Source organism: Maritimibacter alkaliphilus HTCC2654, from assembly GCF_000152805.1.
Classification (GTDB): Bacteria; Pseudomonadota; Alphaproteobacteria; order Rhodobacterales; family Rhodobacteraceae; genus Maritimibacter; species Maritimibacter alkaliphilus.
Genome location: NZ_AAMT01000016.1, coordinates 1 through 55382, shown reverse-complemented (window position 1 = coordinate 55382; position 55382 = coordinate 1). Strand labels below are relative to the sequence as shown.

Annotated in this window: 57 protein-coding genes (1 of these 57 running past the window's edge); 33 read left to right on the top strand and 24 right to left on the bottom strand. The window is 66.4% G+C overall.

Translation table 11 applies throughout. The features are described 5' to 3' along the window. On the top strand, positions 1 to 127 hold the end of the coding sequence (locus RB2654_RS00840) for an SDR family NAD(P)-dependent oxidoreductase (RefSeq protein WP_040884199.1). The gene continues 593 nt to the left of window position 1, outside the view; only the last 127 of its 720 coding nucleotides appear in the window; the start codon falls outside the window, past its left edge; its stop codon occupies positions 125 to 127. A gap of 42 nt (positions 128 to 169) precedes the next feature. On the opposite strand, the gene RB2654_RS00835 is transcribed toward RB2654_RS00840, so the two are convergent. The 3 genes from RB2654_RS00835 to RB2654_RS00825 are packed head-to-tail and all read right to left on the bottom strand — an operon-like array spanning position 170 to position 3092. After that, positions 170 to 1042, bottom strand: a complete 873-nt coding sequence (locus RB2654_RS00835) for an SDR family oxidoreductase (RefSeq protein WP_008327601.1) — start codon at positions 1040 to 1042, stop codon at positions 170 to 172. Continuing rightward, a complete protein-coding gene (locus RB2654_RS00830) occupies positions 1039 to 1830 on the bottom strand; it encodes an enoyl-CoA hydratase-related protein (RefSeq protein WP_008327600.1) in 792 nt (263 codons plus the stop codon). Before RB2654_RS00830 ends, RB2654_RS00835 begins: the two co-directional genes overlap by 4 nt. An 8-nt stretch (positions 1831 to 1838) precedes the next feature. Further along, entirely contained in the window at positions 1839 to 3092 is a 1254-nt protein-coding gene (locus tag RB2654_RS00825) for an aromatic ring-hydroxylating oxygenase subunit alpha (RefSeq protein WP_008327599.1), read from the bottom strand. A 114-nt stretch (positions 3093 to 3206) separates the two neighbouring features. Here RB2654_RS00825 and RB2654_RS00820 point away from each other — a divergent pair, with 114 nt between their 5' ends. Next, positions 3207 to 3731: a VOC family protein gene (locus tag RB2654_RS00820; protein WP_008327597.1), complete on the top strand. Its 525-nt coding sequence runs from the start codon at positions 3207 to 3209 to the stop codon at positions 3729 to 3731. A 62-nt stretch (positions 3732 to 3793) separates the two neighbouring features. Continuing rightward, positions 3794 to 4111: a 2Fe-2S iron-sulfur cluster-binding protein gene (locus tag RB2654_RS00815; RefSeq protein WP_008327595.1), complete on the top strand. Its 318-nt coding sequence runs from the start codon at positions 3794 to 3796 to the stop codon at positions 4109 to 4111. Between the two features lie 9 nt (positions 4112 to 4120). On the opposite strand, the gene RB2654_RS00810 is transcribed toward RB2654_RS00815, so the two are convergent. Continuing rightward, a complete protein-coding gene (locus RB2654_RS00810) occupies positions 4121 to 4507 on the bottom strand; it encodes a nuclear transport factor 2 family protein (protein WP_008327585.1) in 387 nt (128 codons plus the stop codon). Beyond that, the gene (locus RB2654_RS00805; protein ID WP_008327582.1) at positions 4504 to 6132 is read right to left on the bottom strand and encodes a class I adenylate-forming enzyme family protein; all 1629 of its coding nucleotides are present in this window, start codon (positions 6130 to 6132) and stop codon (positions 4504 to 4506) included. The genes RB2654_RS00810 and RB2654_RS00805 overlap by 4 nt, the downstream gene beginning before the upstream one ends. Positions 6133 to 6446: 314 nt before the next feature. Between RB2654_RS00805 and RB2654_RS00800 the strand changes: the two genes are divergently transcribed. The 6 genes from RB2654_RS00800 to RB2654_RS22180 all read left to right on the top strand — a co-directional run bounded on the left by RB2654_RS00800 (position 6447) and on the right by RB2654_RS22180 (position 11722). Then, positions 6447 to 7589 carry an ABC transporter substrate-binding protein gene (locus RB2654_RS00800; RefSeq protein ID WP_008327580.1) on the top strand — a complete coding sequence of 381 codons (1143 nt, stop codon included), beginning with the start codon at positions 6447 to 6449 and terminating at the stop codon, positions 7587 to 7589. Between the two features lie 82 nt (positions 7590 to 7671). After that, positions 7672 to 8562: a branched-chain amino acid ABC transporter permease gene (locus RB2654_RS00795; RefSeq protein WP_008327578.1), complete on the top strand. Its 891-nt coding sequence runs from the start codon at positions 7672 to 7674 to the stop codon at positions 8560 to 8562. Beyond that, on the top strand, positions 8559 to 9455 hold the full coding sequence (locus RB2654_RS00790; protein WP_008327576.1) for a branched-chain amino acid ABC transporter permease: 897 nt from the start codon (positions 8559 to 8561) through the stop codon (positions 9453 to 9455). Before RB2654_RS00795 ends, RB2654_RS00790 begins: the two co-directional genes overlap by 4 nt. Next, the gene (locus RB2654_RS00785; protein ID WP_008327574.1) at positions 9442 to 10206 is read left to right on the top strand and encodes an ABC transporter ATP-binding protein; all 765 of its coding nucleotides are present in this window, start codon (positions 9442 to 9444) and stop codon (positions 10204 to 10206) included. The genes RB2654_RS00790 and RB2654_RS00785 overlap by 14 nt, the downstream gene beginning before the upstream one ends. Position 10207: 1 nt before the next feature. Next, a complete protein-coding gene (locus RB2654_RS00780) occupies positions 10208 to 10915 on the top strand; it encodes an ABC transporter ATP-binding protein (protein WP_008327572.1) in 708 nt (235 codons plus the stop codon). 3 nt (positions 10916 to 10918) lie between these two features. Further along, the gene (locus RB2654_RS22180) at positions 10919 to 11722 is read left to right on the top strand and encodes a sugar phosphate isomerase/epimerase family protein (protein ID WP_008327570.1); all 804 of its coding nucleotides are present in this window, start codon (positions 10919 to 10921) and stop codon (positions 11720 to 11722) included. Positions 11723 to 11731: 9 nt separating this feature from the next. Here the strand turns inward: RB2654_RS22180 and RB2654_RS00770 are convergent, their stop codons facing one another. The 3 genes from RB2654_RS00770 to RB2654_RS00760 are packed head-to-tail and all read right to left on the bottom strand — an operon-like array spanning position 11732 to position 13982. Then, complete coding sequence (locus RB2654_RS00770; protein WP_008327568.1) at positions 11732 to 13216, bottom strand: class I adenylate-forming enzyme family protein; 1485 nt, start codon at positions 13214 to 13216, stop codon at positions 11732 to 11734. Next, positions 13213 to 13560: a hotdog family protein gene (locus RB2654_RS22175; protein ID WP_008327560.1), complete on the bottom strand. Its 348-nt coding sequence runs from the start codon at positions 13558 to 13560 to the stop codon at positions 13213 to 13215. The genes RB2654_RS00770 and RB2654_RS22175 overlap by 4 nt, the downstream gene beginning before the upstream one ends. Next, positions 13557 to 13982: a hypothetical protein gene (locus tag RB2654_RS00760; protein ID WP_008327558.1), complete on the bottom strand. Its 426-nt coding sequence runs from the start codon at positions 13980 to 13982 to the stop codon at positions 13557 to 13559. Before RB2654_RS00760 ends, RB2654_RS22175 begins: the two co-directional genes overlap by 4 nt. A 100-nt stretch (positions 13983 to 14082) precedes the next feature. Between RB2654_RS00760 and RB2654_RS00755 the strand changes: the two genes are divergently transcribed. Then, a complete protein-coding gene (locus RB2654_RS00755) occupies positions 14083 to 14475 on the top strand; it encodes a nuclear transport factor 2 family protein (RefSeq protein WP_008327556.1) in 393 nt (130 codons plus the stop codon). Positions 14476 to 14488: 13 nt separating this feature from the next. On the opposite strand, the gene RB2654_RS00750 is transcribed toward RB2654_RS00755, so the two are convergent. Beyond that, complete coding sequence (locus RB2654_RS00750) at positions 14489 to 15451, bottom strand: fumarylacetoacetate hydrolase family protein (protein ID WP_008327555.1); 963 nt, start codon at positions 15449 to 15451, stop codon at positions 14489 to 14491. A 22-nt stretch (positions 15452 to 15473) separates the two neighbouring features. After that, a complete protein-coding gene (locus RB2654_RS00745) occupies positions 15474 to 16133 on the bottom strand; it encodes a TetR/AcrR family transcriptional regulator (protein ID WP_148912658.1) in 660 nt (219 codons plus the stop codon). Between the two features lie 120 nt (positions 16134 to 16253). Here RB2654_RS00745 and RB2654_RS00740 point away from each other — a divergent pair, with 120 nt between their 5' ends. The 4 genes from RB2654_RS00740 to RB2654_RS00725 are packed head-to-tail and all read left to right on the top strand — an operon-like array spanning position 16254 to position 20255. Further along, on the top strand, positions 16254 to 17333 hold the full coding sequence (locus RB2654_RS00740) for a C4-dicarboxylate TRAP transporter substrate-binding protein (RefSeq protein ID WP_202795868.1): 1080 nt from the start codon (positions 16254 to 16256) through the stop codon (positions 17331 to 17333). A 49-nt stretch (positions 17334 to 17382) separates the two neighbouring features. Continuing rightward, on the top strand, positions 17383 to 17931 hold the full coding sequence (locus RB2654_RS00735) for a TRAP transporter small permease subunit (protein ID WP_008327549.1): 549 nt from the start codon (positions 17383 to 17385) through the stop codon (positions 17929 to 17931). Then, on the top strand, positions 17928 to 19241 hold the full coding sequence (locus tag RB2654_RS00730) for a TRAP transporter large permease (protein WP_008327548.1): 1314 nt from the start codon (positions 17928 to 17930) through the stop codon (positions 19239 to 19241). Before RB2654_RS00735 ends, RB2654_RS00730 begins: the two co-directional genes overlap by 4 nt. A 12-nt stretch (positions 19242 to 19253) precedes the next feature. Beyond that, positions 19254 to 20255, top strand: a complete 1002-nt coding sequence (locus RB2654_RS00725; RefSeq protein WP_008327544.1) for an MBL fold metallo-hydrolase — start codon at positions 19254 to 19256, stop codon at positions 20253 to 20255. A 12-nt stretch (positions 20256 to 20267) separates the two neighbouring features. Here RB2654_RS00725 and RB2654_RS00720 read toward each other — a convergent pair whose 3' ends face one another. From RB2654_RS00720 to RB2654_RS00705, 4 genes are read right to left on the bottom strand one after another with little or no spacing between them, the layout of a single operon-like run. Beyond that, entirely contained in the window at positions 20268 to 21029 is a 762-nt protein-coding gene (locus RB2654_RS00720; RefSeq protein ID WP_008327542.1) for an SDR family NAD(P)-dependent oxidoreductase, read from the bottom strand. Further along, on the bottom strand, positions 21026 to 21949 hold the full coding sequence (locus RB2654_RS00715) for an SDR family oxidoreductase (RefSeq protein ID WP_008327540.1): 924 nt from the start codon (positions 21947 to 21949) through the stop codon (positions 21026 to 21028). Before RB2654_RS00715 ends, RB2654_RS00720 begins: the two co-directional genes overlap by 4 nt. Continuing rightward, positions 21946 to 22842, bottom strand: a complete 897-nt coding sequence (locus RB2654_RS00710; RefSeq protein WP_008327534.1) for a bile acid:sodium symporter family protein — start codon at positions 22840 to 22842, stop codon at positions 21946 to 21948. Before RB2654_RS00710 ends, RB2654_RS00715 begins: the two co-directional genes overlap by 4 nt. Beyond that, positions 22839 to 24155: a flavin-containing monooxygenase gene (locus RB2654_RS00705; RefSeq protein ID WP_008327533.1), complete on the bottom strand. Its 1317-nt coding sequence runs from the start codon at positions 24153 to 24155 to the stop codon at positions 22839 to 22841. Before RB2654_RS00705 ends, RB2654_RS00710 begins: the two co-directional genes overlap by 4 nt. A 59-nt stretch (positions 24156 to 24214) precedes the next feature. On the opposite strand from RB2654_RS00705, the gene RB2654_RS00700 reads away from it, so the two are divergent. From RB2654_RS00700 to RB2654_RS00680, 5 genes are all read left to right on the top strand, one after another. Further along, positions 24215 to 24865, top strand: a complete 651-nt coding sequence (locus RB2654_RS00700; RefSeq protein WP_008327532.1) for a TetR/AcrR family transcriptional regulator — start codon at positions 24215 to 24217, stop codon at positions 24863 to 24865. 106 nt (positions 24866 to 24971) lie between these two features. Then, entirely contained in the window at positions 24972 to 25730 is a 759-nt protein-coding gene (locus tag RB2654_RS00695) for an energy-coupling factor ABC transporter ATP-binding protein (protein WP_008327531.1), read from the top strand. Beyond that, positions 25705 to 26313, top strand: a complete 609-nt coding sequence (locus RB2654_RS00690; RefSeq protein ID WP_008327530.1) for an energy-coupling factor transporter transmembrane component T family protein — start codon at positions 25705 to 25707, stop codon at positions 26311 to 26313. The genes RB2654_RS00695 and RB2654_RS00690 overlap by 26 nt, the downstream gene beginning before the upstream one ends. 17 nt (positions 26314 to 26330) lie before the next feature. Then, a complete protein-coding gene (locus RB2654_RS00685) occupies positions 26331 to 26873 on the top strand; it encodes a biotin transporter BioY (RefSeq protein ID WP_008327529.1) in 543 nt (180 codons plus the stop codon). After that, positions 26870 to 27550 carry a nitroreductase gene (locus RB2654_RS00680; protein ID WP_008327528.1) on the top strand — a complete coding sequence of 227 codons (681 nt, stop codon included), beginning with the start codon at positions 26870 to 26872 and terminating at the stop codon, positions 27548 to 27550. The genes RB2654_RS00685 and RB2654_RS00680 overlap by 4 nt, the downstream gene beginning before the upstream one ends. Here RB2654_RS00680 and RB2654_RS00675 read toward each other — a convergent pair. From RB2654_RS00675 to RB2654_RS00665, 3 genes are all read right to left on the bottom strand, one after another. Then, complete coding sequence (locus RB2654_RS00675; protein WP_008327527.1) at positions 27543 to 28646, bottom strand: thiolase family protein; 1104 nt, start codon at positions 28644 to 28646, stop codon at positions 27543 to 27545. The genes RB2654_RS00680 and RB2654_RS00675 overlap by 8 nt on opposite strands. Further along, entirely contained in the window at positions 28643 to 29830 is a 1188-nt protein-coding gene (locus RB2654_RS00670) for an AMP-binding protein (RefSeq protein WP_050771921.1), read from the bottom strand. Before RB2654_RS00670 ends, RB2654_RS00675 begins: the two co-directional genes overlap by 4 nt. An 82-nt stretch (positions 29831 to 29912) precedes the next feature. Continuing rightward, entirely contained in the window at positions 29913 to 30818 is a 906-nt protein-coding gene (locus RB2654_RS00665) for a LysR family transcriptional regulator (protein WP_008327523.1), read from the bottom strand. A 130-nt stretch (positions 30819 to 30948) separates the two neighbouring features. Here RB2654_RS00665 and RB2654_RS00660 point away from each other — a divergent pair, with 130 nt between their 5' ends. The 6 genes from RB2654_RS00660 to RB2654_RS00635 all read left to right on the top strand — a co-directional run bounded on the left by RB2654_RS00660 (position 30949) and on the right by RB2654_RS00635 (position 37996). Next, entirely contained in the window at positions 30949 to 32229 is a 1281-nt protein-coding gene (locus RB2654_RS00660) for a gallate dioxygenase (RefSeq protein WP_008327520.1), read from the top strand. 66 nt (positions 32230 to 32295) lie between these two features. Next, complete coding sequence (locus tag RB2654_RS00655; RefSeq protein ID WP_008327518.1) at positions 32296 to 33282, top strand: TRAP transporter substrate-binding protein; 987 nt, start codon at positions 32296 to 32298, stop codon at positions 33280 to 33282. A 5-nt stretch (positions 33283 to 33287) separates the two neighbouring features. Next, on the top strand, positions 33288 to 33809 hold the full coding sequence (locus RB2654_RS00650; protein ID WP_008327516.1) for a TRAP transporter small permease: 522 nt from the start codon (positions 33288 to 33290) through the stop codon (positions 33807 to 33809). After that, positions 33802 to 35106, top strand: a complete 1305-nt coding sequence (locus RB2654_RS00645; RefSeq protein ID WP_008327508.1) for a TRAP transporter large permease — start codon at positions 33802 to 33804, stop codon at positions 35104 to 35106. Before RB2654_RS00650 ends, RB2654_RS00645 begins: the two co-directional genes overlap by 8 nt. Before the next feature lie 187 nt (positions 35107 to 35293). Next, entirely contained in the window at positions 35294 to 36661 is a 1368-nt protein-coding gene (locus tag RB2654_RS00640) for an aminomethyltransferase family protein (protein WP_008327502.1), read from the top strand. Positions 36662 to 36769: 108 nt separating this feature from the next. Next, positions 36770 to 37996 carry a LysR family transcriptional regulator gene (locus RB2654_RS00635; RefSeq protein WP_008327500.1) on the top strand — a complete coding sequence of 409 codons (1227 nt, stop codon included), beginning with the start codon at positions 36770 to 36772 and terminating at the stop codon, positions 37994 to 37996. A 66-nt stretch (positions 37997 to 38062) separates the two neighbouring features. On the opposite strand, the gene dld is transcribed toward RB2654_RS00635, so the two are convergent. Continuing rightward, positions 38063 to 39793 carry a D-lactate dehydrogenase gene (dld, locus tag RB2654_RS00630; RefSeq protein WP_008327499.1) on the bottom strand — a complete coding sequence of 577 codons (1731 nt, stop codon included), beginning with the start codon at positions 39791 to 39793 and terminating at the stop codon, positions 38063 to 38065. A 261-nt stretch (positions 39794 to 40054) separates the two neighbouring features. On the opposite strand from dld, the gene RB2654_RS00625 reads away from it, so the two are divergent. The 7 genes from RB2654_RS00625 to RB2654_RS00595 all read left to right on the top strand — a co-directional run bounded on the left by RB2654_RS00625 (position 40055) and on the right by RB2654_RS00595 (position 47060). Beyond that, on the top strand, positions 40055 to 40834 hold the full coding sequence (locus RB2654_RS00625) for a FadR/GntR family transcriptional regulator (RefSeq protein WP_008327498.1): 780 nt from the start codon (positions 40055 to 40057) through the stop codon (positions 40832 to 40834). 93 nt (positions 40835 to 40927) lie between these two features. Beyond that, complete coding sequence (locus RB2654_RS00620; RefSeq protein ID WP_008327497.1) at positions 40928 to 42175, top strand: AGE family epimerase/isomerase; 1248 nt, start codon at positions 40928 to 40930, stop codon at positions 42173 to 42175. A gap of 113 nt (positions 42176 to 42288) precedes the next feature. Beyond that, positions 42289 to 43029: a Crp/Fnr family transcriptional regulator gene (locus tag RB2654_RS00615; protein ID WP_008327496.1), complete on the top strand. Its 741-nt coding sequence runs from the start codon at positions 42289 to 42291 to the stop codon at positions 43027 to 43029. A gap of 94 nt (positions 43030 to 43123) precedes the next feature. Next, positions 43124 to 44068: a sensor histidine kinase gene (locus RB2654_RS00610; RefSeq protein ID WP_161600675.1), complete on the top strand. Its 945-nt coding sequence runs from the start codon at positions 43124 to 43126 to the stop codon at positions 44066 to 44068. A gap of 289 nt (positions 44069 to 44357) precedes the next feature. Beyond that, positions 44358 to 45104, top strand: a complete 747-nt coding sequence (otsB, locus tag RB2654_RS00605) for a trehalose-phosphatase (protein WP_161600674.1) — start codon at positions 44358 to 44360, stop codon at positions 45102 to 45104. Beyond that, complete coding sequence (locus RB2654_RS00600; protein ID WP_008327486.1) at positions 45101 to 46546, top strand: alpha,alpha-trehalose-phosphate synthase (UDP-forming); 1446 nt, start codon at positions 45101 to 45103, stop codon at positions 46544 to 46546. The genes otsB and RB2654_RS00600 overlap by 4 nt, the downstream gene beginning before the upstream one ends. 13 nt (positions 46547 to 46559) lie before the next feature. Beyond that, positions 46560 to 47060, top strand: a complete 501-nt coding sequence (locus RB2654_RS00595) for a hypothetical protein (protein WP_008327485.1) — start codon at positions 46560 to 46562, stop codon at positions 47058 to 47060. On the opposite strand, the gene RB2654_RS00590 is transcribed toward RB2654_RS00595, so the two are convergent. The 5 genes from RB2654_RS00590 to RB2654_RS00570 form a co-directional block, all read right to left on the bottom strand. Then, complete coding sequence (locus RB2654_RS00590; protein WP_008327484.1) at positions 47057 to 47722, bottom strand: glutathione S-transferase family protein; 666 nt, start codon at positions 47720 to 47722, stop codon at positions 47057 to 47059. The two genes, RB2654_RS00595 and RB2654_RS00590, sit on opposite strands and share 4 nt — an antisense overlap. A 94-nt stretch (positions 47723 to 47816) precedes the next feature. Beyond that, positions 47817 to 48410: an SMC-Scp complex subunit ScpB gene (gene scpB / locus RB2654_RS00585; RefSeq protein ID WP_008327483.1), complete on the bottom strand. Its 594-nt coding sequence runs from the start codon at positions 48408 to 48410 to the stop codon at positions 47817 to 47819. 3 nt (positions 48411 to 48413) lie between these two features. Then, positions 48414 to 49298 (bottom strand): DUF1403 family protein, encoded by an 885-nt coding sequence (locus RB2654_RS00580; protein WP_008327482.1) that lies wholly within the window; start codon positions 49296 to 49298, stop codon positions 48414 to 48416. A gap of 176 nt (positions 49299 to 49474) precedes the next feature. Next, positions 49475 to 50554, bottom strand: a complete 1080-nt coding sequence (locus RB2654_RS00575) for a ParB/RepB/Spo0J family partition protein (protein WP_008327481.1) — start codon at positions 50552 to 50554, stop codon at positions 49475 to 49477. Between the two features lie 3 nt (positions 50555 to 50557). Next, a complete protein-coding gene (locus RB2654_RS00570; RefSeq protein ID WP_008327480.1) occupies positions 50558 to 51955 on the bottom strand; it encodes an AAA family ATPase in 1398 nt (465 codons plus the stop codon). A gap of 515 nt (positions 51956 to 52470) precedes the next feature. Between RB2654_RS00570 and RB2654_RS00565 the strand changes: the two genes are divergently transcribed. Further along, entirely contained in the window at positions 52471 to 53652 is a 1182-nt protein-coding gene (locus RB2654_RS00565; RefSeq protein ID WP_050771920.1) for a replication initiation protein, read from the top strand. A 2-nt stretch (positions 53653 to 53654) separates the two neighbouring features. Here the strand turns inward: RB2654_RS00565 and RB2654_RS00560 are convergent. After that, positions 53655 to 55382 (bottom strand): oxidoreductase (locus RB2654_RS00560; protein ID WP_008327478.1); only part of this gene is annotated, 1728 nt, incomplete at its 5' end.

Genomic DNA, 55382 nt, shown 5'->3' with positions numbered 1-55382 from the left:
CGAGGACGACATCGCGCAGGCGGTGATGTGGCTGGACAGCGACGGTGCGAGTTACATCAACGGGCACGAGCTGGTCGTCGATGGCGGGGTGACCAAGGCGGTCATGTCGCTGATCCCGCGCGACTGAACGGCACGGCGCCGAGGCGGGAGGCCCCGGCGCCGCGATCCCTTAGTATTTCTGGAACTGCTCGGGCACGCCCGCGGGCCAGACCACGCCCCACATCCGCATCCCGCCGTCGATGGTCAGCACCTCGCCGGTGATGAAATCGCCCGAGGGGGCCGAAAGGTAGACGACGCCTTCGGCCACGTCCCAGCTGTCGCCCATGCGGAACATCGGGTTCACGTTGTTGAACCGCTGGGTCGCCTCGGGCGGGTAGTTCGACAGACCCTCGGTCGCGATGGCGCCGGGGGCGACACAGTTCACGCGGATGCCGAGCGGCCCCCATTCGGTCGCCACGGTCCGGGTCAGGTAGATCACGCCCGCGCGCGCGGCACAGGTATGCGCGGCCTGCGGCATCCCGCGTTCGACATGGGCGACGTTCGACACCACATGCCCCGGCTCGCCCCGGTCGCGCCAGCGTTGCGCCGCGCCCTGCATCATCCACCACGTGCCGTTCAGGTTCAGGTCGATGACCGACTTCCAGCCCTTGCGGGAAAAGTCGATGGCGTTCTGCGGATACTGTCCGCCCGCGTTGTTGACGAGCGTATCCAGACCGCCGAATTCCTCGAACGTCTCATCCAGAAGCGCGTCCACCTGATCCTCGTCGCGGATGGACATCGGGCGGTAATGGATGTCGGCCCCGATCAGGTCTTTCGCCTGTTTCTGGGTCTCTTGCAGCAATTCCTCGCGCCGCCCGCAGATCATCACCTTGGCGCCGAGCCGGGCGCACAGAAACGCCATCGCCTTGCCCATGCCCTGCGAGCCGCCGGTGATGAGGAACCGCTGCCCTTCCAGCAGGTCGGGGGCGAAAATCGTCTTGTGCGTCGCCAGTTCCTCGGGCGTGAGGCCCCAGTTCGGTTTCTGCGGTGCCTGATCGGTCATTCTGTCCTCCGGAAATTTGCGTCGCGTTTCTCGGCATAGGCCGCGATGCCTTCGCGGCTGTCCTCGGAACGCATCAGCCTGTCTGCATTGGCGTGGCCCCGGTTGATCGCAGCGGGGAGCGGTTCGTTCTGCGCGTCGTTGAACAGCGCCTTGCCGAAGCGGATCGCCTTCCACGAATTTGCAAGCATGGTGTCGGCGAAGGCCAGCGCCTCGTCCATCAGCCGCTCGCGCGGGACGACCCGGTTCACGACGCCAAGGTCATAGAGCCGTTCGGCGGGGAAGAGGGTGCCGCAGGTGATGATCTCCATCCCGATCTGCCGGGGGAGTTGCTGGGCCAACCGTTGCACGCCGCCGGTGAAGGCGACCATGCCGCGTTTGACCTCGGGCAGGCCGAAGAGCACGCCTTCGGCGGCGATGAGGCAGTCGCAGGCGAGCGAGATTTCCAGCCCGCCCGCGACGGCCGCGCCGTTGATCGCGCCGATCACGGGTTTTTCGATCACCCGTTCGGTGACGCCGCAGAAGCCCGCGCCCGGCACCAGCCCGTGCCCCGCGCCGCGCTCGGCGGCTTCCTTCAGATCCATGCCCGCGCAGAACGCCTTGTCCCCGGCGGCGGTCAGGATGATCGCGCCCACCTCGGGGTCGGCCTCGGCCTCGCGCACGTAACGGTCGACGAGGTAAGACCCTTCCGCGTGCATCGCGTTCGAGACGTGCGGGCGGTTCAGCGTGATGACGCAAACCGCCCCCTTCCGCTCGGCAAGAACCGGCGGCTGATCTGGCTGGACGGACATGGGGTGCGTCAGCTTTCGGCGGGCTCGGAGGCTTTGGCCGGGGTCAGATCGACCTCGGTGATCCAATCGCCCAGCTTGTCGGGCACGCGCATGTGTTCCGGCACGTCCGCTTCGCCGATGCGTTTGTCCAACTCGGCGTGCCAGTGGTAAATGCGCCGCTCCTGATAGTTCAGGGGGAAGCCGCGCAGGCCCGCGCTTTCGACCGACTTCTGGATCTTGTCCGCGAATTGCAGGTCTTCGTCCAAGATGTCGACGAAGTTCTTGATCCGCATGTCCCACCGCTCGGGCCGCTCGCCGTCACCCCAGGTGGGGGCGAACCAGTGCACTTCGATGGTCATGGTGTCGATCGAATCCGGCCAGAAGCACAGCACCGGGATGCCGGCGGGCGCGACGGGCGAGACGAAGTTCGGATAGGCGAAGAGCGAGTAGTTGGTGTTCTCGAAGAACGGATCGACGCCTTCCACCTCGGGCAGGCCTTTGACGCCGGGGTCTTTCCAGCCTTCGCGCTTGTAGGGCGTGACCATCCGGCTGTGGCCCTTGTCCCACAGCGTGATCGCCGTGCCACGATGGTCGAGGAAGCGGTCGACGGTGTTCTGGTGGATCGACTTCAGGTGATAGGTTTCCATGAAGGCATCCAGAAGGATCTTCACGTTGCAGTTCACCTTGATCGCCTGCTTGTCGACAAGGATCAGCGTGTCGGGTTTCACCTCGTCCAGATCGCGGGCCGCCGGTCCAAGATAGTCGCGCAGCGGCTCGGCCTCGGGGTCGAGGTTCACGAAATACAGGTTGCCGATGTTTTCGCAGCGGACCTGAATGAGACCCCGGCACGACATATCCAGATCGACGAAATCGCGGCGGTCGCGCAGATTGATCAGCTCGCCGCGCGTGTTGTAGGTCCAGCCGTGGTATTTGCAGGTCACGCCGCGCGACTTGCCGTTTTCCTCGGTCACGACCGGCGCGCCGCGATGGCGGCAGGTGTTGTAGAAGCAGCGAACCTCGTTGTCTTCGCCACGGATGAAGAACAGCGGCTCGCCAAGGCGGGTCCACTGAACGTAAGAGCCGACCTCGGGCACCTCGTCGGAGTGGATCGCGTAGACCCAGGACTTGTGCCACATGCGCTCGATCTCGAGCTTGTTGAACTCGGGGTCGACGTAGCGGTCGCCGGGAATGTCAGGGAGCTGCGGGAACCCCTCGGGCGGGCCGCCGCGCTTGGATTCGTAAGCCTGCTGGTCCTTGATGGCCTGCACTTCGTTCGGATTCATTTCAACCTCCTCCCCGACTCGCGGGTATGGTGACGCGCGTTTCCGTGGTTCCTTGTATTTTATCAGCCGCTCTCGTATATGCAAACCATAAGTTCTGTATTTTTGGGGGCGAAGATGTCGCAGCGGTTCGGCAAGATCATGCAGCTTGGATACGTGGTTCACGATCTCGACGCCGAGGTGGACCATTGGACCCGCGTGATGGGTGTCGGCCCGTTCTTCGTCACCGGCACGGTGCCTTATGATACGGTGACCTTCCGGGGGGCGCCCTGCGATGCCGAAACCCGCGTCGCGATCGCCAGCCATGACGGGGTACAGATCGAAATCATTCAGCAAACCGGGGGTGGCGCGTCGACCTTCACCGAGTTTCTGGAGGCGACCGGAGGCGGGCTGCATCACGTCTGCGCGCTGACCGACGACCTTGAGGCCGACATTGCGGCCTGGGCCGCGCGGGGCGTGGATGTCTTGCAAGGCGGCGTGACAAAGGCCAAGATCCCGTTCGCCTATATGGATACGGACCCGGGCAACCGGGGGCGGGTGCTGGAGCTGGTTCAGCCCAGCCCCGGATTGCTTAGGTTCTTCGACAAGATCGAGACGACCTGTGCAGGGTGGGACGGGCAAACCGCACGAATCGACCTGTGAATTGTATGCGTTGACCGCATTATCTGGATACAATACTCTGACCCGGTAACACGGAGGACCACATGCCCAAGATCAACGCCACCGACCGCGACGGGACCGAAAAAGTCATCGAGGCCGAGAACGGCCTATCGCTGATGGTGAACCTGCGCGACAACGGCGGGCTGGACATCGCGTCGATCTGCGGCGGCATGTGTTCCTGCGCCACCTGCCATGTCTATGTCGATCCCGACTGGATGGACAAGATCGGCGCACAGGAACCGGACGAATACGAACTGGTCGAGTTTTCCGAGCACTACAAGGAGAACTCGCGCCTGTCCTGCCAGATCGAGATGTCGGACGATCTGGACGGGATCAAGGTGACGCTGGCGCCCGAGGACTGAGCCGGGCGGTCAGAGCGGCCGAAGCGTATAGCGGCTGATCTTGCCGTTCACGATTTCGAACCAGACGAAGAAGGGCTTGGTTTCGCCGCCCGGCCCTTCGACCAGCCCGAGAAACGCGCCTTTGCCGTCCTCATAGACCATCGTGTCGATCCGGTGCCGGATTTTGGCTTCGGCCAGTTGTTCGACGCGGGCCGACAGGAAATCCTGCACTTCGGCACGGGACGAAAACCCCGACGGCTCCGCACGGGCGAAACCGTGATGCGCCCAGACCTGAGCATGGGACCAGTCCACATCCTCGGCCAGTGCCGAAGCCGCGCGCACCATGTCGCCCGAGTCGATGCCGTCGTAATAGGTCGTCTGAATGAGGTTGATCGCCTCGTCGCGTGTGGCCGTCATTGGTCCAGCATCTCCCGCAGTTTGAACTTCTGGATCTTGGACGAGGACATCGGCCATTCGGTGATGTAGTGCACCTCGCGCGGGACTTTGAAGCTTGAGAACTTGTCTTTGCAGAAGTCGATGATCTCCTGCGGGTCGGGGTTCGCGCCCGGCACGAGCTCCACAAAGGCGACGGGCACCTCTTGCAGCCGCGCATCGGGCTTGCCGACGACCTGACAGAACTTGACCGCATCGTGGCCCGAGACGACCGCCTCGATCTCCTGCGCCGCGACGTTTTCGCCGCCGACCTTGAGCATGTCCTTCAGGCGCCCGTGATACATCAGCGTGCCGCCCGCATCGAAAGCGCCCAGATCGCCGGTGTGGAACCAGCCGTCGCGCTTGGCCTCGGCGGTCTTTTCGGGGTCTTTGTAATACTCGGTGAAAACCGAATAGCCGCGCACGCAGATCTCGCCGATCTCGTCGGTGCCGCAGGGGCCGGTTTCCGGGTGCACGATCTTGACCTCCAGCCCGTCGAAGGGCTTGCCCAGACGGCGAGTCCGTTCCTCGTAGCTGTCGGTCGGAAAGCTGGTGGTTACGGTGCCCGAGGTTTCGGTCATGCCGAACGTGCCCACCTGAATGGCGTTCGGGATCTTGTTCTGAATCGCCTTGGCAAAGGCCGCGGGCTGCATCGCCATGTTCGAGTTCATGATACGGATCGACGACAGGTCGCGCTTGTCGAAATCCGGGTGATAAATCATGTCGCCGATGAAGGTTCCGAAGCTGGGATAGGTGACGGTGGCCCGTTCCGCTTCGATCATTTCCAGCGCAACACCGCCGTCGAAATACTGCATCGACAGATAGGTGGCCCCGACCGAATAGGCGGCGCAAAGCGGGAACATCGCCCCGATGTGGTACATCGGCAGCGGCGACCAGAACACGTCGTCCTCGGTCATGTCATAGCGTTTCGCCATCGCCTGCCCGGTGCGGATCAGGCTTTCGTGCGATATCATGCAGCCCTTGGGATGCGACGTGGTGCCCGAGGTATAGAGCATGAGCGCGGTGTCGCGCACCCGCACGCGGTTGCGTAGGGCGTCGATCGTGTCGGCGGGCACGGTTTCGGCGATCTCGCGAAACGCGGCATCGGTGGTGAAGCCGGGGTTTTCGTCCGACCCGATCAGGATCAGGCGCTTGAGCACGGGCATGTTCGGCAGGTCGAGGTCGGCGTTCACGGGCTGCGCGCTCAGGGCGGGGATCGCCTCGTTCAGGCGGGCGACGAAATCCAGCCCGTCGGTCACGCGGCCTTGGGTCACGATGGCCTTGATGTCGGCGTTTTCCACCACGAAGCCGAGTTCGTCCCCCCGGTACCGCGCGTTGATCGGGACCGAGACGGCCCCGAGCAGGGCGATGGCGAAGAAGCATTCGACGGTTTCGAGGCTGGAGGGGAGCAGGATGCCCACGTGATCGCCCGGACGCACGCCGAGCGCATAAAGCCCGCGCGCCCGGCGAAGGGTGTTTTCCTGCAATTCGGTGAAGGTCAGGCGGCGGTCCGGGAACACGATCGCGTCTTTTTCCGGATAGACCGCTGCGGTTCTGAGCAGCAGATCGCCAATGGTGGTTACGGCCGTGAATGCCTTGAAATCGAGCATGTGCGCTCCTCCCGTCCTGTCCATATGGGCCTCCCTCGTGCGCATTGAGTATGGAAGCACCGCTTACCGTATACAAGAGAAATCCGCACGGAGCCCCTGTGAAATAGAGTTTCAGCGCATCCGGGTCGTGGCACGTAAGCGGATTCCGACCGGTTTTCGGGCCGAAGTGTACTGGCTGGTGAACACATTGATGTTGAATGTTGTGTATATTTATGACCAGTTCGGTCATACAAAACCCGAACAGATGCACGCCGTCGATCCGTTCGGAAGAAAAAAGACATTGAACTGTTACGGCATCGAAATGGGAGGAATCTATGAAATTCAAGACACTTATGCTTTCGGCAACCAGTGCGGCAGCGGTTACGCTCGCAGGGGTCGCCGCGCATGCAGAAGACTACAAAGTGGTGATTCTACAGTCGTTGACAGGCGGTGCGGCCTTTATCGGCAAGAACGTCGCGGACGGCGCCGTGCTGGCCGCGGAAGAGCTGAACGAAAAGGGCTTTTTCGGCGAGGGCAACCAGATGGTGTTCTCGGTCGAGGATGACGCGACCGACCGGACGCAGACCCTGTCGCTCATCACCCGTCTCGCCGCCGACGAGGACGTTCTGATGGTCATGGGCCCGACCTCGGGCTCCGTCGCCATGGCGGGCGCCAACGTGGCGAACGAGCGGGAATTTCCCGTGATGACCACCACCAACTCGATGGAAGTGGTGGAGAACGGGCCGTGGTCGTTCATCATGACCCAGCCCGCCAGCATCACCATGCCCTTCATCGCGGATTACACCGCCGAAACGCTGGGTCTGGAACGCTGCGCCATCATCGGCGTGAAGGACAACGAGGCCTACGTTGCGCTTCAGCGCATGTATGAAAGCCTGATCACCGAAGCCGGGGTCGAGATCGTGTCGCAGGACGGCGTGGCGCTGGCCGACAGCGATTTCTCGGCGCTCGCCACCAAGATCGCGACCTCGGATCAGGATTGCGTGTTCATCGGCACGCCCGCCGCGCAGGGGGCCAACATCATCCTGCAACTCAAGCAGGCCGGGCTGGACCCGTCCACGCCGATCCTCGGCCACAATGCCTTCGCCTCGCCGACCTTCATCGAAAAGGGCGGTGCGGCTGTCGAGGACGTCTACCTGATCGGGGCCTGGGTGCCGGGCGGCGACGACGACTTCTCGTCCGCCTTCGCCGAGAGCTTCGAGGCGAAGATGGGCTTCCCGGCGGACGAATGGAACGCGATGGGATACTCGGGAATGCAGGTCGTGGCCCATGCGGTGCGCGATGCCGCCGAAGCGGGCAACCTGACCCGTGACGGCGTGCGTCAGGCGCTTGGCGAGCAGAAGGACATCCCGGTGGTCGTCGGCACGCATACCTACAGCTACGACGAAGAGCGTGTGCCTTATTTCGGCATGAAGGTTCTTCAGGTCAAAGACGGCGCCTTCACGGTCGCGCCCGAATAACACCTTGCACGATGCCGGGGGCGCCCGTTCGCCCCCGGCACCACGTTCATCGGGGTCCGGCCCCGCAATCTGGGTGGATCACATGCTTTCACAGCAAATCCTGAACGGCCTTGTCTCGGGCTCGGTCTATGCGCTGTTCTCCCTTGGCTTCACGTTGATTTTCGGCGTTCAGAAGCTGCTCAATTTCGCGCATGGCGCCACGTTCATGGCGGGCGCTTTCATCGCTTATTACTGCACGATCAGCGGTCTGCCGTTCCTGCTGGCCATCGGGTTTTCGATGCTCGCGACCGGCCTGATCGCGATCCTGATCGACCTGATCGCGTTCCGAACGCTGCGCAACCGGGGCAATGCCGAGTTTCCCGCGCTCGTCTCGTCCATCGGGGTGGACCTGATCCTCGTCTCCATCGCGCAGCAGGTGTCGAAGACGCAGGTGCTCAACTTTCCGTTCGGCACGTTTCCGATCAAGTTCTACGACCTGTTCGGTCTGCGCATCTCGTTGTTGCAGATCGTGATCCTCGCCGTGGTGGCGGTGCTGGTCGCCGCGCTGATCTTTTACCTCAGAAAGACCACCTTCGGGCGGCAGGTCCGCGCGGTCGCGACCAACGAACGCGCCGCGGCGCTTCTGGGTGTGAACGCGCAAAGCGTCTATTTGCAGACCTTCTTCATCGCCGGCGCGCTCGCCGGTCTGGCCGGGGTTCTGATCGGCCTTCTGTTCAACTCGATCCAGTTCCTGATGGGCGAGCCCTACATGCTGCGCGCCTTCGTGGTCGTCGTGATCGGGGGGCTGGGCAGCGTTCAGGGGGCTATTGTCGCGTCGCTCCTTCTGGGGGTCACGCAATCGCTGGCGGTGGCCTATCTGCCATCGGGGCTGACCGATGCGATCATCTTCGGCCTTCTGTTCCTTGTGCTTCTCGTGCGGCCCAACGGGTTGTTCGGTGACATCAATGCCGTCGCCGGGGGGACGCGCCAATGATCCAGTTCTACTACGCCTATCAGCCGATCATCGACTTTTTCCTGTTGTCGGTCGGCTTCGGCTACAGCCAGCAGATCGCGCTGCGGGCCGGTGTGTTCTCCATCGCGACGGCGGGGTTCGCGGCGCTCGGGTCGTACTGTGTGGCGATCCTTGCCACGAAGACCGGCGTCCCGATCTTCCTGACCGTCATCCTCGGCACCGCGCTGGCCGCTGCGGTCGGGGGCCTGTTGGCCCTGCCGCTGGCCCGTCTGCGCGGCGCGTTTCAGGCCATCGCGACACTGGCCTTCGTGCAGATCATCCTGTCGCTTCTGCTCTATGGCGAGGGGTTCACGGGCGGCGCGCTTGGCATCGTCGGCATCCCGCGCGAGGTGAACACCTGGATTCTGCTGATCGTCGTCGGCCTGACCATGTACGTGATGTGGAACATCGGACGCTCCGGCATGGGCCGGGTGTTCAACGCGCTGAGGCAGGAGGAAAGCGTCGCCTCGTCGCTGGGCGTGAACATCGGCAAATACCACATCATCGCTTTCATCATCTCGGGCGCGGTCGGGGGCCTCTTCGGTGGGCTGCAAAGCCTTTATACCTTCCAGATCGAGCCGCATAACTACGGCTTCGCCTTCATCGTCAACGTGCTGACGGTGGTGATCCTGGGCGGGCGCACCACGCTGCTCGGCCCGATCATGGGCGCGCTCATCATGGCGATCCTGCCGGAAATCGCGCGGCCCTTGGCCGAATACCGGCAGGCCGTGAACGGGGTGATCCTGATCCTCGTCATCACCTTCCTGCCCAACGGCGTCGGCGACGAGATCGTGTTCTGGTTCCGCCGCCGCAAGCAGGCGCGCCAGCAACAGCATCGCGCGAGCGAAAAGGAGGCCCGCGATGCCGTCTCTTAAACTCGAAAACGTGGCCAAGCATTTCGGCGGCCTGAAAGCGGTCGACAAGGTGTCGATGGAGGTGCCGCCGGGTGAAATCACCGGGCTGATCGGCCCGAACGGGGCGGGCAAGTCCACCGTGGTCAACATGATCTCGGGCGTGCTTGCCCTGACCGAGGGCGACATCACCGTCGATGGGGTCAGCGTCGCCACCGACCGCGCCGACATCGTGGCGCGCAAGGGCGTGGCGCGGACGTTCCAGAACATCCGGCTTCTGCCCGAAGCGACCGTTCTGGACAACGTGATGATCGGCTTTCATCGCCGCGAAGAGGCGGGGGTTCTGGCGCAGATGCTGGGCCTGCCCGCCGCGCGCCGCGACACCAAGCGGTTCGAGGAAAAGGCCTGGGATCTTCTGCGCCGTTTCCGGATGGAGGACTTCGCGGAGTATGAGGCGGGCAACCTTGCCTATGGCCACCAGCGCCGGGTCGAAATGATGCGCGCCATCGCCGCCGAGCCGGACATCGTGCTGCTGGACGAACCCGTTGCGGGCATGAACGATGTGGAAAGCGACGAGCTCGCCACGATCTTTCGCGAACTGGCCGACAGCGGCATGGGGCTTTTGCTCATCGAACACAACGTCGGTTTCGTCACGCGGCTGTGCAAGAAGGTTTACGTTCTGGATTCGGGGCGCATGATCGCCTCGGGCGATCCGGAAGCGGTGGTGCGCGACCCGCAGGTGGTCGCGGCCTATATCGGGACATCGGGGCACTGACATGACGACACTCACAATCTCCGATCTGCACGTCTCCTATGGCGGGGTGAAGGCATTGCGCGGCGTGTCGATGCATGTCGAACAGGGCGAGATGGTCGCGCTGATCGGCTCCAACGGCGCCGGGAAGTCGACGCTGCTGAACGCGCTGTCCAACGTGGTCAAGCGCAAGTCCGGCGAGATCGTGTTCGAGGGGCGCGAGACCAAGGGCATGTCGCCCCATTCCGTGTCGCGTGCCGGGCTTCTGCACGTGCCCGAAGGGCGGCAGGTTCTGGGCGACATGAGCGTTTACGAAAACCTTCAGGTCGGCCTGATCGCACGCGGCAAGCGCAACACGATCTACACGCTTGACCATGTGTATGAGCTGTTTCCGGTGCTCGAAGAACGCCGCGACCAGATCGCGGGCACCCTGTCGGGCGGTCAGCAGCAGATGCTGGCCATCGGGCGCGCGCTGATGGGCGGGCCGCATCTGCTCCTGCTAGACGAGCCGTCGCTGGGCCTGTCGCCGTTGATTACCGATCAGGTGTTCGATGCGCTCAAGAAGCTGAACGCCGAGGGGCTGACGGTTCTGCTGGTCGAACAGAACGCGCACCGCGCGCTCGAAGCCACAAGCCGGGCCTATGTGCTCGACCGTGGCCAAATCGCCTTCGAGGGGGCGAGCGAGGAACTTGCCGGCAATCAGGCCGTGATCGACAGCTATCTGGGGGCCTGAACCATGCACCGTCTTGCCTTGCACCAACTGTCGTTGCGCGACGTGGCCCCGGTGGACCTGCCGGGGATCGCTCGGGGTGCGGGGGTCGATACGGTATCGGTCTTCGTCACGCCGCCGTCGCCCGATCTGGACATATTCCCGCGCGTGCTGGCCGAGGATGCCGCGGCCTTTCGGGCGGCCTGCGACGACCATGACGTCGCCGTCCATAACGTCGAGGTCTTTTCGCTCGGACCCGAGACAGTGGTGGACGATTTCACCGCCGCGCTCGACCTTGGGGCCGGGATCGGGGCCACGCGGCTGACCGCGCTGGTGCAGGACAAGGATCAGGGGCGGGCGGGCGACAACCTGTGTGCGCTGGCCGACGCCGCCGGGGCGCGGGGCCTCCACGTCAGCATCGAATTCATGAAGTTCTCGGAATGCCGCTCCATCGGGGCCGGGGCGGAGTTGCTGTCGCGCCTTGGCCACGACAACCTGAGCCTGCTGGTCGATCCCCTGCACCTGTATCGCACCGGCGGGTCGGTCGCCGACCTGCGTGCCACGGATGCCGCCCTGATCGGCGCGGCCCAGATCTGCGACGGGCCGATGGCCGCCCCCGAAAGCCCCTTCGGCGAAGCGGTCGAGAATCGCGGGATACCGGGGGAGGGGGAGTTTCCGCTGGCCGATTTCCTGCGTGCGCTTCCCGCCGGAACGCCCATCGACATGGAAGTGCCGATGAAGCGGTTCGCCAAGGCGGGGCTGTCGCCGGCCGAGCGCAGCGCGCGTCTGGTCAAGGCCACCCGCGCCTTGCTGGCCGAAGCCAAGGTCTGAGGCCGCGCCTCAGACCAGCTTTTCCACCTCTTCCCGCAGGATCTTGCCGCTGACCGAGCGGGGCAGGTCGTCCATCCCCACGAACAGAACGCCCTTGGGGCGCTTGTAGCCCGCAAGTTCGGCCCGGCACAGCTCGATCACCGCCTCCGCGTCGATCTCGGCCGCCGGAACGACCACCGCGATCGGCACCTCGCCCCATTTCTCGTCGGGCTTCTTCACCACGATGGCGTCCGCGATGCGGCTGTCGGACAGAAGCACGCGCTCGATCTCGGCGGGATAGATATTCTCCCCCCCGGATTTGATGAGATATTTGGAGCGGCCCGCGAAGACATAGCCGTCGTCCAGCTTGCGGAACATATCCCCCATGTGGAACCAGCCGTCCGCGAAATCCTTTTCGTTCACCGCGTCGTTGTTCCAGTAGCCCGAAAACACCGTCGGCCCGCGCACCCAGGCCTCGCCGGGTTCGCCGTCCGGCACCTCGTTCCCCTCCGGGTCGCACAGGCGCAATTCGGTCAGCAGGGTCAACTGCTTGGGGAAAGTGGTCGGGCGGCTGCCCACGGGGATGAGGTTCGCCGACAGCGGCGCCATGCCTGTCTCGGTCGCGCCGAAACTGTCGAGATAGGGCGCGCCCACCAGCGATGTGATTTCGGCGATGGTGTCCGACGGGACGAGGTCGGCCATACAGCCCACCGCGCGCACGCCCTTGATCTGCGGCTGACGTTCCTTCAGCGCCTCGATCAGCGGGTCGATGGTGGCGGGGACGAGCATCAGCCAGCCGACCGGGAACCGCCCCAGCGCGTCGATGATCCGGTCCACGTCGAACCCGTCCACAACATAGCCCGGCGCACCGGACATGAGCGCGGTGCACAGGTGCTCCGACCCTCCGATATGGAACATCGGCGCCCAGGCGACATACCCGTCGCCGGGCAGGATACCCAGATCGAGCCGCATGGAGCTCATCCGCGCAAGCTGGGCGCGGTGGCTGATGACGGCGGCCTTGGGGCGGCCCGTGGTGCCGGAGGTGTAGATGATGAACAGCCCGTCCTCGGGGTCCGCGACACAGGTCGTTTCGCCCTCGTCCGACAGATCGTGGAACCCGGCGACGGGCACGCCCGCCGCCACCGCCCGCGCCGTGTCCATGTAACGCGGCGAGGCGACGATCAGCGCGGGTTCCACCAGCGCGGTGCAATAGGCCAGCTCCGGCTCGGCCAGCCGGACGTTGGTGCAGGCGGTGATAAGGCCCAGCTTGGCGGCGGCGTATTGCAAAAGCGCGTATTCGATCCGGTTCTCGGAAATCACCGCGACCCGGTCGCCACGGGTCAGGCCACGCGCGGCAAGGGCGGCGGCGCAGCGGTCGACGGCCTCCAGCATGGTGCGGAAGGTCAGGTCCGTGGTGCCGTCGGTCAGGGCCAAAGCGTCAGGCACCGTGCGCGCCCTCATGGCAAGCAGGGGGTAAACCGTGGTCTGGGCGGCGCGGGCGATCGTGGCGGTCATTCCGGCTCTCCGAAGGTGAAGGTTGCGGTGACGACGGGGGCACCGTCGCGCAGAAGCGTCGCCTCGTCCCCGTCCGTGCGGGCGACGAGGTGGTCGTCTTCGAGCACGTTTCCGACGAAGCGCGCATCGACGGCGGTGATCTCCCTGTCGGGGTCGTCCGCCATCAGCGCGCTCATCAGATAGGCGAGGTTCGCGGGGCCGGGGTTCACCCGATGCGGGCCGAACCCCGCCGCCTCGGCCGCCTCGCGGGTCAGATGAATCTGGTTGTCATCGTTCAGAAGGGCGCACCAGTCGGCCATGTCGGGGCCGGACACTGGGCCGAAAGGCGTATCGGATCGGGTCATGTGGCGGCCTCCTCGGCAGGGAAAATGATGTGGAGGGCGATGGTCGTGAACGGCGTGTCGTCGTCCAACGCGATCTCGAGGTGCAGGTGATCGGCATGGCCGTAACGTCGGCTCGGCTTGCGCTCGATCCGGTCGATCTGCGGCGTTACGGTGTAGACCCGGTCGACCAGCAGGGGCCGCGCGACGGCGATCCGGCAGCGGGCCAGAACCGGGCCGGCATCGAAGTCGAGACCGAGCGAGGTGCTCAAGTCCTTGATCGGCAGGGGCAGCCCGCCAAGCGCGCCGACGAAGGCGAAGATCGGATGCGCGCGCGCGTCGGTGCGGGCCGGAGCCCCCGACATGCGGCGCACGTGATCGTCGCGCGTGCCGCTCAGGTCGAAGCGGCCGACGGCAAGGGTCGGATAGGGTCGTGTCGTCGTCATGCGAGTCTGCTGTTCCTCTCTCCCGCCATGAATGTATACGATCTTGGATTTTGCGTATACAGTCAATGTGACGGACGACCCAGCGGAACGGAGCGGCGCAATGGACCCGACGGCAGACAAACTCGCGATCCTCGAACTGGTCGCGGCTTACGGCGATGCGGTGAACCGGCGCGACGGGGCGGCGTGGATCGGCTGCTGGGCCGAGGACGCGGTATGGTGCATCCGCGACCGCCGGATCGAAGGGTCCGCCGCGATCCTTCAGACATGGGAAACGGCCATGGCCGGCTATGCCGATGTCCATTTCTTCTCGCATCTCGGTCGGCTTTCCGTGACCGAGGACACGGCATCAGGCCGCGTCTACACGCAGGAATTCCTGCGCACGGCAGACGGCGAACGCCGCACGCAGATCGGCGAATACGACGATCTTTTCGCGCGGCGGGGCGGATCGTGGGTCTTCACGGCGCGAAGCTTTCGCATCCGCGACACGGTCTAGGCCGGACGCGCGCCTAGGCCCCCGGTTTCACCAGCTTGTTGCGCAGCACGCCGATCCCCTCGACCTCTAGCTCGACGACATCGCCGGGGCTGAGGAACCGCATGTGTTCCAGCCCGCAGCCGTTGCCGACCGTGCCGGAGCCAAGAAACTCGCCCGAGCGGATCGTTTCCGAGGCCGAGATATGTTCGATCAGATCACCGAACGACCAGTGCATCGTCGAGGTCGAGCCGCGCCCCCATTCCTCGCCGTTGACCCGGCAGATCATGGTTTTGTCGTAGGGGTCGCCGAACTCGTCGGCGGTCACAAGGCACGGCCCCATCGGGTTCGCCGTGTCGAAATCCTTGCCCTTGGCGGGGCCGAGCGAGCCGCCCATTTCCGCCGTCTGCGCGTCGCGGGCGGTGAAGTCGTTGAAGATGGTATAGCCGAAGATGTGATCCATCGCGTCGGCCTTCTTCACGTCCTTGGCGGGCTTGCCGATGTAGACGCCGAACTCCAGCTCGAAATCCATGAAGTTGGAATAGCCGGGCCAGATCACGTCATGCTCGTGACCCACGACCGAAAAGCGGTTGGCTTTGTAGTAGATCGGCTGATCGTAAAACGTCTGCGGCACCGACAGGATGCCCTTTTCCTCCATCTCGCGCTCGGCGGCGGCGGGGTCGGGCATCTGGCTGGCCCTGAGCTTGCGCGCCTGTTGGAACGCCTGAATGAGGTGCGTCTCGAAGCACAGGCAATCGCGCATCTGCGGCGGCGGTTCGATCGGGGCCATGAGGCGCACGTCCTCCAGCGCGACGGTCGTCGCCCCCTTCGCCGCGTCCTCGGCCTGCGCCAGCGCGCTTTCGCCGCCTTGCGCGATCCACAGGACCGACGCGACCGCGCCGCCCGAATTGGCCGCAAGGTCCGCGATCGCCGTGCCGTCGTTCACCAGCGCACCGGGGCGGCCCACGCCGTCGCCGGTGTCGTATGTGACCAGTTTCATCTGTTTCTCCTCCCTGAAATCTTCAGACGCCCCGCGTTTGGCTCCGGTCCCGGTGCTTCAGCCCGGCGACGAGGATCGCGCACATATGCAGCGCGGCCTCTTCCCAGTCGTCCGACTGCACCTCGCCGTTCGACAGCCGCGCCATACGCCCGTTGTCTGTCATCAGAATGGTCATGGCGCCCAGCATGGTGTGATAGGCCCAGTGAACCTCTTTCACCGTCCAGTCGGGAAAGCATTCCGCGATGGCGGCGGTCAGCATGTCAGCCACGGGGTCGAACATATCGCGAAAGATCCCGCGCGCCTCGGACTGAGGGTCCGACATCTCGCGCACGATGATCCGCCCGAAATCCGCCGAGGGGCTTTCACCGCGCAGCGAGAACATCGGGTAGATCAGCGCCTTGACCACAAGGTCGATGCGCCGGTCGAGGTCGGGCTCGGCGCGTGCCAGCCTGAGCCCCGCGATCCGCTGATCCATGATGGTCGGCGCACGGGTTTCGAAGATCGCCCGATAGAGCCCCTCTTTCGACCCGAAATGGTAGTTGATGAGCGCGACGGGCACCCCGGCGGCCTCGGAAATCTTGCGCACGGTGGCGGCATCGAATCCCCATTCGGCGAACACCGGCTCGGCCGCGGCCAGAATGCGCGCCTTGGCGGATTCGCTGGGCTCGGCCCTTTTTTTCATGGGTTTGGTCGTCATCATCCGCCCTGTTGTTGAACGCTATGATAATAATCTTGAACGGCTGTTCAATACCCGTTAGCGTCTGACTCGGAGGAAACGGCGAAAGCCATCAGGGAGGAAAACATGAAATCCATACGGCTTGGTATGTCCGCGCTCGCGGCGACCGCAGTTCTGGGTGCGGCGGCGACGCCCGCGCTGTCTCAGGAGACGCTCAATCTGACCGTGGCCACCGGACACCCCGCGGTGTTCCTGTGGGTCAAGCATATCGGCGAGACGTTCATCCCGACGCTCAATGAAGAGCTGGCCAAGACCGGCGAAGTGCAGATCGAATGGACCGAGGCTTATGGCGGCACGCTGGTCAAGCTGGGGGCCGAGGCGCAGTCGCTTCAGGACGGGCTGATCGACGTCGGTCAGGCGATGGGCGTGTTCGATCCGGCAAAGATGGGCATTCTGAACATGACCTATGCCATGCCCTTCGGCCCGACCGACGCCAAGCTGGTGACGGAAGCCGCCGAACATGCGCTGATGTCTAGCGAAGGGTTCCTCGACCAGCTCGCCGACGCGACCGGCGCGGTCTATATCGGCGGCGGCATCGCCATCGACGGCTACAACATCGCGACGACCAAGCCGCTGGCGACCCGCGCCGACATGGCGGGCGTCAAGATTTCGGGCGCCGGGCCGAACCTGTCGTGGCTCGACGGCACCGACGCCGTGGGCGTTCAGGGCAGCTACGTGAGCTTCTACAACGACATCAAGACCGGCGTGTCCGACGGCGCGATCGGCTGGATCACCGCCAACGCCCCCGCGAAGCTGTGGGAAGTCGCGCCCTATTACAACAAGGTCGATTTCGGCGCGATGTATGTCGGCGGTCTGGCCGTGTCGCAGGATCGGTGGGACAGCTTCTCGGACGCCACGAAAGAGGCGTTCCGGGTCGCCGCGAAAGCCTATCAGGACGCTTACTTCGAAGAGCAGAACGCGCGAATCGAAGGCTCGACCCAAGCCATGCTCGACGGCGGCGGCGAGATCGTCGAATTCGACGCGGCCGAGAAACAGGCCTGGATCGAAAGCATGGCGAACCCCTCGACGGCGTGGATGGAAGCCGCCCGTGCGCGTGGCGAGCCGGTGGACGAGATCATGGCGGCCTATGTCGCCTATCTCGCCGACGCGGGCTTCACCTTCACCCGCAACTACATCGAAGAGTGACGGCACTGACCCCGGCGCAGGCGCGCCGGGGTCTCGCCCGGAGATTGACGTGACGGATGTGAACGACGCGACCCCCGCGCACGGGCAGGGCGGGGGCGGTGACGGGCCATTGGGGCCGGTCGTCGCCGGACTGAACGCCCTCGGATCGGTGTGGATCATCGCGATCATGCTGTTGATCTGCGCCGACATCACGATGCGAACCCTGTTCAACGCGCCCATCGCTGGCGTGGCCGAGATGGTGGCCTTCTCCATCGTCGGCATCGTCTTTCTGCAACTGGCCCACACGCTGCGGTCCGGGGCGCTCACCCGGTCGGACCTGTTGCTGACGCTGGTGGCGAAACGGTCCGAAGGCGCGGCGCGGGTCATGCGGGCCGTGTTCAACCTGACGGGGGCCGCGCTGCTTGCGCTGACGTTCTGGTATTTCTTCCCGGTGCTCGCAAAGGCGTGGACCCACCCGGAACGCAACTTCATGGGCAATCCCGGCTTCTTCGTCATCCCGACATGGCCGCTTTACGGCCTCATGGCCATCGGCATGGCGGCGACGGTGCTGCAATACCTCGCCTCGGCCTGGGCCAACCTGAAGGGGCGGCGGCCATGACGGGGCTCGAGATCGGCTTCGCCTCGATCGCGGTCATGCTGGTCCTGATCTATTCGGGGATGCATGTGGCGATCACCCTGATGCTCGTCAGTTTCGTGAGCGTCTGGATGATCCGCGACAACCCGGACATGGCGGCGAAACTGATGGTCGCGGCGTTCAAGGATTCCATTTCCGACTATCTCTTCGGCGTCGTGCCGCTTTTCGTCCTCATGGGGCTGGTGGTGTCCGTCGCCGGGATCGGGCGCGACACCTTCGACGTGGCGCAGCAGGCGTTTCGCAAGATCCTCGGCGGTCTGGGCGTCGCCACGGTCGCGGCCAACGCGATCTTCGCGGCGATCACCGGCATTTCCATCGCGTCGGCCGCCGTCTTCACCAAGGTCGCGGTGCCCGAGATGCGCCGCCACGGCTACACGCCCCACTTCTCGGTCGGCGTGGTCGCGGGGTCTGCGGTGCTGGGGATGCTCATCCCCCCCTCGCTTCTCTTCATCCTCTACGGCGTCCTGACCGAGCAATCGGTGGGCGATCTGTTCATCGCGGGCGTCATTCCCGGCCTCGTCCTGTCGGCGACCTATGCGCTCGGCATCGTCGCCATGGGCAAATGGGCGCCGGGGTTCATCGGCGGGACCACCGTGTCCACCGACGACATGCCGACCATGAGTTTCGGCGAGATGGCCGCCAAGCTCGCCCCCATCGTGATCCTTGTGGCGCTGGTGCTGGGCGGCATCTACGGCGGCATCTTCACCCCGACCGAGGCGGGCGCGGCCGGTGCGGCCGGTGCGCTCGTCATCGCGGTCCTGAAACGCCGCCTCGGCTGGCGCGACTTCTGGCAGGTGCTGGTTCAGACCGGGCACACCACCGCGTCGATCTGTTTCCTCATCATGGGGGCGAGCCTGTATTCCCGAATGCTGGCCCTGTCCGGTATGCCCAACTGGCTGGGCGACACGGTGCTGGGCGCGGGCTTCGGCGTGAACGGCGTCGTGATCGCCATGATCCTTGTGATGGTGCTGCTCGGCACGATCCTCGACAGCGCGTCGATCATGCTTCTGGTGCTGCCCATCGCGGTGCCGATCCTGACCGGGCTTCAGGTCGATCTGATCTGGCTGGGCGTCATCGCCATCCTCGCCGTCGAGATCGGGCTGCTGACCCCGCCCTTCGGCCTCGCCGTCTATGTCATCAAGTCGACGTTAGGCCCCGATACCGACATCACCTTGGGCCAGATCTTCAAGGGCGCCGCGCCCTTCGCGCTGATGATGGCGCTGGTGCTCGCCCTCGTCTTCATCTTTCCGGCGCTCGCAACCGCACTTCTTTAGGGAGGAACCGATATGTCCAAATGGAAATACACCAAGGGTCTGCATGACCTCGGCAATGGCTGTTGGGGCTATCTGGTGCCCGACGGGTCGTGGGGCTGGTCCAACGCGGGCATCATCGCGGATGGCGAGGCGAACTTGCTGGTCGATACGCTCTTCGACCTCGCCTGCACCAAGGACATGCTGGACGACATGAAGGCCAACGTGCCGGGGGCCGACAATATCGGCATCCTCGTGAACACCCATGCCGATGGCGACCACACCTTCGGCAACCAGCTGGTCAAGGGCGCGCGCATCATCGGGACCGAAGGCACCGTCGCCGATTTCGACCGCTTCGACCCCAAGATGCTGGACGAGGTGAACCGAAACCCCGCCAAGTTCGGCAAGGCGGGGGAGTTCATGGCGGAATGCTTCAAGCCCTTCGACTTCTCTGGCATCACGCTGACCCCGCCGACCGAGACCTTCAAGGACAAGATGACCATCATGGTCGGCGACAAGCGCGTGGAACTGATCGAGGTCGGCCCGGCGCATTCGCTGGGCGACGCGCTGATCTACGTGCCCGAGGACAAGGTGCTCTACACCGGCGACATCCTGTTCTCGGCGGGCACGCCGATCGCGTGGTATGGCCCGGTCGTGCGCTGGATCAACGTGTGCAACATGGTGCTCGACATGGATGTCGAGGTGATCGTCGCGGGCCACGGCCCGATCTCGACCAAGGACGACGTGCGCAAGATGCGCGACTACCTGATGGACGTGACCGAAATGGCGCGGCCGCTTTACGAGCAGGGGGTCGATTTCCTAGACGCCGCCTACAAGATCGATCTGGGCGACTACAAGGACTGGACCGATGCCGAGCGGGTGATCGTCACCATCCAGACGCTGTATGACGATTTCGAAGCCGCGGACGAGCGGCCCGTCCACATCCCGATCCCCTATTTCGAGATGATGAAGAACATGCGCGACCACATGGGCAAACCGCGCGTCCATGACGAATGGTGCACGGCGCACGATCACTGATTGCGTGGCCGCCTACCCCTCGCCGCTGATGCTGCGCCGCATGAGGCGGGCATAGAGGCGGGGGGAGGTGCGCATGATCCACCACGACAGCCGCGCGACCCGTCCCACGGGGATGAAGTCGCGCCCCCGCGCGACGCCGGATAGGATCACCTTCGCGGCCTCCTCCGGCGTCATGTAGTCGACCCCGTCCGAGGCCGAACCCGGCCGCACGATACCGTCCTCGCCCCGTTCGGGCCGGCCGATGTTGGTCGCCACGAAGCTGGGCGCGGCGATCAGGGTGCGCACGCCGTGGTCGGTCTCCTCCGATCTCAGCGAGGCGAAGAACCCCTCCATCGCGTGTTTCGACGCGGCATAGGCGGTGCGGTTGTGCAGGGGCGCGAAACCCGCGACCGAGGATATGGCAAGATGCGTGCCCCGCGCCGCCCGGATCGGGGCCAGAAAGGCACGCGCCAAGGCCACGGCGGCGAAATAGTTGATCTCGAAGACCCGGCGGTGGCTGGCCTCGGTCGTTTCGGCGAAGGGGCCGATCTGGCTGACCCCCGCGTTGTAGATCACCATGTCGATGCTGGGGCGGTCACGGGTGATGCGCGCGGCGGCGGCGTTCAGCGCCTCGGTCTCGGTAAGGTCGAGCGCGACCGGGGTGCGCGTCGCCGTCGCCTCCAGCCCAGCCACGTTCACGTCAATGAGCACGCAATGCCACCCCTCGGCCTCCAGCCGGTCGGCCATCGCGCGGCCCAGCCCGCCGTTCCCGCCCGAAATCACAGCCGTCTTCACAGCCCCGCCTCCCTGCGCCAGAGGTCGAACACCTGCGCCGAGGTCAGCTCGGGCGTATAGCCGAACACCGATTTCAGGCGGTCGTTGGCAAGCACCGGACGGTATTGCAGGAACCGCACCTGTTCGGGTCCGTATGGGCTGAGGCCAAGGGGGTGGGCCACGGCAAGCGCCGCCTTCAGCCCCCACGCGGGCAGGCGCAGAACAGGTTTGCCAAGACGCGCGGCAAGGTCGTCGACCGTCAGCCAGCCGTCACCCGCGACGTTGTAGATGCCCGGCGGCCCATCGGTCGCGGCGCGCTGCACGATCCGGGCAAGATCGCGGGTCCAGATGAACACGAACGGGCTGTCCGTCCCCCGGATCGCAAGCAGGCGGGGGCGGTGGAAGAGCGCCGTGATCTGGTTCTGCGTGCCCGCACCCAGAACGGTGCCCACGCGCAGCACGACCTGTTCGAGCGCCGGGTGCCTCGCGCGCACCTCCGCCAGCATCTCCTCCACCTGCCGCTTGTGGTCGGCATAGGCGAATGCCGGGTTGCCCCGGCAGGGCGCGTCCTCGGTCAGCGGCACCGGATTGTCGGGGTGATAGCCATAGGCGGCCCCGGAACTGGTCACCACGATCCGGCGCACACCGTGGCGAAGACAGGCGTCGATCACATTGCGCGTGCCGGTCACGTCCACCGCGAAGGCCTGCTGCCGGGTCATCCCCGGCGGCGGCGTCACGATCGAGGCGAGGTGAACGACCACCTCGGGCTTCTCGTCGCCGATCACCGTGTCGGGGTCGGTGCCCGTCACGTCCATCCGGCGAAAGCGGTGCGTTTCGGGCAGATCGCCACGCGCTAGGTCGGTGGCGATCACCTCCGGCAAGGCTTGGGCCAGCGCCCGGCCCACCATGCCCGCGCCGCCGGTGACGAGAATACGGGTCATCGCGCCGCCTCGGTCCGCCCCCAGACGCTGGCGAGGGCGAGGCCGGAAATGGCGTGCCAGATGCCCCAGAACGCCGCCACCACGGCCATGCCCCCAAGCCCGCCGAAGAAGGCGAAGATCAGGACGAGGCCGAGGCCCGAGTTCTGGATGCCCGTCTCGATGGTGATCGAGCGGCGGTCGAAGGGCGTGAGACGGGCAAGCGTGGCGGTCACGAACCCGCCGCCGAGCGCCAGCGCGTTGTGCAGGATCACAAGCCCGGCGATGCCCCCGGCATAGGCCAGAAACTGCGCCCAGTTCGAGGCCAGCGCCATGACGATGAACGCGACGAAAATCCCCATCGACAGCCATTGCAGCGGGCGGCGGATGCGCCGCGTGATCGCCGGGCGCTTGGCGTTCAGGGTGATCCCCAGAACCAGCGGCAGGACCAGCATCAGCGACACGGTGATCGCGATCTGAACCGGGTCGATTTCCGTGGCGCGCAGGATCTCGGCCGAGGGGCCGTAAAGCGACCCCCAGAACGCGATGTTGAGCGGGGTCAGCGCGATCGCGCCCACCGTCGCGATGCCCGTCAGCGACACCGACAGCGCCGCGTTGCCGCCCGCGCGATGGGTGATGAAGTTCGAGATATTGCCCCCCGGACAGGCGGCGACGAGGATCAGGCCAAGCGCCACCGACGCCTGCGGTTGCAGCACGACGACCATGAGGAACGTCAGCACGGGCAACACGACGAACTGCGAGACGAGGCCGACGACCAGCGGTTTCGGCGCCTTCGCCAACAGCCGGAAGTCGCGGGGGGCAAGGTCGATGGCGATCGAGAACATGACCACCGCGAGGATCGCGTTGAGCAGGGTCAGCGAGCCTGCCGAGAAATTCAGAACCGCCTCGTCGATCATGCCGCACGCCCCCGCAATCTGCCGATCCACCCGGTCACCGCTTTGCGGTAGGTCGCCTTGTCCACGTAATAGGCCATGCGCGGTAGGTCGATATAGTTCATGCCCCCGGTCGCGCGGCGGAAGCCCTCGGCCTTGGTCTTTTGCAGCGCCTTGGCCTCGGGCGCGCCGGATCGCAGCCCTTCGATATAGCGCACGACCATTTCCGCCTGTTCGTGGCGGCCCTGCCAGCCCAGCCCGGACGCCTCGATCATGCCGAGCACGAACAGATCGTCGCGCTCCGGGTGCATACAGTTGAGGTAAAGATGCGGCGCGTCGCCCTGCCAGTTCAGATGCGCCGCGTCGATGAACGGGTAGTCGAGCTTGTAGCCCGTCGCGACAAGGATCATGTCGTAGTCTTCGCAGCGCCCGTCCTTGAACCGCACCGTCTTGCCATCGAACCAGTCCACGTCGGGCATCACCCGGATGTCGCCGTGGCCCGCGTGGTAAAGCACCAGCGAATTCACGATCGGATGGCTTTCGTAGAGTTTGTAGTCGGGCTCGGGAAAGCCGTATTTCTGCGGGTCGCCCACGAACCATTTCAGGATCGTGCCGTCCACGATCCGCTTCAGCGCCATCGGCAGCTTGATCGCACCGCCAAGCGTATCGGCGGGTTTGCCGAACACGTATTTCGGGACGAAGTAATAGCCGCGCCGCATCGACAGGTCGCAGGACTGCCCATGATGGATCGCGTCCACCGCGATATCGCAGCCGGAATTGCCCGCCCCGATCACCAGCACCCGCTTGCCGTCGAACTGCGACGGGTGCCGATAGGCCGATGAATGGATCATCTCGCCCGCGAAGCTGCCCTTGAAATGAGGCATGTTCGGGGTCGACAGCGTGCCGTTGGCGATCAGCAGGCCCGCGTAATCCTCCACATGCTCGCCGGTGTCGTCGCGCCACGTGATGCGCCAGCCGTCGTTCGGGCCGCCCAAGGGATCGCAGCGCAGAACCTCGGCCCCGAACCGGAAGTGGCGGTAAAGGTCGAAATGCCGGGCGAAGTCCTGAAAATACCGCTTCATCTCGCGATGCGACGGATACTCCGCCACCTCGTCGCGCATCGGGAAATCGGTGAACTCGGTCATCCGCTTGGACGAAATGAGGTGCGCGGTTTCGTACATGGTCGAACGCGGCCCGTCGATGTCCCACAGCCCGCCGACGTCGCCGTTCAGCTCGAACCCCTGAAACCCGATCCCGTGCTGAGAGAGCAGCTTGGCCGCCGCCAATCCCATCGGCCCCGCCCCGATCAAGGCGAGCCGCTCGCGCGTCTCACTCATCGCGTTCCTCCCTTTGGTCTTAACTTGAACACCTGTTCGAAATAAGGCAAGATAAATCCATGCCTGCGCTGCAAGATATTGACGCCAAACGACAAAGAGCACCGTCCCAACGGGCGCTCGCGACCCGCAAACGCGTGTTCGACGCCGCCGAACGGGTGTTCGCGGACCGGGGATTCGACGGCGCCACCATCCGCGACATCGCGGCCGAGGCGGGCGAGCCGGTGGGAACGATCCATCACCACGGCGGCGGCAAGGAAGTGCTGTTTCACCGCACCGTTGCCCGCCGCGCCGAACCGCTGTCGCAGGCGCGGCGCGCGGCGCTCGAAACGCTGAAACGCGACGGAACGGTGACCGCCGAAACCCTGCTCGCCGCGTTCTTCCGCCCGATCTTCGACCTGTCGCGCGACGATCCGCGCTGGCGCGACTATGCGCGGCTGGTCTCCTTCGTCTCTGCCGATGAACGGTGGCGGTCGATCTCGGCGGCCTGTTTCGACCCCACCGCCGAGCTGTTCCTGACCGAGCTTCTTGCGCTGCGGCCCACGGCGCACCGGGCCGAGGTGGCCGAGGCCTTCGTCTTTTCCGTCTCCGCCATGCTCGCGCTGCTCACGTCGCAGGGGCGGATCGCGGCGCTTGGCGGCGAGATGCGGGCGGCGGACGCCCAGATCGACCACCTGATCCGGTTCTGCGCGGCGGGTCTGGCCCCGGCCTGACAGTCGCCCGGGCCCGCGCACCAATCAGCCGAGACTCGGTTGGACCACGGCAAAAAACCATGTATGACCCCGGTGCGCGCCAGAAACGGAAAACTTTCCCATTCATATGACCTCGATCGTCAAGGGTTCCCACGGAGCGGTGCTGAGGCCCGAGCTCATGCTTGAGGACGTTTCCGTCCGTCTGGGCGACGTCGATGTGCTGTCCGCCATCTCGCTGCGGATGCAGGAACGGCGGGTCGGGATCGTCGGGCGCAACGGGTCGGGCAAGACCACGCTCGCCCGCATCATCGCCGGGTTGCAGGCCCCGACGCGCGGTTCGGCCCGGATCGACGGCGACGACATGGCGCGCGACCGCAAGTCCGCCCTTCGCGCGGTCGGCATCCTGTTTCAGAACCCCGACCACCAGATCATCTTCCCCACCGTGGACGAAGAGATCGCCTTCGGCCTCATGCAGCTTGGCCATGACCGGGACGCGGCGGCGCGCGAAACCTCGGCGATCCTGTCGCGGTTCGGCAAATCCGGCTGGCACGGGGCGGCGACGCATTCGCTGTCACAGGGGCAAAAGCAACTCGTGTGCCTGATGGCCGTCCTTGCCATGCGGCCCCGGCTGATCGTGCTGGACGAACCCTATTCGGGTCTCGACATTCCGACGCGGATGCAGCTTGTCCGCTATGTCGACGCGGTCGAAGCCTCGGTCGTCCAGATCACCCACGACCCCGACCACGTGCGCGCCTTCGACCGCGTGATCTGGCTGGACGAGGGGTCGGTGCGGATGGATGGCCCGACGGACGAGGTTCTGGCGGCCTTCGAGGCGCAGATGACGGCATGGGGGCAAGACGATGATCTCTCTGACCTCGCCGGTTGAGACCTGGGCGCATGACGTGCCCGCCGGGGTCAAGCTTGCCGCCCTGTCGGCGGCGACGGTGGGGCTGTTCGCGCTACAAAACCCGATCTGGCTGGGCGTGGCGCTTGTCTGTGCCGGGGCGATCGTCCTCAGCGGTGGCCTGCGCTTCGCCCGCGCGGCGGCCCGCAGCCTGCGCATCCTCATCCCGTTCCTCGCGCTGATCGCCGTGTGGCACGGCGTGACCGGACAGATCGAGGCGGGGCTGGTCGTCGCGCTGCGCCTGCTGACCGCGCTGACGCTCGCGAATTTCGTGACGATGACGACCCGGCTGACCGACATGGTCGCCGTCGCCGCCTTTCTTCTCTCACCCCTGCGCCGGTTCGGCCTTTCGACCCGCGCTTTCGAACTGTCCATCGCGCTGGTCGTGCGGTTCACACCCGCCATCGCCCAGAAAGGCGGGCTTCTGGCCGAGGCCTGGCGGGCACGTGCCGCCCGGCGCGTCGGCTGGCAGATCGTCATGCCGCTCGCCGCGATTGCGCTGGACGATGCCGATCACGTCGCGGACGCCTTGCGCGCACGCGGCGGATTGGATCAGACACCCTGAAACACCACGGAGACCTCATGGAACGTAACCTTGCACATATCGCCCTGTTCGCAGCCCTGATCGCGGCCCTCGGACTGATCCCGAAATTCACGCTGGCCTTCGGCGTGCCGATCACCGCGCAGAGCATGGGCGTCATGCTGTGCGGCACCATTCTGGGCGCGAAACGCGGTGCGGTGGCGGTCCTGCTGTTCCTCGCCCTCGTCGCGCTCGGCCTGCCGCTGCTCGCGGGCGGCCGCGGCGGTCTGGGCGCCTTCGCGACACCGTCGGTCGGGTTCCTGATCGGCTGGCCCATCGCCGCCTTCGTCACCGGCTGGATCGTGGAACGCTGGAACGCGCCGATCCTGCCCGTCGCCACCTCCGCCGCGATCATCGGCGGGGTGTTCACCATGTATGTCTTCGGGATTCTCGGGATGGCCTACATGCTCGACAAGACGATCCCGGCGGCGACCATGCTGTCGCTCTCGTTCATCCCCGGTGATCTGGTCAAGGCCATCGCGACCGGCCTCATCACCGCGGCGCTGGCACGCACCCGTCCGGCGAGCATCCTGTCGCGGGGATGAGCCTGACCCCGGTGGAAAGCACCCTGTTCGCGCGCCGTTCGGTCCGGGCCTTCGCGCCCGACCCCGTGCCGCGCGCGGACATCGAGCGCCTGTTGCGGGCGGCCCGGTCCGCGCCCAGTGGCGCGAACCTTCAGCCCGGCCGGTTCCACGTGCTGACCGGCGCGCCGCTCGCCGCGCTTTCCGCCGAACTGGTGGCGGCTTCGGAAAGCGGCCGCCCGATGGTCTCGGAATATTCCTATTTCCCGCAGCCGATGCCGGCGGACCTGAAAGCGAAACAGCGGGCGGCGGGCTATGCCCTTTATGCCAGCCTCGGCATCGGGCGGCGCGATGTGGACGCGCGGCGCAACCAGTTCAACGCGAATTACCGCTTCTTCGACGCCCCGGTCGGCGTCGTCGTGTCGATCCGGCGCGACATGGGGAAGGGGTGCTTCATGGATCTCGGCATGTCGATCATGGCCTTCATGCTGGCCGCCGAGGGCATGGGATATGCAAGCTGCGGGATCGGGGCGCTCGCCAATCACGCCGATGTGGCGCAGGCGCATCTGGACCTGCCCGAAGACGAGCTGATCGTCTGCGGCCTGGCGCTTGGCCGCGCCGAACCAGACGCGCCGGTCAACGCGGTGCGCACGCTGCGCGACGCGCCGGAAGACTTCGCGACGTTGCGCGGCTTCACCTGACCGACAGCATGACGGCGGTGCCCAGACCGCCCGCGGCGGCGATGGCGGCAAGCCCGGTGCCCCCGCGCCGCTTCACCTCGTGCCACAACCTGACCGCGTTGATCGCGCCCGAGGCCCCGACCGGATGCCCGCGCGCAAGCCCGCCGCCGCCCGGATTGACGATGGCCGGGTCCAGCCCCGCGCCCTCGACGCAGGCGATGGCCTGCACCGCATAGGCCTCCATCACCTCGGCCACCGACAGATCGGCGGGCGTCGTCCCGGTGCGGTCGAACAGCGCCCGGATCGCCTCGACCGGCGCAACGCCGGGCAGGTCGGGGCGAGCGCCAAGGGTGATCCCGCCGCGATAGGCAAGACCGGGGTCGGGCAGGCGGGCCGCCACACGATCCGAGACGAGCAGGCAGACGGCCGCACCATCCGCGGCGACGGCGGCATTGGCCGCCGTGATGCTGCCCACCAGACCCGGCGCGCGGGCCGCGAGCCTTGGGGTCAGGTCGCGGGTGAACGTATCGCGCTCCACCCCGGCAAGCGGCACGACTTCGCCGCGCATCTCGGCCATCCGCGCCTTTCGGTGGCTGTCCACGGCCCATGCGTCCTGAGCCGCGCGCGCGATGTTCCAGGACCGCGCCAACGCCTCGGCGGCCTCGTCCATCTCGGGGTCGCGGTCGGGCCACGGCGTGAAGGGCGGCCGGTCATAGGCCACAGGCGGCCCCCCGTCCGGGTCGGTCCTAAGGCGCAGGGGGCGGCGCGAATAGCTTTCGACCCCACCGGCCGCGACGACCTCGGCCTGTCCCGACGCGATGAGCGCGGCGCCCATGACCAGCGCATCCAGCCCGCCACAACACTGGCGATCCAGCGTCAGGCCCGCCACCCGCTCCGGCAGACCCGCCGCCAGCGCCACGCGCCGGGCGGGGTTGCCGCCGGCGCCAAGGGCATTGCCGAGCACCACCTCGTCCACGTCCTCCACCCCAAGCCCCGCCTCCCGGATCGCCTTGGCGAGCACCGGGGCGCAGAGGGCATCGAGGTCCAGACGGGCCAACCCGCCGCCACGGGGCGCAACCGGCGTGCGCAGGGCCGACACGACGCGCACCCCGCTCATGCCCGCCGCTCCACCATCGCCGCGATGCGCGCAAGGTCGGGCTTGCCGGATGCGGTCAACGCCATGTCGGGCATCACGAACAGGTCGCGCGGGGCCGCGAGCGGGCCGAACCTGTCGCGGCAGGCCCGCAAGACCGCCTCGGGCGTCGCGCCTGCGGGAAGGGCATCGACCACAGCGACAAGCACCGTGCCCCGCTGCGGGTCGGGGCGCGGGACCACCGCGCAATGGGTCAGGCCGGGATGCGACAGCAGGAACAGCTCCACGTCCTCGGGAAAGACGTTCTGATCGGCGATCGTGACCATCCGATTCCGGCGCCCGGCGACCGACAAGGACCCGTCGGGGCCGAGCGTGCCGATCTCTCCGACCGTCACGAACCCGTCGCGCCAGCGGGTGTCGGGGCTGTCGCCTTCGGCATAGCCGGAAAAGAGGTAGGGGCTTTTCACCCAGATCTCGCCCGCCGCCGCGCCGGGCGGGTCGATCCGGATCTCGACCCCCGGATAGGCGCGGCCCACGCCGCCCGCGCCCCCGGACCCGTCCCCCCAGGCGATGAAGCTGGTCTCGGCGGCCCCGTAGAACTCGGTCACCGTGGCGTTCGGGGCGCACCGGACCACGGCATCGCGCAGCGCCCGGCCCATGTGCCCGCCGCCGCACAACACGTGGCGCAGGGCGGGCAGGGGGTGCCCGGTGGCGGTGAGCAACCGCAATTGCGTGGGCGTGGCGTAGAGCACCGTCACGCCCTGATCGGCAAGACCCGCGACCTGCTGCCGGGGCCGGAACGCGGCAAGGTCCACGATGTCCGCGCCGATATGCGCGGCCTCGACGATGGCATAAAGCGCAAGCGAATGGATCGGCAGGCCGAGGATGCCGTAGGTGTCGTCCGGCCCCAGCCCAAGGTGGCCGCGGTTGACCTCGAAACTCGCGATCCATGACGCATGGGTGCGCCGGATCACCTTGGCCGGCCCGGTCGTGCCGCCGGAGCGCAGGCGCAGGAACCCGGCAGCACCGCCCGGAACCGGCGAAATCCCCTCCGGCGTGACCGAAACCTCGCAGCCCTCGCGGATCGCCGCGCGCAGCGCCTCAAGATCGGCCCCGTCCCGCCGCCCCAAAAGCCGGGTTTCGGCGTGCCAGTCGAAGACCTGCGAGGGGGCCGGGCCCGTCGCGGTCGGGCGATGCGCTGTCGTCATGGCTGCACGGCCTTTCCTCCTGCCGATGCGTCGGGTTTTTTCACGTCGGCCCGTGAAGCGCAATGAAACCGGCGCGAAGGCGTCAGCGGTCCGCATGGCTGCGACAGACCTCTTCGAGAAAATCCACGAACACCCGCAAGCGCGGCGACAGCAGGCGCCGGTGCGGATACACCACGGACAGAACCGAGGCGTCGAGGTCGAAGGTCACGTTCCGAAACACCTCGACCAGTCGGCCCGAGGCGAGGCTTTCGCGCATGTAAAGCCGGGGCAGGGCCGAGACGCCCGCACCGTTCGCCACCGCCTCCCGGGCCACCAACGGGCTGTTGACGTGGGAAATGCCGGTCGATAGGTCGATATGCGTGGGCGCGCCATCCACCCGGACCGGCATCCGTGGACGACCGTAGCGTTTCTCGCAGATGCGGACATGGGGCCGGATGCTGTCGGTGCCGCCCGTCAGGTCATGCGACGCGGCGTAGGCCGGGCTCGTCACCCATGCGAGCGGACCGGCAACCAGAACCCGGCTGACCAGTTCACTGTCCACCATCGGGCCGACCACAACGGCCAAATCCACCTGATCGCGCAGAAGCTCGACCCCCTGCGTGGTCAGCACGAGATCCAGTTCGAGCCTGGGCCAACGCGCCTGAAACGTCGCGATTTGCGGCGCGACGACCTCCTGCGTGAAGGCGGGCGGCATGGCGGCGACGACCCGGCCCGAGGGCGCGGCGGACAGCCCGGCGGCGGCCGCGTCCGCCTCGCGCACCTGATCGAGAATGAGAAGGGACTGGCGATAGAACACCTCGCCTTCCTCGGTCACCCGCAGGTTGCGCGAATTGCGATCGACCAGCCGCAGGCCAAGCGCGTGCTCCAACCGGGCGAGCGTCGTGGACACGGTGGATTTCGGCTGACCCAGCACGTCGGCGGCGGCCGAGATGCCACCCTGCTCGACCACCGCGACGAAGACCGGGATGTCGTCGATCTTCCATTTCATGTCCGCTTCCTTTGTTCAAAAAACTGAACGCTCCTTTCGTTTCGTATGTATTGTTCAATAAGTCCACCTCCATATGATCGCCTGCGACTCGGCCGGGGCTCGCGCCCGGCGGCCAGACGGAGGACAGCATATGGCACGTATCATCGGGGGCATCGGCGCCTCGCATTCGCCCACCATCGGGTTCGCCAAGGACACCAACAAGCACAACGATCCGGCGTGGAAGCCGATCTTCGACGGGTTCGACGTGGTGCGCCAGTGGGTGCAGGACAAGGAAATCGACGTGATCTTCCTGATCTACAACGATCACGTCACCTCGTTCTATTTCGACCACTACCCGTTCTTCTCGATGGGGATCGACGACACCTATTTCCCGGCGGACGAGGGCGGGGGGCCGCGCGACGTGCCGCCGGCCAAGGGGCATCTGGGCCTCAGCCAGCATATCGCGATGGCGCTGACCGCCGACGAATTCGACATGAGTTTCTTTCAGGGCAAGCCGGTCGATCACGGGATGCTCTCGCCCCTGTCGATGCTGGGCGACGCCGACGGGCCGTGGCCGGGCAAGGTGGTGCCGCTCCACTGCGGCCTTCTGCAACTGCCGATCCCGTCGCCGCTTCGGATGTGGAAGCTGGGCAAGTCGCTGCGCAAGGCGATCGAAAGCTACCCCGAGGATCTGAACGTCGCGATCATGGCGACCGGGGGCCTGTCCCATCAGGTCCACGGCGAACGCGCCGGGTTCATCAACGAAGACTGGGACGACGAGTTTCTGCGCCTCATCGAAACCGACCCCGAGAAACTCGCCAACATGCGGCTGGCCGAATACGTGGTCAACGGCGGCATGGAAGGGGCTGAGGTCATCATGTGGCTCATCATGCGCGGCGCGCTGTCGGACGACGTGACGCTGAAGCATAAGATGACCTATGCACCGTCGGTCACGAACATCGCGACCATGATCCTTGAGGACAACGGCGCCCCCGCGACCGAGGCCGCGAACGAGGCCTACCGCGAACACATCGGCTATCACCTCGCCGGGGCCGATCAGGTCGAAGGCACGCACCCGCTGACCCACGCCCGCTCTCAGGCCGCGTTCCGCATCAACAGCTTCCTGCACGATCTCATCAAGCCCGAGCACCGCGACCGCTTCCGCACCGATTTCGATGCGCTGGCCGCCGAGCGGGGCCTGACGGACGAGGAAATCGCGCTCATCAAAGGCCGCAAGTGGATCGAGATGATCCATTACGGCGTGTCGTTCTTCATGCTCGAGAAGATGGCAGCCGTGCTTGGCGTGCCCAACCCCGAGGTCTACGCGGCCTTCCGGGGCGAGACGCTGGAGGAGTTCCAGAAAAGCCGAAAGGTCGCCATCACCTACGGCGTGGGCGGCGGCGACAAGGCCAAGGCATTGAACGAGGCGTAAGGCCCGTTCCCCGAATTGGGCCCGGTCCAGCCGCCGGGCCTTTTGCACCCAAGAGGGAGGATCATCATGGGTATCATCAAGACCATCGGTCTGGCCGCAATCACGGCCACCATCGCCACGGGCGCCGTGGCACAGGAACTGAAACTGGCCGATTTCCAGCCGCCCACCCACTTCATCGTGGATACGACCTATACCCCATTTGGCGAGGCGATTTCCGCCGCCACCGGGGGTGAGACGACCGTGAAGGTGTTCATGGGCGGCGAGCTGGGCGCAGGTCCGGCCGAGCAATACAACCGCGTCGTCGACGGCGTGGCCGACATCGCCTTTGGCCTGCCGGGTTACACCGCGTCGAACTTCCCGCTCACGCTGATCTCCGAGCTTCCCGGCGTCATCACCGCCGAGGGCGGCACGCAGGCGATGATGGACAACGTGGACATGCTGTCGGATGAATACCGCCGCGTGCAGCTTGTCGGCTTGTGGAACAACGCGCCGAACCTGATCCTGACCGCTGAAAAACCCGTGCGTTCGATGGACGATCTTGCGGGCATGAACATCCGCGTGCCGTCGCGCAACGCGGGCATCGTGGTGCAGGCTTGGGGCGCGAACCCGGTGTCGATGCCCGCGCCCGAGATTTACAACGCCATGCAGACGGGCGTGATCGACGGGGCGATGATCGACCCGACGACGCTGAAATCGTTCAAGCTGGCCGAGGTTACGAATTTCGTCACGCAGGGCATGGACACGACGATTTCCGAGTTCTTCCTCATCATGAACCGTGACGTGTTCGCGGACTTGGACGACACCGCGCAGCAGGCCGTTCTGGACGCCGGGCGCGAAGCCGCGCTGACCGCCGGGTCCACGTGGCTCAAGATCGCGGACGGCGCGATGGCGGATTTCGCCGCCGCCGAGGGCAAAGAGGTCACCACGCTGTCCGAGGATGAAGTGGCCAAGTTCAACGAAGCCTCCGCCGCCGCCGTCGAGCAGATCGTGGCCGATGCCGAGGCCGAGGGCATCCCCGCGAAAGCGTGGATCGACGCGCTCGCCGCCGACTGACCGCGATGACCACCTCCAACATCCCCGCCTGGCCGGACCTGTTCGGCCGGGCGACCTTCGCGCTCGCCGCCTTGGCGGGCGTGTTGCTCATCCTGATGATGGGGCTGATCGCAAGCGCGGTGTTCATGCGCTACGTCATGGGCAACCCGCTTTTGGGCGTGAACGAGATCGTGCAGCTTGCCGCGGTCGCGATTACCATGCTCGCGCTGCCCTATGCCACCCATCTGCACGCCCACGTCCGCGCCGACATCTTCGACCCCGCTCTGGGCCGGGTCGGGCGCTGGCTGGCCGACATCCTGACCCGCGCCCTGTCGATCTGGGCGCTCTGGATTCTCGTCGGTCGCGCCTGGGACAAGGCCGCCGAGGCCGCCGAGTTCGGGGACGCGACCAACATGCTCAACCTGCCGATCTGGCCGCTCTACGCGCTTGTCGTTCTGGGCATCGGCCTCGCCATCGTGATTTTCGCCGTTCAGATCGTGCTTCTGATCCTGACGCGGCGCGCATTCGGAGAGCCGGAGAATGGCTGACCTGACAATCGGTATCCTTGGCTTCGTCGCGCTCTTCGCGCTGATGATCCTGCGCACGCCCGTCGCCTTCGCGATGCTCCTGACCGGCTTTTTCGGCATCTGGTGGCTGGACGGTCTGCGCCGCGCCGGGGCGGTCTTGATGACCGAAACCTATTCGGCGGTGGCGAACTATTCGCTCATCGTCGTCCCGATGTTCATCCTTCTGGGCAACGTCGCCTCCGCCGCCGGGTTTTCGCGCGGGCTCTACGATGCCGCCTATGCCTGGGTCGGCCGTCTGCGCGGCGGTCTCGCCTCGGCCAGCGTGATCGGCTGCGCGGCGTTCTCGGCGGTCTCCGGCTCGTCCATCGCGACCGCCGTGACCATCGGCAAGGTCGCGCTGCCCGAGATGAAGCGGCTGGGCTACGGCCCCGGCCTGTCCACCGGGGCCATCGCGGCGGGCGGCACGCTGGGCTTCCTGATCCCGCCCTCCACCGGCTTCGTGATCTACGCGATCCTGACCGAGGAAAGCATCGGACGCCTGTTCATGGCGGGCATCCTGCCGGGGCTTCTGATGATGGCGCTTTTCATGTTGGCGATCTGGATCGTCACCCTGCGCGACCCCGCCGCAGGCCCGCGCGGCGAACGGGTGGCGTTCCGCGAACGCTTCGCCCTTCTGCTCAAGGCGCTGCCGCTGATCGTGGTCATCGTCGTGTCCATCGGCGGCATCTATCTGGGCGTTTTCACCCCGGTCGAAGCCTCGGGCGTCGGCGCGGCGCTGACCATCCTGCTGGCCTTCGCGACCCGCTCCATCGACCTGAAATCCTTCGCGACATCGGTGATGGAGACGGTGACGACCTCGACCATGCTCTACATGATCGTGATCGGCGCCAACGTCCTCAACCCTTTCCTGTCGCTCACCGGCGTGCCCGGCGGGCTCGAGGCGGGGCTGAACGCGCTGGGTCTGGGCACCTACGGCACGCTTGCCGTGATCCTGCTCAGTTACGTGGTGCTCGGCATGTTCCTCGACGGCCTCGCCATGCTGGTCATCACCATCCCGATCTATTTTCCGGTCATTCAGGCGCTCGGCTTCGACCCGATCTGGTTCGGGGTGATCGCGGTGATCGTGATCGAAATGGGGATGATCACGCCGCCCGTGGGCCTCAACGTCTTCGTGGTGCGCAACGTGGCGGGCGACGTGGCGCTCGGCACCGTGTTCCGGGGCGTCTTTCCGTTCCTGATCGCGATGATCGTCTGCCTGTTCCTCATCATCCTGTTCCCGCAGATCGCGCTGCTGATCCCGAACTCGATGTTCAACTAGGGATCAGGCGCGAAACGGCAGGGCGGCGCGTGCCCGACGCCTCGGTGTCGCACCGCCGCCCTCCATTATGCCGATTATGAAACCGCTTATCGAGAAGTCGCATAAGCGTAGCCGACCCCGACCCGCTAAATCCTCCTCCAGCACGTATTGGCGGGTCGCCAACCGATCCGCAGTCAGGAGGACACCGATGACCAAGACACTCGAAGACCGCATCGCGCTTTATGAAAGCGCATCCGACATGCTGCAAAATTCGCAGCAGGGGCCGTATGTGTTCCCGATCGCGCCGCAATACACGAACTGGATGGAAGAGGTGCGGGCGTGGCGCAACGGGGCCGTGCTGCTCAACCAGTCCTACCACATGACCGACCTTTACGTGCGCGGGCCGGATGCGATCAAGTTCATGTCCTACGTCGGCGTGAACAGCTTCGCCAATTTCGGGCGCAACAAGTCCAAGCAACTGATCTGCGTGAACCCGGACGGCTACGTCATCGGGGACGGCATCATCTTTGGGCTGGAGGACGACGAAATCCTCTATGTTGGTCGCCCGCCGCTGGCCTACTGGCTCGCCTATCAGGCCGAGATCGGCGACTTCGACGTCACGACCGAGTTCGACATCCGCTCGCTCGAAGGCGACAAGCCGCGCAAGCTTTACCGCTACGAAGTGCAGGGGCCCAAGGCGCTCGACATCCTGAACGAGGTGAACGAGGGCGGGCCGCTCACCACCAAGTTCTTCAACATGGGCGAGATCACGGTCGCGGGCTGCACCGCGCGCACGCTCAGTCACGGCATGGGCGGCGCACAGGGATTGGAGCTTTGGGGGCCGTATGAAGACGGCCAGAAGGTCTACGACCGTTTGATGGAGGTGGGCGAAAAGCATGGAATGCTGCGCGCGGGTGCCCGCGCCTATTCCTGCGCCGCGATGGAATCGGGCTGGATTCCCTCGCCGCTGCCCGCGATCTACACGGGCGAGGCGATGAAGGGCTTCCGCGAATGGCTGCCTGCCGACAACTTCCTCGCCGTGACCTCGGTCGGCGGGTCGTTCCAGCCGGAGAACGTGGAAGAGTTCTACCTGACGCCCTGGGATCTCGACTATGGCCGGGTGGTCAAGTTCGACCACGATTTCATCGGGCGCGCCGCGCTGGAAAAGATGGCCGAAGAAGAACATCGCACCAAGGTCACGCTGGTCTGGGATCAGGCTTCGGTGCTCGAGATTTTCGCGGGCCTCATGGGTCCGTTCCCCGGCCCGAAGCTGATGGAACTGCCCGCCGGTCACTATGCCGCGCACCCCTACGATCAGGTGCTTCTGAACGGCGAACAGGTCGGCGTTTCGACCTACCCGGTCTATTCCGCCAACGAACGCGCGTGGATTTCGCTCGCGATGGTGCGCGGCGATCTGGCCGAACAGGGCACGAAGCTGAACATCCTCTGGGGTGAAAAGGACGGCGGCACCGACAAGCCGCATGTCGAAGAGCACGTGCAGATGGAGGTCTCGGCCGAAGTGCACCCGTGGCCGATCCACGCAGCTTCGCGCGAAAGCTACCGCGCCCAGAAATGACGGCGGCGCCGTGGCCAGCGCGTCGCGGCGCAGCGATTGCGGTTCGACTTTGGCTTGTCGGCCAAACCCCGGCATAGTCGCCGACAAGACCGAACCGGGGGCCAAGCGATGCCTGCAACCGAACCTCGGGCCGGGGCGATCCCTCGGCCCCTCGACATTCGCGAAGCGGTGGCGATCAGCAGCGTCGCCGGGTCGCGCAGTTTCAAGCTGGCCGCCGGGATGCTCAACGTATCGCAGCCCACGCTGTCGCGGCTGATCTCGTCCGCCGAGGAAAAGCTGGGCGTCCAGATCTTCAGCCGCGGCTGGTCCGGGGCCGAGACGACGCCACGCGGCGATGTGGTGGTGCGCTATTGCGGTCACGTGGTCACGGCGCTCGACAAGGCGCAGGGCGAAATCGGCCTCGACCGCCCCGGCGCGCCGGCCCTGCGCACCAATCTGCGAACCGATCAGCTCGACACGATCCGCGCGATTTGCAGCGAGGGGAGCATGACCCATGCCGCCCGGCGGCTCGGGCGCACCCAGCCGGTCGTCAGCCGGGTGGTGGCGGACCTGTCCGGGCGCTTCGGCCTTGCGTTCTTCCGGCGCGAGGCGGGGGGCATGGTGCCGCTCGCCCCGGCGCGCACGCTCGTCGATCTGTCCGGCACGATCGCCTATCACCTGACCCGGATGCGCGCCCAGTTGCGGCAGTTGGAGGGCGAGATCGTCGGGCGGGTCAGCGTCGGGATGCTCCCGTTTTCGGGGCAGGACCTGATCCTCAGAACCTTCGGCGCGCTGACCAACGATCATCCGCACCTGCGGCTGGTCTGCGTGCCCGGCAGCTACAACGGCTTGGTCGAAGCACTCAGGCGGCGTGAAATCGACCGGATCGTCGGGATCATGCGCGGCCCCGATTGCCCCGAGGGGCTGGTCGAGACGCATCTGTATGACGAGCGGTTCACGGTCATCGCGCGCAGCGATCATCCGCTCCACCGCAGCGGGCGCGACCCCGATGCGCTTGCGCGGACGAACTGGATCGTGGCCCCGCACGGCACCCCGGTGCGCGGTCATTTCGAACGGGTGTTCTCGGACCTCGGGCTGACCCCTCCGACCCAGACCTGCGAGCTTTTGTCCTTCGGATCGGCCGAGCAGATGCTGGTGGACAGCAATGCCGCCGCGATGCTCACCTATTCCGACCGCAAACTCGCCGGGCTCAGACCCGACCTCGCAAGGGTGGACACCGGGTTTCCCGACCGCCCGGCGCCCATCGGCCTGACCCGTCTCGCCATGGCCGAAGACGACCCCGCGCTGCGCGAGTTCGACGCGCGGTTCCGTGCGGTCGTCGAACGCGACGCCTAGGGGCGGACCCGCCCCGGCCCCGGATATTACATAATCTTGCTTATGCGACCTGAGCCAAAGCCCGGGCTACTCCGCCGCGCGGTGCCCCTCGGCATGGTCCGCGCCACAGCCGCAGGCCGCGCCATACCCCTTCTCGCGTGAAGTCTTGCCGATGCCCGGATTGAACGCATTGGTCGGGTCGAGGCTGCGATAATGCTCGGCCAGCGCGGGCTTGGCGGCGTAGAGGTGGCCGACGTTGTGCTCGGCCGGATATTCCGCCCCCCGCGCGTCGATCAGCGCCAGAAGCTCGGCCTTCAGCGCCTTGGGGTCCACCCCCGGCTTCACCACGTAATCCTGATGCAGCACGTGGCACAGGAAATGCCCGTAATACAGCCGCGCCTCGATCTGATCTGCGATATGGGCGGGCAGCGTTTCGAACCAGTCCGCATCGTTGCGGCGCAGCGCGATGTCGAGCGCGAGCACATCCTCGGGCGCCCGGCCCCGCACGGCGCCATAGCGCACGGCGGCCCCGGCGGCGGCGAAGCGGTGAAGCATCGCCTTGCCCGCCTCGGCCTCGGTGCAGCCGAAAAAGCCCGCCTGCCCCACCGTCTCGGCCAGAATGCCCTCGGTCTGGGCGGCAGACGCGCCCGACACCTTCAGGATCAGGTGGTGCTCGTACCAGTCACGAAAGTCGAGCATCCGTTTCGGCAACGCCTCGGGGGCGAGCCGCGATAGCCCCTGCATCACCCGGTCCGTCAGGTTGCCCGGAAGCCAGCGGTATTTGCGCAAGATCCCGTCGATCCGGCCCTTCAGCGCGAAGAACAGCGGCAGCCGGTCGGTGCCGAGCCAGTGGATCATCAGAACCGTGTCCTTGCCGTAGCGGTGCGAAATGTCGAAACAGTCCCGGTGCAGATATTCGCCGCTGACCGGCAGATCGGGAAGTTCGGACAGCAACCTGCGGCGCAGGGTGGCGAAAGCGGCGGTGTCGTTGGTCCCGACATAGAACACCCGGTCACCCGTCTCGGACGGAAAGGTATCCAGCCGAACGGCGAAGACGGCGACCTTGCCGGCGGAACCTGAGGCTTCGTACAGCCCGCGCGGGTCGGCGTTGAACCGGGCCGGGGTGTCGGCGTCGATCTCGCGCACCCGCGCGGCGTAGCCGTCGTCCGAGGCGCGGCCCGCGTCATGGCGGATCGCCTCCGCCGCGATCTCGCCCCGGTCGAGCCGTCCCAGCATCTCCTCCGGCGTGTCGCCAAGGTCAATGCCAAGATGGTTCACAAGGGTCAGCCGCCCCTCCGCGTCGATCCGCGCGAACAGCGACAACTCGGTATAGACCGGCCCGCGCCGCACCAGCGATCCGCCGGAGTTGTTGCAGACACCGCCGACGATCGACGCCCCGATGCAGGACGAGCCGATCACCGAATGCGGCTGGCGCCCCAGCGGGCGGAGCATCTTTTCCAGCGTGAACAACGTGCCGCCGGGGTGCGAGACGACCTGCCGCCCGCCGTCGATCAACTGCACCCGGTCAAGCCGCAGGGTCGACACGATCACCACGTCGCGGTCATAGACCCCCTTGGGCGTCGAGCCTTCGGTCAGCCCCGTGTTCGCGGCCTGCATGATGACGATGCAATCGGCGGCCACCACCGCCTCCAGCACCCGCCACATCTCGACCAGCGACCCGGGAACGACCACCGCCTTCGCCGCGCCCTCGCCCGAGCGAAAGCCCTTGCGATACCGCGCGGTGCGGGCCGGGTCGGTCAGGCAATGCCGCCGACCGACGATCCGGGTCAGGCGGGCGACGAGGGCATCTTGGGTCATGGCGCGGCCTTTCGGTTGGCGACGGGCGCTGCATCCGCCCTGCCCGCGCGGCCCATGTGCCACGGCTGGCGGACGGGCGGGCATGTGATAGGTGGTAAATATTATTGACCACTTGTTCGGTCAACAATTTTGTTTACCTCTATGCAGGGCCTTGCGCCGTCCACCGCCAACCGCCTGCCCTCATTCGCGGTTTTCATCATATTCGGTGGCGCACCAAGTGCCCTTGTGGCAAACTAAAATGACCTCTTGCGGAGTTTCGCCATGCCGACCACCGACCTTTTCGAACCGATCGCCTCCGAGTCGGTGGTCGATCTCGTCACCGGACAGATCGAATCGATGATTATCCAAGGGGTCTTGCGCGAAGGGATGCGCTTGCCCTCCGAACGCGAACTGTCCGAGCGGTTCGACGTGTCGCGCCCCAAGGTGCGCGACGCGCTCAAGCGGCTCGAAGGTCAGGGGCTCGTGAATGTCCGGCACGGCGACGGCACCTTCGTCGCAAAACTGACGGGCGAGGCGATGTCGCCCGCGCTCATCGACCTCTACGCCCGCCACGGTCAGGCGTTCTACGACTACCTCGAATACCGGCGCGAGCAGGAGGCTTTCGCGGCGCGGGCCGCGGCCCTACGCGCCACCCGCTCGGACAAGGACGCGATCGAGGCGCTGATCGGCGAGCTGGATCAGGCCCACCGCGACCACGACGATGACGCCTCGGCGCGGGCCGACCTGAAGTTTCACGGCGCGGTCGTGAACGCGAGCCACAACGCCATGCTGATCCACATGATGACGTCGATCTACGACCTCACCCGGCGCGGCCTGTTCTACAACCGCAAGTATCTGCGCGCCGTCGATGGCACGGGCGACATGCTGCTCGACCAGCACCACCGGATCGCCGAGGCCGTTCTGGCGGGCGACCCGGACCGGGCCGAAGCCGCCGCGCGCGAGCATCTGACCTTCGTGGAAACCTCGTTCCGCGAAGGCACGGCGCGCGAGCGGCGCGAGGATTTCGCGCAGAAACGCCGGATCGCCTCGTCCCTGCCCTGACCCCGCGGCCAATGCACGATTGACGCGGGGGCCGTTCGCTGGTTCGGAATGGGGAAAGCGGCTCCTGCCGCGCCAAATATTTGCGAGCCTGCCATGTCCGACCCGCACCGCACCCCCGCCCCCGGCCCCGCAACGGGCGACGGCCTCTGGATCGACACCCCCGCGCATCGCGACTGGCTTTTGGCACAGGCCGCCGACCTGTTCGCCTTCTTCCGCGCCAGCCCGAACCCGGCGGGCGGCTTTCGCACCCTCGACCTTGCGGGCCGCCCCCTGCCCTCGCCGGTGCAGGAGCTTCACACGACCACCCGGCTCATCCATTCCTACGCGCTCGGCAAACTGGCCGGGATCGACGACGGCGACGACATAATCGACCACGGAATGCGCTTTCTGTGGGATCGCCACCGCGACACGGCCCACGGCGGATACCTCTGGTCGGTGGACGGCTCGGGCCCGGTGGACGACCGCAAACTCGCCTACGGTCACGTCTTCGTCCTCCTCGCCGGGGCCAGCGCGCGCATGGTCGGCCACCCGCAGGCCGACCGGCTGATCGACGACGCGACCGAGGTGCTGGACCGCCATTTCTGGGAGGACGGGCCGGGCCTTTTCGCCGACGAATTCAACCGCGACTGGACCCCGTTTTCCACCTATCGCGGCATGAACGCCAACATGCACGCGGTCGAGGCGCTGGTGACGGCCTACGAGGCGACCGGGCGCGCGGTCTATCTCGACCGGGCCGGGCGCATCCTGTCGTTCTTCATGGGGCGCGTGGCCCCCGCGCACGGCTGGCGTCTGCCCGAGCATTACGACGCGGATTGGCGCGTCGACCCGCACTATTCCGGCAACCCGATGTTCAGGCCCGCAGGCACCACGCCCGGCCATTCCTTCGAAATGGCGCGGCTGTCGCTGCATTACTGGGATCTGGCCGGGCGGCCCGACAGCGACCTGCCGCAGATCGCCCGCCGGGTGATGGAGCGCGCCCTTGCCGACGCCTGGGACGAGGCGCGGGGCGGCTTCGTCTACACGCTCGGCGCAGACGGTACCCCCGCGATCCGCGACCGCTACTGGTGGCCGGTGACCGAGGCGCTCGGCGCGCTCGCCGCGTTTCTCAAGCTGGAACGCGAAGCCGGGGACGAGCGTTGGTATCGGATGCTCTGGGACTTCGCCAACGATCACCTCATCGACCACAGCGCCGGGGGCTGGTTCCCGGAACTGGCCGACGATGGCACCCCGGACGCGCGGCAGTTCGCGGGCAAGCCCGACATTTACCACGCCGTTCAGGCCGCGCTTTTCCCGCTTGCGCCGGGGCTGTCCCGCCTCGCAACATCGCTCAGGCAGGGTTAGCCGCTCCGGCGCGTCACGATGTCCGAAATTCTAAAGTGTGGAACAGGTTAACCTATGTTAAGACGGCCTGACTGGGACATGGCCAGACCGCACCCGGAAACGACGAGCAGCGAATGACCGAACGCGATTATCCCCTGACCCGCCGGTTTCTTCAGGGCCGGTCCCGCGAGGCCCTGTCCGAGCGCGAAAAGGGCATTCTCGAAGATCTGGTCGAAGACGTCGAACGCTTCACCGCGCCGCATGTGATCCTCGAACGCGGCGACGTGGTGAACCGCAGCACCATCCTGATCGAGGGCATGATCGCCCGCATCATCGCGCAGGACGGCAAGCGGCATATCGTGGCGCTTCACGTGCCCGGCGATTTCGTCGACCTCCACGCCTTCGCGCTGAAACGGCTCGACCACGACGTCGTGTCCATCGGCACCGTGCAGGTGGGATACGTGACCCATCAAAGCCTGAACCGGGTGCTCGAGACCGAGCCGAACCTGTCGCGCATCCTGTGGTATTCCACGCTGCTCGACGCCGCCATGCACCGCGAATGGATTCTGAAGCTGGAACTGCTCGACGCCGACGGCCGCCTCGCGCATCTCTGCGCCGAACTGTGGCACCGGCTCGATTTCGTCGGGATGGCCGGCGAGAACGGGTTCGCCCTACCGCTGACCCAAAAGGAACTGTCCGACGCCTGCGGCACCACGTCGATTCACATGAACCGCGTCGTGCGCAAACTCCGCGAAAGCGGCATCGTCGATATCTCGCGCGGGCAGGTCACGATCCTCGACCGTGCGGCGCTGGAACGTGTCGGACGGTTCGACGCCAGTTATCTGTATGGCGACGGCCCGTTGAAGTTGACATGACGCACTGACCTCGGATTAATAATCCTAACCCTAGACCAGCTTACCGCGCAAACGCGCTCGGAGGGGTGTTCAGTTCGGAATGGGGACGGCCATCTTGGCGGACGACAGACAGGGAAAAGACGGGGCCACGACCCCACTGGTCGGGTTGTGGGTGTATGATTCCGCCCGACGCGTTCTGTCGGTCGATGAACGCTGCCGCGCCCTGTTCGCCCTCGACGGCGCCGGCGATCTGCCGATGGACCGGATTCTCGCCGCCATTCACCCCGACGACCGCGAAGGCGTCAGCACCTCTCTCGTCGAAGCGATCCAGAACAAGGGCGACCTGCACGGCACGTTCCGCATTCCGCGCGACGGCGAGCGTGACGGATGGGTGCAGGCGATCGGCTGGCACGACGACGCGGGCGGGTCCACGGCCCTGAGCGGCGTCATCCTCGACACCACCGCCGAACGCGAACTGGAAGCGCAGCGCAGGTTGCATCTCGCCGAGATGAACCACCGGATCAAGAACCTCTTCGCCCTCGTCAGCGCCATGATCGGCAGCGCGGATCGCGAAGCGCAGTCGCGCGAAGATCTGGTCGAAAACCTGCGCGGGCGCGTCGCCGCGCTGGACCGGGCGCATTCGATGATCTCGGGCGGCGAGGCGCTTGAACCCCTGCCCCTCGACGACCTGATCGAACGGATTCTCGCCCCGGCCCTCGGCCCCAAGACCGTCACCATGAACGTCGAGCCGGTGCTGATCCCGATCAGCATCCTCACGCCTCTCGTGCTCATCCTGCACGAATGGGTCACGAACTCGGCCAAGCACGGCGCACTCGCCGCACCGGACCGGACATTGACGATCGACGCGCGGCGCGACGGCGACGGGCTGCGCATTCTCTGGCGCGAACAGGCCCCGGATTACGATGCCAAGGCGCTCCCCGGTTTCGGCTCGCGGCTGCTTCAGGCCTCGGTCCTGCAACTCGGGGCCGAAAAGACCCGGAATTTCGAGGACGGCTGGCTGACCATCGACCTGCGCCTGCCGCTGGACGACGCCGAATAGGCGGGATCAGGCCGACCCCCGCCATAAGTGATACACTAATCCCGCATTAGTTTTCCTGACGATGGAACAAGTCCGGCAACGGCGTGTTCCTCCCCGGCGTGATCGGCCGTTCCAGAACGACCGCCGCCCTCAGAACACCCTTTGATCCCTCGTGCCGGAGATCCGACGCCATGCGCCCTGCCCCGTTCCAGACCGTTTTCGCAGCGCCGTCCCGCGCCGGGCGGCAGGACCGGCCGCGCACCGCCGATCACCGTGGCGCGGGGGTGATGGCGCAAACGGGCGCATGGGGATGACCGCTGTCCGCCATACCCCGCCCGGTGGCCTCGACTGGTCGAAACACGCGCTGTTTCTCGACTTCGACGGCACGCTCGCCCCGCTGGCCGACCATCCCGACGACGTGCGCCTGCCTGCGCGGATCGTCCCGGTGCTGCACGCCGCGCTCGCCGCGACAGGGGGCGCCGTCGCGGTTCTGTCCGGGCGGGCGCTGGCCGACCTCGACCCCCATTTGCCGCCCCGCATCACGGTGCGCGCCGGGTCGCACGGGGCCGAAATGACGGGCATCGACACGCAGCCGGGCGATCTGTCCGGCCCGGCCAGACCCCTCGCCGCGCTCGCCGCCGCCCACGACCTGCTGATCGAGACGAAACCGGGTGTCGTCGCGCTCCACTATCGGTCGCGCCCCGATCTCGGCCCGCTGGTGCGCCGCACGGTGGACGAGGCCGTGATCCCCGGCCTGCGCGCGCTTCACGGCAACATGGTGTCCGAGATCGCGCGCGCCGGCATCGACAAGGGCACCGCGCTGGCGGCCCTCATGGCACGCCCGCCCTTCGCCGGGCGGCTTCCCGTCATGGTCGGGGATGACGTGACCGACGAGGACGGATTCCGCAGGGCGCAAGCCATGGGCGGGGCCGGGCTGCACATCGGCGCCGGCCCCACCGTGGCACTCTGGCGTCTGCCCTCCATCCACGCCGCCCACGACTGGCTCGCCCGCACGCTGACGGGCACGCCCGCCCGCACTGAAGGGGCCGCGCCATGACCGGGCGTCTCGTCGTCGTCTCGAACCGCATCCCGACCGAAGCGGTGCCCTCGGGCGGTCTGGTCGTCGCGCTGCATGACGCCCTGAGCGAACAGGGCGGCCTCTGGATCGGGGCCCATCCCGAAACCGGCGACCCCGACGCGCCCTTCGAGGAAATCGGCGGCGCCCCCTACCGCCGCCTCGCCTTTCGCCTGAGCGAGGCGGATTACGAAAACTATTACCTCGGCTTTGCGAACTCCGTCCTCTGGCCGCTGTCGCACCACCGCGTCGATCTGGTCGAAATCAACGCGGCCTATACCGCCGCCTATCTTGCCGTGAACCGACGGCTCGCGCGCCGGATGGCCGCGATCCTGCAACCCGACGATCTCGTCTGGATACACGATTATCACTTCCTGCCCCTCGCCGCCGAACTGCGCGCGCTCGGCGTCGGCAACCGGATCGGGTTTTTCCTGCACATCCCGGTGCCCAACATCACCGATCTCGAGGTTCTGCCCCACCCGCCCGACTACGCCGCGTGGCTCGCCCAATACGACCTCGTCGGGCTTCAGACCCGCACCGATGTCGCCCGGTGTCTCGAAATCTACCGCGCCGACCCCCGGGCCGAATTCCTGCCCAGCTGCGCGGTCAAATTCGAGGACCGCGTGACGCGGGTGCAAAGCTTTCCCATCGGGATCGACGTGGCGGCGTTCCGGGCCGATGCGCTGTCGGCGGGGTCCAAAGGCGACGGGATGGAGGCGCGCGCGAACTACGTCATCGGTGTCGACCGGCTCGACTATTCCAAGGGCCTGCCCAATCGGTTCCGCGCCTTCGAACGCTATCTTCAGGACCACGGCACCGGCGACCGCCTGTCGCTCGTCCAGATTGCCCCGCCCACGCGCGAAGCGGTCGATGCCTACCGCAGGATCACGGCGGACCTCGAATACATCGCCGGGCAGGTGAACGGGCTTTACGGGGCCTTCGACTGGTCCCCGATCCGGTTCATTCACCGCCCCGTGCCGCGGGACGAGATCGCGCGCCTTCTGCGTGGGGCCAAGGCCTGCCTCGTCACCTCGCTCGCGGATGGCATGAACCTCGTCGCCAAGGAATTCGTCGCCGCGCAAGACCCGGACGACCCCGGCGTTCTGATCCTGTCGCGCTTCGCGGGCGCGGCCGAGGACATGACCGACGCGCTGCTGGTGAACCCCTACGATCACGATGCGGTCGCCCAAGCCATCGACCGCGCCGCTCACATGTCGCGCGACGAACGCCTGCGCCGCCACGCGGCCCTGACCGAGGTGGTCGAACGCACCGACGTGCGGGCATGGTCACGCAGCTTCATCGACCGCCTGTCACGCCTCGAACCCGGGCTCCTGCTCAGGGGCCGCCCCTTGCGCGAGGCGCTCGCCCGGTTCGACCGCCCCAGCCCGCCACGCGCCCTGCGCCTGTCCACCAAACCCACTTGACCGGGAGGATACCATGCCGCTGTCAGACCCCCTCACCCCCTTCAATCCCGGCGTCTCCGACACCGACCCCGCGCTGATCCTGATGCTGCGCCCGGACTGCGCCCTGATCGAAGGCGTCGCGCCGATCCACACCGCGCTGTCCCACCGGAGCACGCAGATCCTGTGCCTGTCGAACGACGGCTCGTCCGAGGACACGCTGCGCGAACTCCTCGCGCGGACCGGGATGCCGCATCTGAACCTGACGGTTCTGGCCTTCGGAGTCTCGGACCTCGACGATCCGCAGCAAAAGACGGCCATCGCCCGCGTGGTCGCCCATCGCATCCGCGCGCTGCACCTGCGCCGCATCGTCATTCCCGACCATTCCGCCTGTGGCGGCACCGCCTGTGCGGCGGTCCAGCACATCGCGCGGCTCGCGAGCCTGACCGGCGGGATCGAGATCCAGTCGCTCGCACAACCGGCCGCGATGGCGCTGCCGGAGGGGGCGGGCGCGGTCGCATCCAAGGCCTTGCCCTAGCGCATCGGCACCGCCAGCCCCTCGTTCTCCAGCATCGCCTGAAGCCGCGCATCGCGGGCGAGCGCGCGCTGCACGCTGGCACGGGCCTCCATCCGGGCGGCATGGGCGGCCCAGGCGGGATAATCCTCACCGGGAAATCCGGCCCCGGTGATGCGGAACCAGACCCAATAGACGTAAGCGTCCTGAACCGACCAGTCGTCGCCATACCACCACGGCCCCGCGCCGAGGGCGGCATCGACGGTGGTGGCATGCATCCGCATCATCTCCATCGCCTTTTCGCGCACCGACCCCTGCGCCGCGTCCCCGTCGGCCATGAACATCGGCATCCGGATACGGGTCACGATCGGATGCAGCGTGGACGAGACATAGGCGAGGTTCGCGGTGATTCGCGCGGCCTCGTAAGGGTCCGACAGATCGGGCAGAAGCCCGGGGTGACGACCCGCCAGATAGGTGGCGATCGCCACGTTTTCGGTCAGCGGACCATCCGGCGTGACCAGCACCGGCACCTTGCCCGCCGGATTGAGCGCGAGGAAATCGGGCGCACGGTGCGCGCCGCGCATGAACCGCACGAGCTCTACGTCGAAATCCGCCCCCGCCTCCTCCAGCGCCATCATCGGCACCCGGCTGCACGCCCCCGGCGCGGCATAAAGCGTATAGGTCATGCTGTCCCCTCCCTGTTCGCCGCGAACCGTAGGCACCACCCGAGTATTTGTGAAATTGACAGGTTGGATCACTTGCATCGAACGTATCAATATATCAGGCGCCTCGCCCGCCGGACCCCAGCCCCGCATCCTCCCACATCTCCCGGTCCGGCAGATCGGCAAGGCTTTCCAGCCCGAACGCCGCAAGAAAGCCCTGCGTGGTGACGAAGGTATAGGGCGCGCCGCGCCGGGGGCTGCGCGGCCCTGTCCCGATCAATCCACGGTCATGCAGCCGCCCGATCAACTCGCGGCTGATGGTGCGACCGAAGATCTCCGCCAGCCCGTCCCGCGTGATCGGCTGGTGATAGGCGATGGCGGCCAGCACAGCCACGTCGAAGGCCCTGAGGTCCAGCGACTGACCGCCCACATCCGCCGCCGCCCGGATCGCAGGCGCATAGGCGACGCGCGTGCGCAGCATCCATCCCTCGCCGACCCGCACCACCTCGAACGCCCGGCCCTCGAGGTCTGCGGCAAGGTCGTCGATCAGCAGATCGACCGACACCCCCTGCCCCACCACCCGCGCCAGATCCTCCCGCCCCACGGGCGCGGCCGAGGCGAACAGCACCGCCTCCACCCGGCCCATCCAGTCCCGCCAGCGCAGCTCCGGCGACAGGTCCGACAACTCCCGATCCAGATCGTCCCCGCCCATCGCTCAGACCCCGTAAAGCCGGAACGTCTCGCGCCCGGTCAACTCGCGGATCGCACCCAGATCGACCAGCCGGTCACACAACCGCCGCGCCGCCCGATCCGGCAGCGGCAGAGCCGCAGCCGCCACCGCATCGCGGGTCAGGAACAGGTTGACCGCCGCCCCTGCCCCCTTGGCCCGCAGCTTCGGCGCGACCGCCCGCAGATGCGCGGCCCGCCGCGTCAGATCGGCAGCCTTCCGCACCGCGTCGATGGCCGTGACGGTCACCGCGCGGTGACAGGCCGTCCGTATTTCCGCCCCGGTCTTTCGCAGATCGGCCCGCTTCAACCCGGCCGCCAGAAGCGGCACCGCATGACCCCAGCCAAGCGCCCGCGCAAGCGCCGCATCGGCAAGGATCAGGGCGGTGGCCTCGCCCCGCGGCACGGACTCCAGCACCGTCTCCAGCGTTTGCGCGGCCCGCCGGATTGGCGCCCCCTGCCCCGCGTCCAACCACGCCGCAATCGCCGCGCCGGACTGCTCCGGCAGGGCACGGTGCAGCGCGGCGACCGACACGGGCCGCTCGACCGCTCGCCGCCACGCCACATAGGTCTCGCCCGCCGGTCCCGGCAGGTCGCCGGGGCGCATCAGATGCACCGCGTCCCGCAGGTCGGGCCCCCGCTCCGACCGCCCGGCGAAGGCGACGCACGCCTCGGCCGCGCCAAGGGCCAGCCGCTCGCGCAGCAGGGCATGCGGCAGGTCCGCATGACCCAGCGCGACATGAAGCTGCGCCAGCGCCGCGCCCGACAGAAACGCAACATCCTCAGGGGTTTCCGCACGCGCGGGGGTGACACAGCGCGCCACGGGCGGTAGGGTGGCTGTGTCCTTGTCGGGATCGGGCCGGTTGGCTTTCATGCGTCGAGCCTACAGCGGCGCGGCGCTTTTCTCCACAAAATAGGGACCAAACCGCCCCACCCTGCCGGATTGCCCGCTTCCTCGTGACCCTCACCCAGACAGCAGGTTTGAGAAACCAAAAAGGCCCGCGCGATGCGGGCCCTCTTCGTTAACCTTTGGTTTCGCCGCGAAACCTGTCAGGCGCGTGACAGTAGCCCCTCGACCTCCTGTGCGATGGTGCGCATCAACTCGCCGTTGACCCGCTCGCCCGACAGCCGCAGCACCCAGTCGGAGCCGTCCTGCTCGACCTCGACCCGCACCCCGGCATCGGTCGTGCGGCTGCGCGTCGTGCTCCGCTTGGGCCGCCCGCCGCGCGACGGATCGACGGCTGCGGGGGTCATCGCCTCGATGGTCGACAGGATCACCTGTAGCTCATCCTCCGGCGTGTCGGGTGCCGCCTGCGCCAGCGCATCGCGCAGCGCCGCCTCACCCCCGGACCGAAGCGCCGAGGCGAGTTTCAGACCGTCCTTTTCGCGCAGGCTTTCGGGAAAGACGAGCATGTCGCCCAACTCCTCGAAGATCAGCGCGAAGGACCGGATCTTGGACCGCTTGGCCTTGGACCCCGTCGCGAACAGCGCATCGACCGCCGCCTCGGTGTTGACGAACGCGCCCTCCTGCGCGGCCAGCACCGAAATGCGCCCGCGTTCGAAATGGCTCAGATCGGCGCGCACCTCGTTCTCTTCGACCATCGCCACGAAGGTGCCGCCCATCGCGCCGGGGTCGCGCACGACGGCCCGGATCGCGCCGTAGCGGTCCCCGCTCCACAATTCCCGCAGGCTGCGCATGGCCATGAACCGACGGTATCCCGACAACAGGCCATACCGCTTTTCGCCGCCCGGCTCGGACCGCTCGAACACTTCGATCGGCAGGCGCAGACCATGCGATGCGATGGACCTTTTGAGTTCCTCCAACTCCTCGGCATCCATCGACATGCGGTCGCGGATCACGGCCATCTCGTCGATCTCGTCGAGCGGGATTTCCACGATCAGCCGCCCCGCCTCCTCGGCCTCGCGCAGCCGCTCCGCATCGGTCCGGTTGCGCGCGGCCTCCGCCCGCTCCTCGGTCGAGCGCAGATCGGCGGCCTGTGCGGTGTCGGCGGCCACTTGCGCGATGGGGGCCGACATCGGCCCCTTGAGCGGTGTGTCGCGCTGGAACTCCGCTTCGAGCCGGGTCAGATCATCGGCGCTCGGCGCTTCGAGTTTACGTCGCTTGGCCATCTATCACGCCTCCTCGCTTTCCGCGTTTTCCATCTGTTGATCGCGCCACCACGACCCGAGGATCAGCGATTTGACCTCGGCCCATGTGCCGTCGAACGTCTCGCGCCCACGGACATAGGTCTCGCGGTTGAAGTCGCGGTAATCGGTCTCGTATATCCCCGATACCTGCTCGCCCGCCTGTCCGACCATAGCGGTCAGCTCCTGCCGGTAGGCGGTCATGAAGTCGCCGAAATAGGCCTGGATCACGTTCGCCAGATCTGCCTGCTGTCCGGCGTCGAACCGGGTGATGATGGCCCGGACGGCATCCCATTCGAACTGCATTTCCGGCAGGTTGTCGCGCCGCCTGACCCGGTTCTCACCCTCCTCGATCGAGGCGAAGGTGGAATAGATCATGTCGAAGAACCGGCCCGTCGAATCGAATTCGAGGAACGACGCCCCCAGAGGCACGAGCAGAATGTCGGCGGCGGCCAGCGCGTTGATCGTGAGGTATCCGAGGGCAGGGGGCGTATCGAGGAGGATGATGTCGTATTCATCCAGCAGCCCCCCATCCTCCAGCGCGTTCTGGAGCGCATCCCACAGCGCCCAGGACCGGACCTGCATCCGCCAGACGGGCACCTGAAATTCGGCCCAGTAAAGGTTCAGCTGCGCGCCGATCAGGTCGATGTTGGGCCAGTGCGTCTTCTGGACGAGGTTTCGCGGCGAAACCTGCATCGCCTCGGTCAGGCTTTCGTCGAACGGGTAGGGGGCCTGCCCGGAGCGTTCGCGCACCTCGTTCTCGGCGGTCAGGGTCTTGGCGAAATCGCGCGCGATCAGGGGGAAGGCGGTCATCCATTCGTCCTCGACCTTGCCGCCGAGGATCGAGGTCATCGACCCCTGGCTGTCGAGGTCGATCACGAGCACCTTATAGCCGTCGAGCGCCGCGCTCATCGCGAGATGGGCGGCGGTCGAGGTCTTGCCGACGCCGCCTTTGAAATTCGCGACTGCCACGACCTTGGCCGGAAGCCCCTCGGGCCGCCACGATTTGTAGGCTTTGCCGGAGGCGCCCTCGGTGGCGAAGTGGTCGCGAATCTCCATCACCTCTTCCAGCGTGAACCACTTCGCCCCCGCTTCGCCCTCGCCCTGCGGGAGATCGGGGTTGGCCTTCAGCACACGCCGCAGATGGGCGGCGGCGACGGGGATCAGGTAGCGAGTGATTTCCCAGATCGAGAACTTGCGGAGCCGTTTGTTGCCGTCGGGCGCATAGCCGCGTTTGGCGAGGTCGTCGCGGCCGCGCATAGCGAAGGCGGCGGCTTTTGCGAATCGGGACGTCTCGATAGGATCGGCCAGACGTTTCGCGGCGAAACCCGGATCGATGTTGAAGTAGGGGGGGAGATCCTGTTTGCCCGGAGATTTTGGTGCCATGAGTGCCTCTCAATGTTCGCTATTTCCTGCGATATCGTGGAAACTATCGCACATGCCGGGGCACAAGTGAATCGGTTTGGATTGTGCATCGAAGAATCCTGAAGAATTCAGAAAGCACAGACCGCCCCGTTTAGGTTTTCTTTCAGGACTTTAAAGACTTTGGCCGAGGGAAATGTCGATTTTCCAAAGTCTTACGGCCAAAAGCGGACCTGAATACGGGTCGAAGGGCGCCTGAGATCGGGATGAAAGGCACCCGGATACGGGAGGAGGGACTCCGATTCGCAGGGCAGGGGCGGCGATTCGTTCGGAAACAAGGGTTTTCTGCCGTATTAGGGCCTTTTCCGACTCCGGCGCCCGGACTTGTCCACAGCCCCGTCCCGTAGGCGGGTTCCTTTCGCCCGTGGCTCGACACGTCAGGAACCCGGATACGGGACGGGCCTATAGGTGCCAAGAGCAGACTTGATCGCGGGTGCCTTATCGCGGAGACTGAAGAAAAAGAACGAGCAGGTGACAGTATGGACGAGATTGCGCGGGATCGGCTGACCGGTTCCCTTAGACGCGGGGCCGTGAAGAAACACGTGGCGGCCATTCACGTGTCGGGAAAACTGACTCTATTACAGCGGAAATTGAGCAATGTGCTGCTGCTCAACGCCTATGACACGCTGACCACCAGCCGCCGCCACCAGATCGACGCGCGCACGCTGTGCATGATGATCGGCTACAATTCCAACGATTTCGACACGCTCAAGGACAGCCTGCGCGGGCTGGCCGAGACGGTGGCGGAATGGGACATGCTGGATGAGCAGGGGCGGCAGGAGTGGGGCGTGTCCTCGCTTTTGTCCTATGCCAAGCTCAAGGGCGGGATCTGCGAATACGCCTATTCCGACGCGCTGGCCGAGAAGCTGCACGATCCGAAAGTTTTTGCGCTTATCAACCTGAACATCCAGCGGCGTTTCACATCGGGTCACGCGCTGGCGCTTTATGAGAACTGTTACCGCTTCGTGCGGACGGGGAGCACCGGGTGGTGGTCGCTCGATCTGTTCCGGCGGCTCATGGGGGTGGCCGACAGCGCGTATTACGAAAGCTACAAGCACCTGAACGCGAAGATCATCAAGCCCGCGGTGGCCGAGGTGAACAAGACGTCGAACATCATCGTCACGCCGGAGGTAAAGAAGATGGGGCGGCAGGTCACCGACATCCGGTTCCTGATCGAAGAGAACCCGCAGCTCGCGATCCTCGATCTGGACGACGGCGAGGGCATCCGCAACGGCCCGGTCTATCGGCGGTTGCGCGACCTTGGGGTGAGCGACAGGCTGGCGCGCCAGTGGATCGCGGAACATGGCGAGGCCTATGTGACGCGCAAAGTCGATTACGTCGCCGGGCAGGACGGGGTGCGTGACCCGGTGCGGTATCTGTCGGCGGCGCTCAAGGCGGATTACGGCGGAGAAGGGCAGGGGGCCGCGACCCCGGCCCCGTCGAGCGAGCGGGCACGGCGGCTGGCCCGGATCAAGGCCTTGGTCGAGGGGCGCACGCCGACGCAGCGGGATGCGGACAAGCGCATGTTCCTGTCGCGGCTCGACGGTGCGGCGCGCGACGATTTCGAGCGGCACGGCTGGATGAGCGCGCTGAACGCCGACCGGATCGCGGCGTTCTGGGAGGAACTCGTGCCGGGGGCCTTCGAAGAGGACGCGGTGTAGCCTCAGATCAGGCAGGCGTTTTCATAGGCCTGACGCGTGGCGTGCAGGATGCGGTTCGGCACATAGGCATCGCCGAAGATCCGAACCTCGGGGCCTTTGCCGTTCAGGGCGTCATAGAGCCCGGCATCGGGGGTGCCGCCGCAGGCCAGAACCACGGTGTCGAAATCCGTCATCTCGCTTTCCACGCCGGAATAGACACATTTCAGCGTGAGTTTGTCGGGAGCGATCGCGGCCACGCGGGTCATGACGGTGAATGTCGCGCCCTGTCCGGTGAGTTTGCCCAGAATGCCACCGATGGAATACTTGCCGACGCCGGGCGCGACGCCCGGTGTCTGATAGATGACCCGGACCGAGCAGCCGCGTTCGAGAAGCGCGCTGGTCACGGTCAGGGGCTGCATGTGATCTTCGCGCGCGATGACGACGACGTTCCGGCCCACGTCGGCGGTGCCCATCAGCACGTCGCGCCCCTCGACCACGAAGGGTGCATCGACGCCCGAGGCGTCGAGGGTGCGGGGCCGGGTGCCCGTGGCGAGCAGGACCACATCGGGTGCGTCCGCGAGGATCGTGTCCGCCGTCGCCTCCTCCCCCAGTTTCAGGTTCACGCCCGCTTCGGTGAGGCGCGCGGTCTGGTGGTCGATGAAGGCGAGGTAGGCCGCGTTTTCCGGCACCGCGCCCGCGACGCGCATCAGGCCGCCAAGCTGGGGCGCGCGGTCCCACAGCGTGACGTGATGCCCGCGCTCGGCGGCGACGGCGGCGGCCTCCATCCCCGCCGGACCGCCGCCGACAACGGTGACGCGGCGCGGTGACGGGACCGGGGCGGGGGCCGGCTCGGCCTCGCGCCCCGCGCGGGGGTTCACGGAGCAGCCGAAGGGCAGGCCGTCGATGGCGGCGGCGTGCAGGCAATCGTTGCAGCCGATGCAGGGGCGGATGGTGTCCGATGACCCCGCGCGGGCCTTGGCGACGAAATCCTCGTCGGCGAAGAACGCGCGGGCGATGGAGACGACATCGGCGTGACCCTCGGCAAGCACGGCTTCGCCCGCCTCGGGGTCGCTGACGCGGCCACCGTAGATGACGGGGATCGACAGCGCCGCGCGGAACTTGCCCGCCATTTCGGCCCACTGGGCACGTCCGAAGACATGCGGCTGGACATAGCTGGGGGCGCCCCAGTTGTTGCCGATCACGCAATGGAGGTAGTCGATATGACCCGACGCCTCGAACGCTTGTGCGATGCGGATGCCTTCGGCGAGGTCGTAGCCGCCTTCGAAAAACTCGTCCATGTTGAAGCGCATCCCGATGACGAAGCCGGGGCCGGTGACGGCGCGCATGGCGGCGAAGGCCTCCATCGGGAAGCGCAGCCGCGCGTCGAAGTCGCCGCCATAGGCATCGGTGCGCCGGTTGGTGTAGGGCGAGATGAACAGCTGCATGACGTCTTCGTGGTTCGCGTGCATTTCCACGCCGTCGAAGCCCGCCGCCTCGGCCTCGGCCGCGGTAAAGGCGTATTCGTCGATGGTGCGCTGGATCTCGTCATAGGTCAGGACGTGGGTGGGCTGGTTGTTGGTGTAGTTGGCGAGCACGCCCGAGGCCGAGTGCGGCTGCGCCCCCTGCATGATGATCTGGGCGGTGACGGCGGTGCCCTCGGCGTGCATGTCGTCCGCGAAGCGCGAGAACACGTCGCGGAAGTTGGGCTTGCGCATGGTGCCGCGCTTCACCGCGCCGAGGCCGGAGAGGCG

Coding starts and splice junctions, on each gene's coding strand:
- RB2654_RS00770 (WP_008327568.1), bottom strand. CDS start 13,216: ATGACCGCCACGATCGCCCGCGCCGCCCAGACCACGGTTTACCCCCTG.
- RB2654_RS00660 (WP_008327520.1), top strand. CDS start 30,949: ATGGCACGTATCATCGGGGGCATCGGCGCCTCGCATTCGCCCACCATC.
- RB2654_RS00600 (WP_008327486.1), top strand. CDS start 45,101: ATGACCGGGCGTCTCGTCGTCGTCTCGAACCGCATCCCGACCGAAGCG.
- RB2654_RS22175 (WP_008327560.1), bottom strand. CDS start 13,560: ATGACCCGATCCGATACGCCTTTCGGCCCAGTGTCCGGCCCCGACATG.
- RB2654_RS00695 (WP_008327531.1), top strand. CDS start 24,972: ATGACCTCGATCGTCAAGGGTTCCCACGGAGCGGTGCTGAGGCCCGAG.
- RB2654_RS00795 (WP_008327578.1), top strand. CDS start 7,672: ATGCTTTCACAGCAAATCCTGAACGGCCTTGTCTCGGGCTCGGTCTAT.
- RB2654_RS00690 (WP_008327530.1), top strand. CDS start 25,705: ATGATCTCTCTGACCTCGCCGGTTGAGACCTGGGCGCATGACGTGCCC.
- dld (WP_008327499.1), bottom strand. CDS start 39,793: ATGACCCAAGATGCCCTCGTCGCCCGCCTGACCCGGATCGTCGGTCGG.
- RB2654_RS00740 (WP_202795868.1), top strand. CDS start 16,254: ATGAAATCCATACGGCTTGGTATGTCCGCGCTCGCGGCGACCGCAGTT.
- RB2654_RS00575 (WP_008327481.1), bottom strand. CDS start 50,554: ATGGCCAAGCGACGTAAACTCGAAGCGCCGAGCGCCGATGATCTGACC.
- RB2654_RS00710 (WP_008327534.1), bottom strand. CDS start 22,842: ATGATCGACGAGGCGGTTCTGAATTTCTCGGCAGGCTCGCTGACCCTG.
- RB2654_RS00825 (WP_008327599.1), bottom strand. CDS start 3,092: ATGAATCCGAACGAAGTGCAGGCCATCAAGGACCAGCAGGCTTACGAA.
- RB2654_RS22180 (WP_008327570.1), top strand. CDS start 10,919: ATGCACCGTCTTGCCTTGCACCAACTGTCGTTGCGCGACGTGGCCCCG.
- RB2654_RS00755 (WP_008327556.1), top strand. CDS start 14,083: ATGGACCCGACGGCAGACAAACTCGCGATCCTCGAACTGGTCGCGGCT.
- RB2654_RS00810 (WP_008327585.1), bottom strand. CDS start 4,507: ATGACGGCCACACGCGACGAGGCGATCAACCTCATTCAGACGACCTAT.
- RB2654_RS00685 (WP_008327529.1), top strand. CDS start 26,331: ATGGAACGTAACCTTGCACATATCGCCCTGTTCGCAGCCCTGATCGCG.
- RB2654_RS00650 (WP_008327516.1), top strand. CDS start 33,288: ATGACCACCTCCAACATCCCCGCCTGGCCGGACCTGTTCGGCCGGGCG.
- RB2654_RS00715 (WP_008327540.1), bottom strand. CDS start 21,949: ATGACCCGTATTCTCGTCACCGGCGGCGCGGGCATGGTGGGCCGGGCG.
- RB2654_RS00750 (WP_008327555.1), bottom strand. CDS start 15,451: ATGAAACTGGTCACATACGACACCGGCGACGGCGTGGGCCGCCCCGGT.
- RB2654_RS00615 (WP_008327496.1), top strand. CDS start 42,289: ATGACCGAACGCGATTATCCCCTGACCCGCCGGTTTCTTCAGGGCCGG.
- RB2654_RS00730 (WP_008327548.1), top strand. CDS start 17,928: ATGACGGGGCTCGAGATCGGCTTCGCCTCGATCGCGGTCATGCTGGTC.
- RB2654_RS00640 (WP_008327502.1), top strand. CDS start 35,294: ATGACCAAGACACTCGAAGACCGCATCGCGCTTTATGAAAGCGCATCC.
- RB2654_RS00835 (WP_008327601.1), bottom strand. CDS start 1,042: ATGACCGATCAGGCACCGCAGAAACCGAACTGGGGCCTCACGCCCGAG.
- RB2654_RS00620 (WP_008327497.1), top strand. CDS start 40,928: ATGTCCGACCCGCACCGCACCCCCGCCCCCGGCCCCGCAACGGGCGAC.
- RB2654_RS00655 (WP_008327518.1), top strand. CDS start 32,296: ATGGGTATCATCAAGACCATCGGTCTGGCCGCAATCACGGCCACCATC.
- RB2654_RS00590 (WP_008327484.1), bottom strand. CDS start 47,722: ATGACCTATACGCTTTATGCCGCGCCGGGGGCGTGCAGCCGGGTGCCG.
- RB2654_RS00635 (WP_008327500.1), top strand. CDS start 36,770: ATGCCTGCAACCGAACCTCGGGCCGGGGCGATCCCTCGGCCCCTCGAC.
- RB2654_RS00790 (WP_008327576.1), top strand. CDS start 8,559: ATGATCCAGTTCTACTACGCCTATCAGCCGATCATCGACTTTTTCCTG.
- RB2654_RS00830 (WP_008327600.1), bottom strand. CDS start 1,830: ATGTCCGTCCAGCCAGATCAGCCGCCGGTTCTTGCCGAGCGGAAGGGG.
- RB2654_RS00680 (WP_008327528.1), top strand. CDS start 26,870: ATGAGCCTGACCCCGGTGGAAAGCACCCTGTTCGCGCGCCGTTCGGTC.
- scpB (WP_008327483.1), bottom strand. CDS start 48,410: ATGGGCGGGGACGATCTGGATCGGGAGTTGTCGGACCTGTCGCCGGAG.
- RB2654_RS00805 (WP_008327582.1), bottom strand. CDS start 6,132: ATGCTCGATTTCAAGGCATTCACGGCCGTAACCACCATTGGCGATCTG.
- RB2654_RS00580 (WP_008327482.1), bottom strand. CDS start 49,298: ATGAAAGCCAACCGGCCCGATCCCGACAAGGACACAGCCACCCTACCG.
- RB2654_RS00665 (WP_008327523.1), bottom strand. CDS start 30,818: ATGAAATGGAAGATCGACGACATCCCGGTCTTCGTCGCGGTGGTCGAG.
- RB2654_RS00760 (WP_008327558.1), bottom strand. CDS start 13,982: ATGACGACGACACGACCCTATCCGACCCTTGCCGTCGGCCGCTTCGAC.
- RB2654_RS00675 (WP_008327527.1), bottom strand. CDS start 28,646: ATGAGCGGGGTGCGCGTCGTGTCGGCCCTGCGCACGCCGGTTGCGCCC.
- RB2654_RS00705 (WP_008327533.1), bottom strand. CDS start 24,155: ATGAGTGAGACGCGCGAGCGGCTCGCCTTGATCGGGGCGGGGCCGATG.
- RB2654_RS00570 (WP_008327480.1), bottom strand. CDS start 51,955: ATGGCACCAAAATCTCCGGGCAAACAGGATCTCCCCCCCTACTTCAAC.
- otsB (WP_161600674.1), top strand. CDS start 44,358: ATGACCGCTGTCCGCCATACCCCGCCCGGTGGCCTCGACTGGTCGAAA.
- RB2654_RS00625 (WP_008327498.1), top strand. CDS start 40,055: ATGCCGACCACCGACCTTTTCGAACCGATCGCCTCCGAGTCGGTGGTC.
- RB2654_RS00670 (WP_050771921.1), bottom strand. CDS start 29,830: ATGACGACAGCGCATCGCCCGACCGCGACGGGCCCGGCCCCCTCGCAG.
- RB2654_RS00565 (WP_050771920.1), top strand. CDS start 52,471: ATGGACGAGATTGCGCGGGATCGGCTGACCGGTTCCCTTAGACGCGGG.
- RB2654_RS00700 (WP_008327532.1), top strand. CDS start 24,215: ATGCCTGCGCTGCAAGATATTGACGCCAAACGACAAAGAGCACCGTCC.
- RB2654_RS00820 (WP_008327597.1), top strand. CDS start 3,207: ATGTCGCAGCGGTTCGGCAAGATCATGCAGCTTGGATACGTGGTTCAC.
- RB2654_RS00800 (WP_008327580.1), top strand. CDS start 6,447: ATGAAATTCAAGACACTTATGCTTTCGGCAACCAGTGCGGCAGCGGTT.
- RB2654_RS00645 (WP_008327508.1), top strand. CDS start 33,802: ATGGCTGACCTGACAATCGGTATCCTTGGCTTCGTCGCGCTCTTCGCG.
- RB2654_RS00595 (WP_008327485.1), top strand. CDS start 46,560: ATGCCGCTGTCAGACCCCCTCACCCCCTTCAATCCCGGCGTCTCCGAC.
- RB2654_RS00785 (WP_008327574.1), top strand. CDS start 9,442: ATGCCGTCTCTTAAACTCGAAAACGTGGCCAAGCATTTCGGCGGCCTG.
- RB2654_RS00725 (WP_008327544.1), top strand. CDS start 19,254: ATGTCCAAATGGAAATACACCAAGGGTCTGCATGACCTCGGCAATGGC.
- RB2654_RS00745 (WP_148912658.1), bottom strand. CDS start 16,133: ATGAAAAAAAGGGCCGAGCCCAGCGAATCCGCCAAGGCGCGCATTCTG.
- RB2654_RS00815 (WP_008327595.1), top strand. CDS start 3,794: ATGCCCAAGATCAACGCCACCGACCGCGACGGGACCGAAAAAGTCATC.
- RB2654_RS00780 (WP_008327572.1), top strand. CDS start 10,208: ATGACGACACTCACAATCTCCGATCTGCACGTCTCCTATGGCGGGGTG.